Source organism: Pukyongiella litopenaei, from assembly GCF_003008555.2.
Taxonomy (GTDB): domain Bacteria; phylum Pseudomonadota; class Alphaproteobacteria; order Rhodobacterales; family Rhodobacteraceae; genus Pukyongiella; species Pukyongiella litopenaei.
In genome coordinates this window covers 3,818,598-3,872,349 of record NZ_CP027665.1, presented here as the reverse complement: position 1 = coordinate 3,872,349, position 53,752 = coordinate 3,818,598, and the positions used below count along the sequence as shown (strand labels likewise).

Below are 53,752 nucleotides of genomic sequence, written 5' to 3'. Positions count from 1 at the left end.
CGACCGTCACGGGCGCTATGCCTATTCCAACCAGCCGGGGATCGCGGTGTGGAACCTGGCGCAGCTGGCCACGGCGCTGATCCAGCAATTCGACGACCCGGCGGCGGCGGTCGAAGAGGCGACCGGGATCGTTCATGCCATGCCGTCGCTGATCGAACAGGCGTGGCTGCGGATTTTCCGGGCCAAGATCGGGATCACGACGCCGCGCGACGGCGACGACGCGATGATCACCGACCTGCTGGCGCGGATGGCCGCAGGGCAGGCCGATTTCACCAACACGTTCCGGGCGCTGGCAGGGGAGCGCGCGCACGACCAGTTCACCGATCCCGCCGCGTTCGACCAATGGGCCGAGGGCTGGCAGGCGCGGCTGGCGGACGAACCGGACCCGCAGGCGGTTATGCGGGCGGCGAACCCGGCCTTCGTTCCGCGCAATCATCGGATCGAACAGATGATCTCGGCGGCGGTGGGTGGCGATTATGCCCCGTTCGAGCGGCTGAACGCGGTGCTGGCGCACCCGTTCGAGGACCAGCCCGATCACGCCGACCTGGCCCGGCCACCGACGCCGGACGAAGTGGTGCCCGCTACATTTTGCGGGACCTGAGCCTATTTGCGGTTGATCAGCACCAGTCCGGCGGCCACCAGCGCCAGCGCCGCCCAGACCGAAACCGAGACCTGTTCGCCCAGCAACTGCCACCCCATGAACACCGCCAGGACCGGCGACAGAAAGCTGAACGAGGCCACGCCCGAGGCGCGGTAGATCGTCAGCAGCCAGAACCACACCAGGTAGCCGATGCTCACCACGCCCACGGTCTGGAACGCCAGCCCGGCCCAGTGCAGCGCGCCGGGTGCGCGGAACAGGTCGCCCATCAGCGGCGACAGCAGCAGCAGGATCGGCACCGACGTGGCGACCTGGATGAACAGGCATTGTGTCGGCCGGGCAGCCGCCAGTGGCGTCAGCCGGAGCACCAGCGCGATCGACCCCCAGAACAGCGCGGCCCCCAGCGCGAACAGGTCGCCGGCGAGGCTCGCCTCTCCACCGCCGTTTCGCGACAGGATGGCCAGCGCCACGCCGCCCATCGCCAGGGCCAGCCCGGCGGCGCGCGGCGCGTTCAGCCGCTCGCCCGGCAACAGCAGATGCGCCGCAAGCGCCAGCCAGACCGGCATCGAATAGAAGATCACTGACGCCCGCGACACCGTGGTCAGGTCGAGCGCGATGAACAGGCAGACGAACTCGGCGACAAACAGAAGCCCCGCCGCCGCGCTCCAGAGCAGCACCTGGCGCGACGGGATCAGCGGGATCCCGCGCCAGATCATCCACAGCGCCAGCACGCCGGTCGCGCCGACCGATCGCAGCGCGGCCTGAAACACCGGGCCGAACCCGTCACCCGTCACCTTGATCACGACCTGGTTGAACGCCAGGATCAGCGCGAATGCGCTCAGCGCGGCGGCGCCGGGGCCGTCGATTGCACGTTTCTCCTCCATTTGCGTATCGGGTGTGCAGTTGCCGGCGCTGTCAATCGTTCCGTCCCGTCGCGACTTGCGCAAATTCCGCGCGTTGCGCAGAAAGGACGGATGACGCGACGCGACCGCACCATCAGGCTGGCCAGCTACAACATCCAGAAATGCGTGGGGCTGGACATGCGCCGCCTGCCGCGGCGTATCCTCCAGGTTCTGGACGGTCTGGGGGCCGAGATCGTCGTGCTGCAGGAGGCCGACAAACGGTTGCCGCCCCGGCCCGCCGCGCTGCCGCATTTCGTGCTGGAAGAGGCGGGGTGGCAAGTGGCGGATCTCGGCGGCGCCGGGTCGCTGGGCTGGCACGGCAACGCGGTCATCTGGCGGGGCGACGACCTGCGGATGACCGGCATGGGCCACATGCCGCTGCCGGGGCTGGAGCCGCGCGGGGCGGTGCGGGCCGAGTTCGTGACCGGCGCGGGGCCGTTGCGGGTGATCGGCATGCATCTGGGACTGGTCGGCCATTACCGGCGGCAGCAGCTGATCCACCTGCATGACGAAACCCGGGCCCTGCCACGGATGCCGACGGTCTGGGCCGGGGATTTCAACGAATGGTCGCGCCAGCCGGTGCTGGACAGCTGCGCGCCGGGCATGCGGTTCCTGCCGCCATTGCCGAGCTTTCCGTCACCGCGACCGGTCGGGCCGCTGGACCGGATCGCGCTGGGACCGGGGCTTGCCGCGCGCGATCACGGGGTGCACGGCGCCCGCCCGGCGCATATCGCATCCGATCATCTGCCGGTCTGGGCCGACCTGACCATCACCGCCGCGTGATCCCCGTGCTCTCAGTTTCCCCTTTCCTTGCCGCGCAAAACCGTCACTCTTGATCCCGGTAAACGGGATTGGGAGCCAAGACATGAGCATGATGGGAACTCTGGCCAAGCTGGCCATCGGATACGCGGCCGCGCGCGGGGTCGATCACCTGACCGGCGGCAAGGGGATGATGGGCGGCGCACGGGTCGCGCCGGGCAAGGCCAGGGCGAAACCCGCGCCGGGCATGGGGCAGGTCCAGGACATGATGTCATCTCTGGGCGGCGGCGCGGGCATGGCCAGCGTTCAGGACATGCTGGGGCAGCTGACCGGCGGCGGGGCCGGCGGTCTGGCCGACATGCAGAAAAACATCGCCGCGATGGCCAAGCAGAGCGGGTTCGACCTGTCGGCGATCCTCGGCGGGGCTCCGGACAGCGCCGCGAAGGGCGGCCTGCTGTCCTCGCAACCCGAGGCCGGGCCGGGGCTGGCCGGGGTGCTGGCCGCGCTCGGCGGGGCCGCCGCCGCGGGCGGCACGGGCACGGCGCAGATGATCGACCAGTTCAAGACGGCGCAGGCGGCGCCGCAGGCCGAGGAAGCGGCCGGGCTGATGCTGCGCGCGATGATCCAGGCCGCGAAGAGCGACGGCGAAATCGACAAGGCCGAACAGCAGAAGATCATGGAGACCCTCGGCGACGATGCCGATGCCGAGGATATCGCGTTTATCCGGGCGCAGCTCGCCGCGCCGGTCGATGTCGAGGCGCTGGCCGCCGCGACGCCCGCGCCGCTGGCCGCCCAGGTCTATTCCATGTCGCTGATGGCGATCCGCCTCGACCGGCAGGGCGAGGCGGATTATCTCGATGACCTGGCGCGTGCGCTGGGGCTGAACCAGCAGATGGTCAACACCCTGCACCTGCAGATGGGGGTGCAGCCGCTTTACGGCTGAGACCGGGATCAGGCGGCCGAGCTCCGGCCGCCACCGCCCCCCTGAGCGCCGCCCCGCTTGCCGCGCGGCGGGCCGCGCCGCCGGCGGCGCTGGCCGCCGGGTGCGGCACCGGATTTGCCGCCGGGGTTGCCACCGGGTTTCCCACCGGGGCCCCGGCGCCCGCCACCGCGCCGCTTGGGCGCTGCGGGATCCTCGACCGGTTCCCAGGGGCGGCCCGAGGCCACCGGGATCGACAGGCCCATCACCTTCTGGATCGCCTTCAGTTCGCCCATCTCGTCGGGCGCGCAGAACGCGATCGCGGCGCCGTCCTTGCCGGCGCGCGCGGTGCGCCCGATGCGGTGCACATAATTGTCGGGCACGTTGGGCAGGTCATAGTTGTAGACGTGTTTCACGTCCGGGATGTCCAGCCCCCGCGCGGCCACGTCGGTGGCCACCAGCACCTTGATCTCGCCGGCCTTGAAGGCGGCGATGGCGCGGTCGCGCTGGCCCTGGCTCTTGTTGCCGTGGATCGACCCGGCGGCAAACCCGGCCTTTTCCAGCACCCGCATCAGTTTTTCCGATCCGTGCTTGGTCCGGCCGAACACCAGGGCGCGTTCGTCCCGGTGCGCGTCCAGAAGCTCGATCAGCAGGTTGGTCTTTTCCGCCTTGGCGATGAAATGCACCGCCTGCGTCACCTTGTCGGCGGCTTTGCCCGGCGGCGAGACCTCGACCCGGACGGGCCGGTTCAGATAGCTCTGGGCGATCTCGTTCATCTGTTTCGACATCGTGGCCGAGAACAGCATCGTCTGGCGATCCTCCGGCAGCAGCCCGGCGATCTTGCGCAGCGCGTGGATGAACCCGAGATCGAGCATCTGGTCGGCTTCGTCCAGCACCAGGAAATCGCAGCTTTCCAGCGTCAGCGCGTTCCGGTCCAGCAGGTCGAGCAGCCGCCCCGGCGTCGCCACCAGCAGGTCGGTGCCGCGTTCCAGCCGTTTCATCTGGGCGTTGATCGACTGGCCGCCGACGACCATGCCGACCTTCAGCGGCGTGTCCTCGGCCATCGCGCGCAGGGTCTGGACGATCTGCCCGGCCAGTTCGCGGGTGGGCGCCAGCACCAGCCCGCGCACGGTGTAGCGGTCGGGCTTGCGCCCGTAGCCCAGCATCCGCGTGACCAGCGGCAGGCCGAAGGCCGCGGTCTTGCCGGTGCCGGTCTGCGCCAGCCCCATCACGTCGCGCCCGTTCAGCGCGTGCGGGATCGCCTGTTTCTGGATCGGGGTCGGTTGGGTTATGCCCATGTCGGCCAGCCGCTGCACCAGCGCCGCCGGCAGGCCCATCATGTCGAAATCGCTCAAGTCATATCCTTTCGGGCCCGCACGGCTGTGGGGCCGGGTTTTGCCGCGGATGCGCGGCGTCGGTGGGGCGCCATCCCTCGGGTTCGGTGGCCTCGTGCCAACGACGAACCGGTCTGGCGTTTGGCCCCACGCGTGATTTTGGGATCAATCGGGCAGCGTCCCGGTGGCCTGCGGGATGTATCCCGCTCCATCTTGGTTCTGTGTCCTGCTCACGCGGCAGCGGACGTTGCCTTGAGGGGCCACATGGGCGTTGCCGGGGCGAAAGTCAACAGCCGAAAGCGGTCAGAACCCGGTGGCCCCGGAAACGGGAACCGGCTAAACCCGGAATCCAGAGCTGTTTCGGGGGTTCCATGTCAGAGTCGATCATCGCCCGCTGCGAGGCCAAGGGCCTGCGCATGACCGGCCAGCGCCGGGTGATCGCGCGGGTTCTTCAGGACAGCGACGACCACCCGGATGTCGAAGAACTCTATGCCCGCGCCTCGGCGCTGGATGCGGGTATCTCGATCGCCACGGTCTATCGCACGGTGAAGCTGTTCGAGGAAGCCGGGATCCTGGAACGGCTGGAGTTCGGCGACGGGCGCGCGCGCTATGAAGACGCCGAGCGCGACCATCACGATCACCTGATCGACATGAATTCGGGCGAGGTGATCGAATTCGTCGATCCCGAGATCGAGGCGCTGCAGGAAAAGATCGCCGCCAAGCTGGGCTATGAGCTGCGCGGACACCGGCTCGAACTCTACGGGGTGCCGCGCAAGCCGGACGGCGCCGGCTAGGCGTTCGCCCGCACCCGGCGCAGCGACAGCGGGATCAGCAGCGACAGGATCATCAGCCGCACGAAATGGCAGGCGGCGACAAAGCCCGGGCTGGCGCCCATGGCCGCACCGAGCGCCACCATGGTTTCCAGCCCGCCCGGCGAAAAGGCCGCCAGCACCTGCGCGGCGGGCATCGACAGAACCGCCGCCACCGGCAGCGCGATCAGCGCCGCGACCGCCACGGCGATCGCGGTGGTGATCAGCCCGGCGGCCAGGGCCGCGCGGAACTGCGCCAGCGACATGCCCGAAAACCGCGTGCCGATCAGGGTGCCGAGCACGGCAAAGGTCGGCATCATCAGCCCGGACGGCACCGCGCCGGGCGTGAGCGAGGTGGCATGGGTTGCCGCGGACACGCCCATCGCGCCCAGCAGCATCGGTGCGGGCAGGCGCAGCCGGGTGCAGGCCAGCCCGGCCAGGATGCCCGCCGGTATCAGCAGGACCAGGTGCCACGGCACCATCGGCGGGCCGAACTCGATCACCGCGCCGCGCATGTCGATCCCCATCGCCAGCGCCACGAAGGGCACCGTGACCGTCAGCGCCAGCAACCGGATGGTCTGCACCACCGCGACCCGCCCGACATCGCCGCCGGTATCGGCTGCCAGGCCGAGGACGAAACTCAGGTGACCGGGCGCCGAGGCCAGCAGGGCGCTGGTCGGATCGAACCCGAAGCCCCGTGTCAGCACCGCGCGGCACAGGCTCATCGTCGCCAGCAGGCCGGCGGCGAGGGCGGCGAAGGCCAGCGGCCAGCTCAGGATGGCCGCCGTTGCATTGGGGTCGAACCCGGCGCCGATGCCCAGCCCCATGACCACGAAACAGCCGTCGCGCAGTCGGTCGGACAGGGCGGCCTGCACGCCCGCCAGCGCCGCGAGGCTCACCGCCAGCGCCGGGCCGATCAGAATCGGCACCGGCAGGCCCAGCACCCAGGCCAGCACCGCCCCTCCGGCGCCGAGCGCCAGCGTGCGAAGGGTCACGACCCAGGAGGGCGGCGTTGCGTGCATGCCGGTTGCGTAGCACCGCGATGGTCAAAGGGCAATTCGGCCACCGGCATGCTTGCGGGTGTCCGGGATTTCGGTCATGGCAGCGAGATACCCCTTTGCCGGAGTCGCCCCGATGGACAACCTGCGCGGTGCCGCCCTCATGACCCTCGCCATGTTCGGCTTTGCCGTCGAGGACATGTTCATCAAGCTGATGGCAGGCTCGATGCCGCCGTGGCAGATCATGCTGTTCATCGGCTCGGGCGGGGCGATGATCTTTGCCACGGTCACGCTGCTGAAACGCCAGTCGCTCTGGTCCCGCGCGTTCCTTGCGCGGCCGGTCCTGCTGCGCAACCTGGGCGAGATGATCGGGACGCTCGGCTTCGTGACGGCGCTGGCCCTGATCCCGTTGTCGCAGGCCTCGGCTGTGCTGCAGGCCACGCCGCTGGTGGTGACGCTGGGGGCGGCGGTGTTCCTGCGCGAACCGGTTGGCTGGCGGCGGTGGTCGGCGGTCATCGTCGGTTTCCTCGGCGTGCTGCTGGTGATCCGTCCCGGAACCGACGGGTTCAACATCCTCACGCTCTGGGCGGTGCTGGCAACGCTGGCGCTGGCCGGGCGCGACCTGGCGACCCGGTCGGTGCCGCCGGCGACCTCGTCCTTCCAGCTCAGTTTCCTGGCCTTCCTGTCGCTGGTCCCGACCGCGCTGGTGCTGGCCGCGTTCAGCGATGTGCCGTTCCATGCGCCGCGCCCGCGCGAACTGGGATTCATCGTCTGCGCCGTCGGTGTCGGGGCGCTGGCCTATTACGCCATCGTCGCGGCGATGCGGATAGGCGAGGTGTCCTTCGTCACCCCGTTCAGGTATTCGCGGCTGATCTTCGCGATGGTGATCGGCGTGGCGATCTTTGCGGAACGCCTGGACGGGCCGATGCTGATCGGCTCGGCGATCATCGTCGGATCGGGCATCTACACGGTCTTGCGGGAACGCAAACTGGCGCGCTCCGCGCGCCAGCCCCTTTCCCCGCGCCTTCGCGCCCGTTATGACGCGGGCGAATCTATGTTTCGTGACCAGCAGGGACCCATGATATGAGCACCATCATCGACATCCACGCCCGCGAGATCCTCGACAGCCGGGGCAACCCGACCGTAGAGGTGGACGTGATCCTCGAAGACGGCACCATGGGCCGTGCCGCCGTGCCGTCGGGGGCCTCGACCGGCGCCCATGAAGCCGTGGAACGGCGCGACGGCGATGCCGCCCGTTATCTGGGCAAGGGCGTCCTCGAGGCGGTCGCGGCGGTCAATGGCGAGATCGCCGAAGAATTGCTGGGCCATGACGCCACCGAGCAGGTCGCCATCGACGAGGCGATGATCGAACTGGACGGCACCGCCAACAAGGGGCGGCTCGGCGCCAATGCGATCCTGGGCGTATCGCTGGCGGTGGCCAAGGCGGCGGCGGATTTCACGACCCAGCCGCTCTATCGCTATGTCGGCGGAACCTCGGCACGGGTGCTGCCGGTGCCGATGATGAACATCATCAATGGCGGCGAACATGCCGACAACCCGATCGACATCCAGGAATTCATGATCATGCCGGTCGCCGCGGACAATATCCGCGACGCGGTGCGCATGGGTGCCGAAGTGTTCCACACGCTGAAAAAGGAACTCTCGGCGGCGGGGCTGGCCACCGGTGTCGGCGACGAGGGCGGCTTTGCCCCGAACATCGCCTCGACCCGCGAGGCGCTGGATTTCATCCTCAAGTCGATCGAGACCGCGGGCTACAAGCCGGGCGACGACATCCATCTGGCGCTCGATTGCGCGGCGACCGAATACTACAAGGACGGTAAATATGTCCTTGCCGGGGAAGGAAAAACCCTGAGCTCGGAGGAAAACGCGGCCTACCTGGCGGCGCTGGTTGCCGATTACCCGATCATCTCGATCGAGGACGGGATGGGTGAAGACGACTGGGACGGCTGGAAGGCGCTGACCGACCTGCTGGGGGACAAGGTGCAACTGGTTGGCGACGACCTGTTCGTGACCAACCCGGCGCGGCTGGCCGAGGGCATCGCAAAGGGCTGTGCCAACTCGATGCTGGTCAAGGTGAACCAGATCGGGTCGCTAACCGAAACGCTGCGGGCCGTGGACATGGCCCATCGCGCCGGGTTCACCAACGTGATGTCGCACCGGTCCGGCGAAACCGAGGATGCAACCATCGCCGATCTCGCGGTGGCCACCAATTGCGGGCAGATCAAGACCGGGTCGCTGGCGCGGTCCGATCGGCTGGCAAAATACAACCAGTTGATCCGTATCGAGGAATCGCTGGGCGAAACCGCGATCTACGCGGGCCGGTCGATCCTCAGGGGCTGAGATTCAGCCGGGGCGCGGGGCTGTCGCGCCCGCGCCCGGCCGCTCAGAACACGCGGCTCATCAGCATGTAGCGTTCCCTCGGGCGGAACCCCGCCCGCAGGTAGATCCGCTGGGCGGCTTCGTCGTCGCGGTCAACCTCGAGATGCAACGCCTTGACGCCGGCCCCGGCCAGCGCCTTGGGCAGTTCCGACAGCACCTCGGTGGCGATGCCACGGCGGCGCACGGCCGGCCGCAGCCAGATTTCGTCGACGAACCCGTCCATGCCGCCGAACTCGACCGACCAGCCGAAGGTCACGATCACATAGCCGATCGGCGAGCGCGCCGGTCCGATCAGGTAGGCCGCGCCATAGGGCGACCCGTCAAGCAGCGGCGCCAGCGCGTCCTGGCGGGTGGCGGCATCCTGTCTGATGCCCATTTCGTCGTGAAAGGCGGCAACGAACCCGGTCAGGCGGTCCAGATCGCCGGGTCCGGCCAGATGCAGCGATGCGCTCATAGCCGGGACAGCCTCTCGGTCAGCAGCGCAAAGAACCCGTCCGCGTCCACATCGCCGATGAAGGTTGCGTTGGGGGGGCGGTCGGTCACACCCCACCAGTCGGCCACGGTCATGCCCAGCGTCAGATCCGACCCGGTCTCGATCTCGACATTGACATGCCGCCCGGAAAACAGGTCGGGCCGGATCAGGTAGGCGGTGACGCAGGGGTCGTGCAGCGGCGCGCCGTCGCTGCCGTATTTCTCGCGATCGAACCGTTCGAAGAAATCGGTCATCTCGGCGACGGCGGTGCCGACCTTCGTTCCCAATGCGCGAAAGGCGTCGTTGCGCGGTCGGGTGACCAGCACCTTGTGGGTTACGTCGAGCGGCATAACCACAATAGGAGCGCCCGATTTGAACACGATATCAGCGGCTTCCGGGTCAACGTAAATGTTGAACTCGGCGGCGGGCGTGATGTTGCCCACCTCGAAATAGGCGCCGCCCATCAGCACGATTTCCTGCACGCGCGGCACGATATCCGGCGCGCGCCGGAACGCGGTGGCGATATTGGTCAGCGGTCCCAGCGGGCAGAGCGTCACCGTGCCGGGATCGTGAGCGCGCAGCGTGTCGATGATGAAATCGACCGCATGACCCGGCGCCATCGGCATGACCGGATCGGGCAGGGCGGGACCATCGAGCCCGGTCTTGCCATGCACATGCTCGGCGGTAACCAGTTTCCGCGTCAGGGGCGCGTCGCAGCCGGCAAAAACCGCAATATCGGTCCGGCCCGCCAGTTCGCAGACCATCCGCGCGTTTTTCGCGGTCAGCGGCAGCGGCACGTTCCCGGCCACGGCGGTGATGCCCAGCAGGTCGATATCGTCGGGACTGGCCAGCGCCATCAGGATCGCGACGGCGTCGTCCTGTCCCGGATCGGTGTCGATGATGATCTTGCGCCGTGTCATTGCCCTCTCCGCCGGTCGCGCGGACCCTCGCAGGCGGGCGGCGGGAAGTCCAGCGCTTCAGCCCGCGCGTTCGGCACGTTTCACCGCGTCCCACAGCGCATCCATCTCGGCCAGATCGCTGTCTTCGGGGCGCTTGCCGGCATCGGCCAGCCGCGCCTCGACCCCCTCGAATCGGCGGATGAACTTGGCATTGGCACGGCGCAGCGCGGCCTCGGGTTCGATCCCCAGGTGCCGGGCGAGATTGGCGATCACGAACAGCAGGTCGCCGAATTCCTCTTCCAGGTGGTCCGGGTCGGCATTGCCTTTCGCCTCGGCCAGCTCGGCGGCTTCTTCGGCGATCTTTGCGATCACCTCGTCGGTGGCAGGCCAGTCGAACCCCACCCGCGCGGCGCGTTTCTGCAGCTTGTAGGCCCGCAGCAGCGCCGGCAGGTTCGCGGCCACCCCGTCGAGCGCGCCTTTCTGCGCCTTCTCGCTGCGTTCGGCGGCCTTGATTTCTTCCCAATCGCGGGTCTGCTGGTCGGCGGACTTGTCGCGGCTTTCATCGCCGAACACATGCGGATGGCGGGCCACCATCTTGTCGGACATGCCGCGCACCACGTCCTGAAAGGTGAAATGCCCGGCCTCGGCGGCCATCTGCGCATGGAACACCGACTGGAACAGCAGGTCGCCCAGTTCGCCGCGCAGCTCGTCCCAGGCTTCGCGGTCGATCGCGTCGGCCACCTCATAGGCCTCTTCGATTGTGTAGGGGGCGATGGTGGCGAAATCCTGCTCGATATCCCAGGGGCAGCCGGTTTCGGGCGCGCGCAGCCGGCGCATGATTTCCAGCAGGCGTTCGATTCCGGCCTCGGGATCGTGGATGAGCGCGTCGTTGGGCATTGCGGTGGCCTTTCATCCGGTGTCAGATGCATCCATTCCCGAGTGTGCCGCAGGAGTCCACCCCATGCCCGTGATCAACCGAATCGCCGAGTTCGCGGCCGACATGAAGGGCTGGCGCCAGCAGTTGCACCGGATGCCCGAGCTCGAATTCGACCTGCCGCGAACGGCGGGTTTCGTCGCCGACAGGCTGCGCGAGTTCGGCGTTGACGAGCTGCATGAAGGCATCGCGCAGACCGGTCTCGTGGCCATCGTCGAAGGGCGCGGTCCCGGGCCGGTCATCGGGTTGCGCGCCGATATGGACGCGCTGCCGATCACCGAGGAAACCGGTGTCGGTTATGTGTCGGAAAACGTGGGGAAAATGCATGCCTGCGGCCATGATGGCCATACCACGATGCTGCTGGGCGCGGCGCGTTACCTGGCCGAGACCCGCAATTTCGCCGGCAAGGTCGCGCTGATCTTTCAGCCCGCCGAGGAAAACGGCGCCGGGGGCAATGTCATGGTCGAGGAAGGCATCATGGACCGGTTCGGGATCGACCAGGTCTATGCGCTGCACAACGCGCCGGGGGTCGAGGCCGGTGCGTTCTATACCACGCCGGGGCCGATCATGGCGGCGGTGGATACGTTCGAGGTGCATATCCAGGGTGTCGGCGGACATGGCGCGATGCCGCATGAAACCCGCGACCCGGTGATCGCCGCCTGCGGCATGGCGCAGGCGATCCAGACCATCGTCAGCCGCAATCACTATGCGCTGGACGATCTGGTGGTTTCGGTCACGCAGATCCACGCGGGCACGGTCGACAACGTGATCCCCGACACCGCCTATATCAACGGCACGATCCGGACCTTCGATCCGCGGGTGCAGCAGATGGTGATGCGCCGGTTGCAGGAAATCGTCGACGGGCAGGCCGCCAGCTACGGCGTCGGGGCGCGGCTGGATTACGTCGTGGGCTATCCCGCCACGGTCAACGACCCGGACCGCGCCGGTTTCGCCGCCGCGGTCGCCGCCGAGGTGGCGGGCGAAAGCCGCGTGGTTGCCGATGCCGGGCGCGAGATGGGGGCCGAGGATTTCTCCTACATGCTCCGGGCGCGGCCCGGCGCCTACCTGTTCATCGGGCAGGGCGACACCGCCGGGCTGCACCATCCGAAATACGATTTCAACGACGAGATCGCCCCGGTCGGTGCATCGTTCTTTGCGCGGCTGGTCGAGCGGGCGCAGCCGTTGGCGGGGGCATAGGCGGGACACAGGCGATGGCGCTGGAGGATGCAAAGAACGAGGTCGATCACGCCTTTACGCGCGATGATCTGCGCGGGCCCAGCTTCGAGGGCACGTTCGGCGGCGCGCTGTCCTTCCTGCGCCGGCGCTATACCAAGGATCTGAGCGGCGCCGATTTCGCCGTCACCGGAATTCCGTTCGACCAGGCGGTGACCAACCGGCCCGGCACGCGGCTGGGGCCACGCGCGATCCGCGAGGCCAGCAGCTTGCAGGCGCCCGATCCGCCCTATGGGTGGCCTTTCGACCTGCTCAGCGAGTTTGCGATCGTCGATTATGGCGATCTGGCCTATGACTATGCCGATATCCCGTCCTTTCCCGCGCGGCTGACCGCGCATATCGGCGGTATCCTCGACGCGGGCGTGGCGCCGGTGTCGCTGGGTGGGGATCATTACATCAGCTTCCCGATCCTGCGCGCCTTTGCCGAGCGGTTCGGGCCCATGTCGCTGCTGCAATTCGATGCCCATACCGACACCTGGGCCGATGACGACATGGACCGGATCGACCACGGCACCATGTTCTACAAGGCGGTGAAATCGGGGCTGGTGGACCCGGCGCGGTCGGTGCAGGTGGGGATCCGCACCAGCAATGCCGATACGCTGGGGGTGAACATCATCGACGCCCGCGCGGTGCATGAGAACGGCCCTGCCGCCACCGCGCGCAGGATCCGCGAGATCCTGGGCGATCACCCGGTCTATCTGACATTCGACATCGACGGGCTGGACCCGGCCTATGCGCCGGGCACCGGCACCCCGGTCTGGGGCGGGCTGACCAGCGCGCAGGCGTCGATCATGCTGCGCGACATCGCCGGGATCGACCTGCGCGGCGGCGACGTGGTCGAGGTGTCGCCGCCCTTTGACACCACTGGCGCGACCGCCATCGCCGGGGCGCATGTGGCGACAGAAATTCTCTGCCTGCTGGGCGCGGCGCGGCGCGGGACCTGACCGACGGCGGGTGCGCAAATAGGTCGCGCCAGCGTTCGCGGCCGGGCATGCTAGGGTGCCGGAAGGGCGGCAGAGGTGCCGGGTTTGAGGACGGACAGGGCCGGGGGAGGCACGCGCCGGCCGGGAAGGGACATGAGACGGGTCATACTGGTATTGTGGGTGTTGCTGGCCGCGGCCGCGGTGGCCATAGGCTATGTTCGGCTTGCGCCCAGCGATCCGATGCGGTGGCATGTCGAGATCCCCGATGACACCAACCGCGATTTCCGCAACGGCTCGATCCGGGTGCTGGAAACCGGACCCGACGGGCTGGCGCGGCTGGCCGGGGCCGTTGCCGGGATGCCGCGCACCAAGCCGATGGCCGGTTCGGTGAAAGACGGGCGCATCACCTGGGTCACGCGCACGCCGGTCATCGGTTTTCCCGACTATGTGACCGCCGAACAGCGCGGCGACCGGCTGCTGGTCTGGGGGCGGTCGCGGTTCGGCAGTTCAGATCTTGGGGTGAACCGGGAACGGGTCGAGACCTGGCTGCAGGTGTTCCAGCCGTGACGACAGGCAGCCCTGGCGAATCTCGCGCCACATCGGCACGTTGAGCGACATCTGGCACTGGGCCATGAACATGCGCCCATCGACCTGCAGGCAGATGGTTTCACCCAGCTCGACCCGCGCCCCCTGGCTGTCGGTGCAATAGCAATCGCGCAGCTTGCCGCCCGGACCGATGACATCGGCCAAAACGGGGCCGGTCATCGGGGCGGCGATCAGGCAAACTGTGCTCAGGACGCGGATCATGGCGGCATCCTAACACGTTCCGGCCCTTGACCAAAGCCGTGCGATCTTTCACACCGCCCCAATGGTTCCCGAAGAACGCCTTGAACAGATCACCCAGCGGTTCGGCTATCTCGAAGCGGCGATGGCCGAGGCTTCGGGCAGCGACATCGCGGCGCTTGCGCGCGAATATTCCGAGCTCAGGCCGGTGGTGGAACAGATCGCCGCCTGGCGCGCGCTGCTCAGCGACCTGTCCGAGGCCGAGGCGCTGCTGGACGATCCCGACATGCGCGAACTGGCCGAAGAGGAAATCCCCGCCCTGCGCGCGGCGATCCCGCAGGCCGAGGCCGCGCTGCAACTGGCGCTGCTGCCGCGGGACGAGGCCGACAGCCGCCCCGCGATCCTCGAGATCAGGCCCGGAACGGGCGGTGACGAGGCCGCGCTGTTCGCCGCCGATCTGCTGCGCATGTATCAGCGCCATGCCGAGGCGCGCGGCTGGCGGTTCGAGATCATCGAGGAACAGGCGACCGAACTGGGCGGGATCAAGGAGGTGGTCGCCCATATCAGGGGCGACGGCGTGTTCGCGCGGCTGAAATTCGAATCCGGCGTGCATCGGGTCCAGCGGGTGCCGACGACCGAAAGCGGCGGCCGGATCCATACATCGGCCGCCACCGTTGCCGTGCTGCCCGAGGCCGAGGACGTGGATATCCAGATCGACGCGGGCGATCTGCGCATCGACACGATGCGCAGCTCGGGCGCGGGCGGGCAGCATGTGAACACCACCGATTCGGCGGTGCGCATCACCCACCTGCCCACCGGGATCGTGGTGACCAGCTCCGAGAAATCCCAGCACCGCAACCGCGAGATCGCGATGCAGGTGATGAAGACCCGGCTTTATGATCTCGAACGCCAGCGCGTCGACAGCGAACGATCCGCCGACCGGGCGGCGCAGGTCGGCTCGGGCGACCGGTCGGAACGGGTGCGCACCTACAATTTCCCGCAGGGCCGCATGACCGATCACCGCATCAACCTGACGCTCTACAAGCTCGACCAGGTGATGCAGGGCGATCTGGACGAGGTGATCGACGCGCTCATCGCCGACGACCAGGCCCGGCGCCTGGCCGAACTGGGCGGCTGAGGGCGCGGTGGCGAACGGCCCACAGACCGCCGCGCAGGCCATGGCCGCCGCCGCCGCGCGCCTGCGGGCCGCCGGGGTCGGCGATCCCGCCCGCGATGCCCGCGTGCTGCTGGCCCATGCCGCCCGCATCGACGCCGCCCGGGTGACCCTGATCGCGCCCGAGGCGCTGACACCCGAGATCGCCGAACGCTATGAGCAGCTGGTGGCCCTGCGCGCGGTGCGGGTGCCGGTGTCGCATCTGGTCGGCGAACGGGATTTCTATGGCCGCCGGTTCAAGGTGTCCTCCGACGTGCTGGACCCGCGCCCCGAAACCGAGACCCTGATCGAGGCGGCGCTGGCCGAGCCATTCGCGCGGGTGCTGGATCTCGGCGTCGGGTCGGGGTGCATCCTGGTGACGCTGCTCGCGGAAATGGCGCAGGCCACCGGGCTGGGGGTCGACCTGAGCGATGCCGCCTGCCTGCAGGCCAGCGCCAACGCGGTGTTGCACCGGGTCGCGCCGCGCGCCGATATTCGCCGGTCGGACTGGTTCGGTGCCGTGACCGGCCGGTTCGACCTGATCGTGTCGAACCCGCCCTATATCGCCGCGGACGAGATGGGGCGGCTCGACCCCGAGGTGCGCCGGCACGAACCGGAAATGGCGCTGACCGATGGCGGCGACGGGCTGGGCGCCTATCGCGCGATCGCCGCGGGCGCGGGGCGGCACCTGGCACCCGGTGGCCGGCTCCTGGTCGAAATCGGCCCGACCCAGGCCGAGGCGGTTTCGGCCATGTTCGCCGGGGCCGGGCTGGCCTCGGTCGCGGTGCTGCAGGATCTCGACGGCCGTGACCGGGTGGTCGCGGCGCGGGCGGTTTTCGGCTGATCCGGTGGGAAAAATCGCGCGCGCGGCCAGATTTTCGCGACAAAGCGCCGGGAAACACTTGTCTGCGGCGGCAGGACGTGCTTACTCGAACTTGTCGCGACGGTGACGGATCCTTCGATCTTCCCATGTGACGCCAAGCCGAAATGTCAGTCTCTGGATGGCAGGCGCAGGATGCGCAACACGGGTGGCAACGACACTGAAACAAATGCTTAAAGCGATATGAGATCATCCAAATCACGCTCGCGGTCGAAATCCAACCGCAACCGGCCTTCGGGCGGCAACGTCATCAACCGGGTTTTCGACAGCTCCGGACCCGAGGGCAAGGTGCGCGGCACGCCGCAGCAGATCATCGACAAGTACAACCAGTTGGCCCGTGACGCGCAGCTGGCCAATGACCGCGTCGCGACCGAGAATTTCCAGCAGCATGCCGAGCATTACCTGCGCCTGCTGAGCGAGGCGCAGCGCGAGCAGGACGCCCGCCGCGAAGAACAGGAGCGGCAGAACCGCGAACGCCAGGCCGAGCGCGACCGCGAACGGGCCGAGCGCGCCGAGCGTCAGGAACGCGAGGCCGCGCAGCGGGCCGCGGCGGAACAGGCCGAACCCGCGCAATCCGATGTGTTCGAGGTCGCGGGCGGGGATGACAGCGATACCAGCGGGCTGGTGGAAACTCCCGAGGATGCGCCGCGCAAACCGGCGCGGCGGACCAGCCGGCCCCGCAAGCCGAAGGCCAAGGCCGACGGCAATGGCGACGGTAATGGCAACGGCAAGGCGGAACCGGCCTCCGAAGCCGACGGTCCGTCGCCCGAGGCCGCAGAGTAGCGGTCAGCCTGCCGGCGCGATTGCGCGGGCCAGGGCGCAGAACCGGTCCAGCGACACCTGTTCGGCCCGTTGCGTCGGGTCGATCCCGGCCGCTTCGAGCGTGCTGGCGATGTCCGGGGCCAGCCCCTTCAACGCGGCGCGCAGCATCTTGCGACGCTGGTTGAACGCCGCCGCGACGACGCGCGACAGGATCGCCGGATCGGCCGGGTAGCGTGGCGCGGGCAGGGCGGTCAGCTGCACCACCGCCGATGATACCTTGGGCGGGGGGGTGAACGCCCCCGGCGGCAGCGACATCACGATCCGCGCCTCGGCCCGCCACTGGGCCAGAACGGCCAGCCGGCCATAGGTCTTGGAGCCGGGCGCGGCGACGATCCGCTCGGCCACCTCGCGCTGGAACATCAGGGTCAGGCTGGACCAGAAGGGCGGCCAGTCGGCTGGGGTCAGCCAGCGCACCAGCAACTCGGTTCCCACATTATAGGGCAGGTTGGCGACCACCCGCACCGGCGGGGTGAGATGGGCCAGCGGATCGACCTGCAGCGCGTCACCGTTGATCACCTCGAGCCGGCCGGGATAGGCGGCGGCGATCTCGGCCAGCGCGGGCAGGCAGCGGGTGTCCTTTTCCACCGCCAGCACCCTGCGCGCGCCGGAGGCCAGCAGGCCCCGGGTCAGCCCGCCGGGGCCGGGGCCGATCTCGAGCACGTCGCTGCCGCTCAGGTCGCCCGCCTGCCGTGCGATCTTGGCGGTGAGGTTGAGATCGAGCAGGAAATTCTGCCCCAGCGCCTTGCGCGCCGACAGCCCGTGTGTGGCGATCACCTCGCGCAGGGGCGGCAGGGTGTCGATGGCGCTCATGTCCGGGCCACCGGGGTGCGGGCCGCGCCGTTGCGCAACGGTTTTCGTGCCTCCGGCGGGAGTTTTTCCGGCAAGATGAAGGAGGCGCGGGTCACGGTGCTGCCAGGTCCCGTGCCATTTCCAGCGCAGCGATCAGGCTGTCGGGGCGGGCGGTGCCCTGGCCGGCGATATCGAACCCGGTGCCATGATCGGGGGATGTGCGCACGAAGGGCAGGCCCAGTGTCACATTCACGCCGGTGTCGAAATCCAGCGTCTTGATCGGGATCAGCGCCTGGTCGTGATACATCGCGATGGCGGCATCATAGTGGGCGCGGGCGGCGGCGTGAAACAGGGTGTCGGCGGGGTGAGGGCCGGTGAGGTCATGGCCGTCGCCGCGCATCCGGTCAATCAGCGGAGCGATCCAGTCCAGTTCCTCGTGCCCCATCGCGCCGCCTTCGCCCGCATGCGGGTTCAGACCGGCGACGGCCAGCCGTGGCCGGGCGATGCCAAACCGGTTGCGCAGATCGCGTTCGGTGATCTCGATCGTGGCACGCAGCAGGTCGGGGGTCAGCGCGCACGGCACCTCGGACAGGGCGATGTGGATCGTGGCGGGCACCACCCGCAGCCGGTCGCTGGCCAGCATCATCACCACCCGGTCCACGCGAGCGAGCGCCGCCAGGAATTCGGTGTGGCCGGGATAGGCGAAATCCGCCCCGTCGATCAGCACCTTTTTCGAGATCGGCGCGGTGCAGAGCGCAGCGGCGGCGCCGGTCCGGACCAGGTCCACCGCCCGTTCGATCGCGGCGACGACCATCGGGGCGTTCGCGCTGTCCGGGATGCCGGGCCGGACCGGCGCGGGGAAGCGCAACGGCAGGACCGGCAGGGCCCCGGAGCAGGCCGCGGCCGCATCGGACGGGTCCGACAGTTCGGCCACGGGCGTGCCTTGGGGCAGGTGGGCCGGGTCGCCGATCCAGATGAAGGGGCAGCTGTCGCGCAGCCTGTCCCAGGCTTTGGCGGCAAGTTCGGGGCCGATCCCCGCCGGATCGCCGCAACTGAGCGCGACCGGGCCGGGGGCACGCGCGGCGGCGGTCATTCTTCGACGATCAGCGCATCCGCCCGCAACTGTTCGAGATAGCTGTCCGAAAAGGCGGACAGCCGTTGCTGGGTGAGCGCGTTGGCGACCTGTTCGCGCGTGGCTTCCTCGTTCAGCGCGGCGGTGCGGTTGCACATCATGACCAGCATCAGCGTCTGGCCGTTCGACCGGGTGAGCGCGGTCGAGATCTCGCCATTGTCGAGCTTGGCCAGTTCGAGCGCAACGTCACGCGGGATCTTGCCCGGCGGCAGTTCGTGACGTTCGAGCAGTTCCGGCGGCAGGTCCTTGTTGATCCCGTAGAGATCGTCGCAGCGGTCCACCCGCGCGATGATGTCGCCGGCGCGGGCCAGTGCGTCGGGCGTGCGGCCGCCGGGGATCAGATAGGTGGCGTAGTCGATCGCCGAATAGCTGGGGCGTGCCGGCGCGGTTTCACGAATGCCGCGCATCTGGAACAGCGCGACCGCGTCGGGCAGAGCGATCGGGTCGGTGACCTCGCCCGGGGCAAGCTCGAGCAGCACCGGCTGCAGCCCCGCAGGCAACCGGCCCAGCGACAGCCAGTCCATCCGCCCGCCATTGGTGCGGGTCTGCGCTGCGGAATAGCGTTCGGCGGCGGCGGCGAAATCGGCCTGGCTGGTGATCCGCGACAGTTCCTCGGCGAGCGCCTCGGCCCGTTCGACCGTCTGCGGCGTCACCGGGATGATGATCTCGGAGAGCAGCACCTGCACCCCGCCGCCCTGCGTCTGGCCCAGGGCGCGGTCGATTTCGGCGGCGGTGGGACGCGCCTTGGCCAGGAACCGTTCCTGGATCAGGTTGCGCCAGGCCAGGCTGACCTCGGTGAAATCGCGCATGGTTTCGGCCTGCACCCCGCCGGCGGCAAGCGCCTTGAGAAACTCGTCGGCAGAGAGTTCCGTCCGGCCCGCGAATTCCTCGATGCCGAGTTGCACGTCCTCGGGGGTGACAGAGATCCCCGCCTCCTTGACCGCCTGCTGTTTCAGGCGGTCGTCGATCAGCGCCTCGCGCGCTAGCCTGGCCGGATCGCCGGGCGCGCGCAGCAGGCTCATCAGCCGGGTGCGCTGGTCCAGTTCGAACTGGGTGACGACGGTTTCGTTGACCCTGATCGCGGGCGAAAACAGCCCCTGCGCCATCGCCGGGCCAATACCGGTTCCGGCCAGGATCGCCGCGATCGCGAAAGCGCGGGTGCCGCGGGCCAGCCAGCCGCAGGTCGGGTAAGGAATGGTCAACTGCATTTGCGCCTGTATCTGTCTTCGTTGCCGTCGATCGAGAAACCGTTCAGCGCGATGGTAAAGCCGAAATCCGTTGTCGGCACAACACTTGTTGACGAGGTATAACGCCGCTGTACCGAAACATCGACGGTCACGCATTCGTTGCGATAGACCACGCCGAACCCGGCCCGCGTGGCCAGGTTGTCGGTGATGTCATAGCGCAGATGCGCCCGCGCGGTCCATTGCGAATGGATCAGGTATTCGCCGTCGAACCAGAATTCCGACTGGGCCTTGCTGCGCCCTTCGATACTGTCGGCCCCGAGCCAGAGATAGGTGCTGGACAGGCCGAGCCGGTCCCCGAACCAGTCGCCGCGGATCTCGGCCTTGTTGATGCCGAGATCGCCGTCGAGCAAGGTGCGCCCTGTAAGCGCCAGCCCCTGATCGGTGAGGATCTGCCCGGCCACCAGCAGGTCCGACGAGGTGCCGGACAGGCCGGAGGACACCGAGAAACCCGGATTGGCGGTGGTCCGGAACACCTGGCCCAGCGTGGCCGATGCCTGCCAGCCTCCCGGGGCATAGCGCGACCAATTCACGCCGTAAACGAATGTCGGCCTGTGTTCACGCTGGTCGGGGGCGGGAAACCGCGACAGCGACAGCAGGTTGCCGCGGTCGAACTCGACGAACCGGCTTTCGTCAACCGGCACATTGCCGCCATGCAGGTCGGTCCAGCCGACCTGGACCACCGGTTCGATCAGGTGGGTCGCTCCGGTCGCGGTGGTGCGCATCATCGGATAGGCCAGTTTCAGCGCCGCGCGCGGCGAGGTGCGCAGGATGTCGCCCGGATAGGTGCTGTCCTGGTGGATGCGGAACAGGTCGGCGGAAACGCCCATCAGCCAATCCGCGCGCAACCCGTTGCCGAACACCCAGTTGCGGCGCCAGCTGAAATCGGCGGTGGCGCGTTGCACGTCGCGGCCGATCACGTCCTCGTCGGACCGGCGGTGGTGGGTGTGGAACAGCAGGCCGGTCCGCAGCTCACCACCGATGCCACCCGGATGGAACCGTTTTTCCCAGGCCGCGTCAGCGACAAAGCTGGGTAGGGTTTCCTCGTTGTCCGAGTCGCGCAGCGATTCGAAATGGATCAACCCGATGTGAAAGAAATCGTCGCGCTTGATGCGTTCCAGCCTGATTTCGCTGCGCAGGCGATCGACATCGGGAAGACCGTAGTCGTTGACATAGCTGTCATCCGACACCGCCTCGATGTCGAAGGTGAGCCGGAAGTCGCGGGGCAGGTTGAACCAGCCATCGCTGAACAGGTATCCGCGATGCTCTCCGGGCATCAGGTCGTCGCGGGTATAGGCCCCCTCGATGTTCAGGCGACCGGCGCGATAGGCCTGCCGATAGCGAAAGCCCAATGTGCGCGTCTTGGGCGACAGGTAGGGTTCCACGGTCAGATCGCGATGCGGCCCGATCGGAAAGAAATAGGGGATCTTCACCCCCGGCCCGAGTTCCGAGGTCGTCCGCACCGACGGCACCAGAAAGCCGCGCGCCCGATCCAGCGTCGGGTCCGGCAGGCGGAACCGCGGAAAATAGAACACGGGTATGTCGAGAACCCGGAACTGCGCATCCTCGAAATACAGTTGCCGTTCCTGCTGGTCGTGGATGATCTTGCGGGCGCGGATCTGCCAGAGCGGCGGGCGCCCGTCCGCGCAGACCCGGCACGAGGTCACGGCGGTCTTGAACAGTTGCGAATAGCGGCCGCCGACACGGGTCATCTGCAGGGCGGCAAGCTGCAACTGCTGGTCCATCACCACCCGCGCGCCGCTGATCAGCCCGTTCTGCAACCCGGTATCCAATTCGGCGCCGGTGGCCAGCACGGTGATGCGGCCGCCCTGGTCGATACGCACCGGGCCTTCGATCGACAGTTTGTCGTTGTCCCGGTCGAAGGTGATGCGGCGGGCGCTGATGCGGGTATCGCCCTGGAACGCCTCCACGTTGCCCTCGGCCACCAGCGTGCGGTCGGGGGTGATGAAGACACGATCCGCCACCAGCGAGGACGGCGCGGGCGCGGTGTCGGCCTCCTGCGCGGTCGCGGTGTCGGCCTCCTGCGCGGCGGCGGACAGGCCGGTCCCCAGCAGTATCGCGATGGCGGCGATCCAGCGGCGCATCATCCGTCCTCCGCGTGCAGCAGCAGGCCGATGGTCAGCATCACCGAGGCCAGCGGCGGCGCCCAGGCCGCCAGCAGCACCGGCAGCTGGTCGTTCTCGCCGAGGATCTGCGCAAAGTTCCGGATGAAATACAGGCCGAACCCGAGAAGCACCGCCATCAGCACCGCGATGCCGGTGCCGCCGAACCTCGCGTGCCGCATGGTAAAGGCCGCGCCGACCAGAACCATCGCCACCAGGAACAGCGGGCGGGCCAGCTGCACCTGGTAGAGCACCTCGTGCCTGGTGGTCGAGAACCCGGCCTCGCGAAGCTGGCGGATCATGTCGGGCAGGGCGTAGATCGAGATGCCCGAGGGCCGGCCCAGGCTGTCGCGGATGCGTTCCTCGGTCAGCGTCGTCGGGATCTCGAGCTGCTCATGCCGCGCCGAATTGGTCTCGGGGTTCATCCCCGCCACCAGCGGCCAGACCTTTGCGTCCCGCAACAGCCAGTGATCGCCCATGTAGCGGGCGGTCGCGGCCTCGATCCGGCGCACCGGCGATCCCTGCGGGGCGTAGGACAGCACCGTGACGTGAATGAGCGTGGGCCGGTTGCCGGACCCCGAATAGCCGGTGGCATGGATCACCGACTGGCCCTGCGCGCCGCCCTGGCGCAGCCAGAGCCCTTCGCCGGACAGCGACAGGGTCGACACGCCGCCGGTGCGATAGGTGTCCGACAGCTGCTGGTAGTATTTCGACGTGGCGGCCACGATCGGGTTCAGCGTGCTGGCCGCAAGCAGCCCCACCAGCGTGGCCACCGCCACCGGCGCGGCGAGCGCCCGGATGCCCGACCGCCCGGTGGCCCGCGTCACCACCAGTTCGCTGCTGCGGGCCAGCCCGACGAACAGCACGACGGTGGACAGGATCATCATCAGCGGCAGGATCTCGTCCAGCGCCGCCGGGGCGTTCAGCAGGGTCAGCTGCACCAGTTGGGCAAAGGTCACGTCGACCTCCTCGAACCGGCGCAGCTGTTCGATCAGGTCGATCAGCAGGATCAGCGACAGGAAGATCGCGCCGATCATCAGGAACGACTGCAGGAACCGCCGGGCAAAATAGCGATCGAGGATCATGCCGGTTCACCTCGGCCGGACCGGTCGCGGCGAGCGGTGCGGCGCCACGGGACCAGGGCGGAAACGGGCCGTGACGCGACCTGCATGAACAATGCCGCGACGGCGAGCCCGGTCACGGTGGGCAGGTAGATGATCGGCCACATGGCGGGGTTTTTCAGCACCGGTTCGGACACCACCCCGCGCATGACCTCGAGCAGGATCAGCAGCACGAAGGCCGCCAGCACCTGCCGCCAGACGCCGAACCGCGAATAGCTGCCCAGCATCAGCGTCGAATACCCGATCAGCGCCACCGCGATACAGACCAGCGCACGGGCAAAGCGCAGGTGCAGCTCCTCGGCGAGCTGGCCTTCGCTGTAATTCTCGGTCTTCGCGATGCCGGCGCGGTCCCGGATGAGCTCGAGGGTGGGGATCTCGCGGATGTTGCGGCTGCCCTTGTCGCGTTCCTTGATCAGGGCGCTGATGTCATAGGAAAAATCGGTAAACACCGTGGTGGACAGACTGTTGGTGTCCGCGTCCAGCCGCTGCGCCATGCCGTTGACCATGATCAGGTTGCCGCGGTCGCCGTCGCGCACCAGGTAGGCCTCGGCCGCCGTATAGGTGGTTTCGCGGGTCTCGTCGCGCCGGTCGGACAGGAACACGTCGCGCAGGGTGCCGTCCGGGTCGATTTCCCGGATATAGAAGGTCACGCCCGCCGTGGGGTGCAGGAAATCGCCTTCGGTCAGCAGCCGCGCGGTGACGTTGCGGGCCATTTCGGCCTCGCGCACCGCCAGCTGCTTGATCGACGCGGGCATCAGGACATGGGTGAGGATGCTCATCATCAGCGCGGTGATCAGCCCGAAGGCCAGCGCCGGGCGCGCCAGCCGCCAGGGGCTGGAGCCGGTGGCCTGCATCACCGTCAGTTCGCTCTCTGAATTCAGCCGGTTGGTGACCCATACGGCGGCGGCAAAGGCCGCCATCGGCAGCACCATGCGGATCAGGTTGGGCAGGATCAGCGCGGTGAACTCAAAGAACACCAGCGCCGATTGCCCGTCGCCGATCAGCCGGTCGAACAGGACCACCGCGCGGTTGATCCAGAACACCGACACCAGAATCAGCGCCGAGAAACCGAAAAACAGCAGCAACTGCGACAGCACATATCTGTCGTAGCGTGACAATGCGTTCTCCCGGACCTGCCCAATTTCCCGGCGACATTAGAGCAATCGCGGAGGCGGGAAAACTGCAATCTGGCCGAGGCTGCCATCTGGTCAAGCCCGCCGGTGCGCGTTACCCATCTGAAAACGTCATCAGAACCGGAGCCCGTCATGACCCGTCCCACCCCGATCCGCTTTGTCGAAACCGATCTCGATTCGATGGCCGAGGCCGAGGGCCGGGTGGCCGTGCTGCTGGCGCCCGACGGGCGGATGAACCCGGCGGCGCGGCGGGCCAATCGGCTGACCCGGGGCGCCCTGGCGCGGCTGGTGGACAGCGACGGGTTCGCCAAGGCCAAGCCGGGCGACGTGATTTCGCTGGCCTGGCCCGCGGGCCTGCGGGCCGAGGCGCTGGACGTGCTGCTGCTGGCTCCGAACGCGACCGATCTGGATGCCCGCCGCGGCGGCGCCAAACTGGCCGCCCGGAAGGGCGACAAGCCGCTCGTGCTGTTCGCGGCCAGCCATCGCAGGGTCGCCGAACTGGCACTCGGGCTGGCACTGCGCGACTATCGGTTCGACGCGCACAAGACGGGCGAGGAAAGCGGCGCCGGACGGACGCCCGCCGGGATCGTGATCCAGCACAACAGCCCCGATGCCGCGGACGAGGCCGCCGCGCCGCTGCTCGCGGTGGCCGAGGGCGCGCACATGACCCGCGACCTGGTCAACGAGCCGGCCAACGTGCTGACCACCACCGAGTTTGCCGCGCGGGCCGAGGAATTGCGCGGTCTTGGCCTCGAGGTCGAGGTGCTGGACGAGGACAGGCTGCAGGAACTGGGCATGCGCACCCTGCTGAGCGTGGGGCAGGGTTCCGAAAGCCCGACCAAGGTCGTGGTGATGCAGTGGAAGGGCGGCCGGGACGGTGACGCGCCGCTGGCGCTCGTCGGCAAGGGGGTCGTATTCGACACCGGCGGCATTTCGCTGAAACCGGCGGCGGGCATGGAGGAGATGACCATGGACATGGGCGGGGCCGGCGTCGTCACCGGCACCATGCGCGCGCTGGCGCTGCGCAAGGCCCGGGCCAATGTTGTCGGCCTGATCGGGCTGGTCGAAAACATGCCGTCCGGCAACGCGACACGGCCCGGCGACGTGGTGCATTCGATGAAGGGCGACACGGTCGAGATCATCAACACCGATGCCGAGGGGCGCCTGGTGCTGGCCGATGTGCTCTGGTACGCGCAGGACCGGTTCGACCCCGCCGGGGTGATTGATCTGGCCACGCTGACCGGTGCCATCGTGATCGGGCTCGGACATGAAAACGCGGGCGTGTTCTCCAACGATGACAGCCTGTGCAACGCCTTTCTCAAGGCCGCCGCCGCCGAGGGCGAGGGCGCGTGGCGGATGCCGCTGGGCAAGGCCTATGACAAGGCGTTGAAATCGCGCATCGCGGACATGAAGAACGTGGGCGGGCGCCCCGCGGGTTCGATCACCGCCGCGCAGTTCCTGCAGCGGTTCATCAAGGATGGAACGCCGTGGATTCACCTCGACATCGCCGGGGTCGCATCGGTCGGCAACGACACCGATTTCGCGCCCAAGGGCGCAACCGGCTGGGGTGTCGCGGCGCTCAACCGGCTGATTCAGGACCGGTTCGAAACCGGGATGTGATATGCTGGACCGGGACCAGAGGGAGACTGGACGATGTTGATTCCCGCGACGCGCTATCACGATTGCGAGGCGGCGCTGTCCTTCATCACCGGCGTGCTGGGGCTGCATGCCCATTCGGTCTATCGCGACGATGCCGGGGCGATCGTTCACGCGCAGATCGCCCTGGGCCGGGGCATGATGATGTTCGGCCCCCATGGGGACGGGGAATTCGACCGTTTCATGGTGGACCCGGCGCAGGCGGGCGGCGAAACCACAACCATCTACGCGGTGGTCGATGATGTCGCGGCGGCGCGGGATCGCGCGGTTTCCGGCGGCGCCGAGATCGTGATGCCGATGCGGGATCAGGATTACGGCGGCTCCAGTTTCACCATTCGCGACCCCGAAGGGCATATCTGGACCTTTGGCGACTACGATCCCTGGCCCACCGAAGACTGAAGGACAACACGGGATGGGCGCGGTCTACTTCTATCACCTGACCCGGCAGCCGCTCGAGCGGACCCTGCCGATGCTGCTGGGCAAGGCCCGCACCGCCGGCTGGCGGGTGGCGGTGCGCGGGGTGAACGCGGACCGGCTGGCCTGGCTCGACGACCAGCTGTGGCTGGGCCCCGAGGACCAGTTCCCCGCCCACGGCCTGGCCGGCGGGCCCCATGATGCCGACCAGCCGGTGCTGCTGACCACGGGCGCGGCCGCGAACGGGGCGCAGTGTGTCATGTGCATCGACGGGGCCGGGATCGGCGCCGATGAGGTGGCCGCGCTGGATCGGGCCTGCGTGCTGTTCGACGGCAACGACCCGGCGGCGCTGGACCGCGCCCGCGCCCAGTGGTCGGCGCTGACCGGGGCCGGCGCGGCGGCGCAATACTGGTCCGAGGCATCGGGGCGCTGGGAAAAGAAGGCCGAACGCTGACCGGCCCGGATCGAACAGGCCGGGCGCAGGTCGATTTGGGCTCTTGCGTGGGTCAGGCCGAGCGTTTAAACGGACCTCCGCCGATGCCGCATTAGCTCAGTTGGTAGAGCAATCGCTTCGTAAGCGATGGGTCGGGGGTTCAAGTCCCTCATGCGGCACCAGCAGATCCCCGCAAGGCATTGTAATCAATCGGGAATCGATGCCACGGGCGTTCGGATTTCGCATGCGGTTGCGCGGCCTGAAAATCCACGCCGTCCCGCGTCAGCCGGGGTTCTCACCGGTTTGTTCGCCCGTCTCGGTCAGGATATGGTCGAGCGGGATGTCATGCGGTTGCGGATAGATCGTGGGCAGCACCGCCATGTCAAAGCCGATGCCGATGCTGTGGGGCCGGGGCGACAGCGCCGCCAGCGTCCGGTCGAAATACCCCCCGCCATAGCCGAGCCGATAGCCGTCCCGCGTCCATCCGACCAGCGGGGCCAGCGTGATCTGGGGGGTGATGGCCGGCGCATCGGGCGGCGGCACGGGTATGTTCCAGTCGCCGCGCACCATCCGCGTGTCGGGCGTCCAGCGCCGGAACACCAGCGGGGCGGCCTTTGTCTCGACGATCGGCAGCGCGATCACCACGCCGGCGGCGTGCAGTTCGGCCATCAGCGGGCGCAGATCGGGTTCGCCCTTGATCGGCCAGTAGGCGGACAACACCATCCCGCGCGCGCCAACGAACCGGTCGCGCAACAGCCCGCGCAGGTGTCCGGCTAGCGCCGCGCCGATCGCGTTGCGTTCGGCAACCGACAGGGCCATCCGCGCCGCCCGCAGCCGCGCCCGTTCGGCCTTGCGCCACCGGGCCACATCACTGGCCTGTTGCGCATCGACGGCCAGCGGATCGAAATAGTCGGGGGCAATCTCTGCCGCATAGCAGGGCGGTGACGAAAACCCGCCCTGGCAGCGAAAGCTCTTGAAGGGGTCGCTCATCGGTCGCCTTTCTCATCCTGGTCCAGAAGCTGGCACAGATAGCGGCGCAGGACGACCGCGTTGTTGTGGTCCTCGTCCTTGGAGGCATAGAGCAGCGTCACGATGCCCTCCCGCGCATGGTCCGCGATCTCCCGCAGCTTGTCGCGATGCTGGTCGAGTTCGGCGCCATAGCGTGCCGCGAAATCGTCCCAGCGGTCGGGATGGGCGTGAAACCATGTCCGCAGATCGTCGCTCGGGGCGATGTCGCGCTCCCAGGAATGCAGGCGCGCGCGATGCTTTGCCATTCCGCGCGGCCAGATGCGATCGACCAGGATCCGCCGCCCGTCCGAGACGCGGGCGGCCCGATAGATCCGCTTGACGCGGATGTCTTTGGTCGGGTGGGGCGGGCCGGGGTTCATGGGGGACAGCTTCGCCGGTCAGAGCAGCGACGGAACCGAGCGGGGTTTCGCATCCTCGACCGCCATATGCAGAGACCGCGCGATCCGCTCTGCCCGTTCGATCAAATGATCCGCCCCTTCGGGCGTGCAGGTTTCGCGGGCGGTTTCCCGGAACAGCACCAGCCAGCGTTCAAAGTCGGACCAGTTGACCGGCAGGCTGGCATGAGCGGGCACCGGGGCGCCGCGATAGCGCCCGGTCATCAGCGCCACCGAAGACCAGAAGGCCGACATGCGTTCGAGATGGGGCTCCCAGTCGTCGATCCGCGCATCAAAGATCGGGCCCAGCACCGGGTCGGCGCGCACCTTGGCATAGAAGCGATGCACCAGCAGGGTGAGGATCTCGTCGTCGAGACCGGTCTGCGCCATCAGCGTGGCGGTCATCTGGGGGCGCACCGAAACGAGGTCGGGATCGACCGGGTAAGCGACTGGGGAATCGACTGAGGACATGGGTCACTCCGGCGTTTTGGGGTTTGCAGATGAGGCTACGCCTGTTAATAGGTATTGTAAATGCAGATTGAAGGGTGCGCCATGCGTCTGACATCCTTTACCGATTACGGGCTGCGCATGCTGATGCGGATGGCCAGCGCGCCGGGACAGGCGTTTTCGACCGCCGATCTGGCGCAGGAATTCGGGTTGTCGCGGAATCACTTGACCAAGATCATGCAGCAGCTGGCCCGTGGCGGCATCGTCGAAACCCGGCGCGGCGGGGGCGGGGGCGCGACCCTGCGGCACCCGCCCGCCGAGATCCGGCTGGGCGACGTGGTGCGGCTGCTCGAACAGGGCCAGGTCCTGGTCGAGTGTTTCGGCGCTGACGGCAATGCCTGCACCATCGACGGGTGCTGTCGGCTGAAATCGCGGCTGCGCCGGGCCGAGCATCGGTTTCTGGAAGATCTGAACCTGTCCACACTCGCGGACATCGCCTTGCCCGCCCGCGCGGCCGCCTGACCGCACAGGTGGGCAAGGCGGGTGGGCAAGGCGATGCAATACCCCATTGAATACGAAAGGAACATCTCATGACAAGCTGGCTGCCGACATTGATCACCGCCACCCCGGAAGAGGGTTATGAACTGGCCATCAAGCTGTCGCGCGTGGCGGTCAAGGCGACCCAGCCCGACGCCGATATCCGTGACCGTCTGCGGCCTGAATATGCCGAGGATGCCGAGGCGCTGATCGCCGTCAGCCATGTGGTCGCCACCCATTTCGCCACCGTTGCCGCGGCGAATGACTATTGGCGCCAGACCGAATGAACGCGGTCGAAAAACAGGATGACGGCTTTGTGGTGGATGCCGGGATCGTCGCCGAGGCCTTTGGCATTCCGGCGTCGAAGGTCCGGACCCTGATGCGCGAAGGCGCGATCACCACGATCAGCGAGACCGGGCAGGGCGAGGACGAAGGCCGCTGGCGGCTGACATTCCGCTATGGCGCGCGCGCCTTGCGCCTGACGGTGGACGAAACGGGCGCGATTCTGGCCCGGTCAACTTATCCGGTAGCGCCGCGCGATACGGCCGACCCGGCCTGACGGCCCTTGCCGGCGATCCATCGGTTCGCCACCGGTCCCGGACACGCGGCCTGAACACACGGTCGATTTCGCCACATTGACATTCTGACGAAAACGCTCAGTTTCCCCTGGATGCAGGCAGCGACTGATGACCCGGATATGTTTCCCAGCCCGCCAATTGCCCTCGGCCGGATCCTGACCCGCTGCGCGGTGGCGGGGCTGGCCTGTGCCGGAACCGGCGTGGCGCTGGCGGGGCAGCCCGATGACCCGCATCTGCGCATCGTGCCGCGCACCGATGCGGAAACCGCGCGGATCGAGGCGGTCACCGCGCCGGCCACCGGATTTGCCGCCGCCGAGCCCTTCGAGGAGATGAGCGCCGGGGCCGCGACGGTGCGGGTGCGGCGCAACCGCGACGCCTTTTCGCAGCCGTCGGCCAATATGGAGCTTGCGCGCGAACTGGATTTCAAGGTCGGCAACGGGCTCTTCCGCAAGCTCTGGGTGTCCTCTCCGTCCTCGACCCGGGCCAGCGACGGGCTCGGACCACTGTTCAATGCCCGGTCCTGCCAGCGCTGCCACGTCAAGGACGGGCGCGGCCATCCGCCCGAACATGAAGGGGACAGCCCGGTGTCGATGTTCCTGCGCGTTTCGGTGCCGGGCGGCGATGCGCCGGACATTCCGGGGTATCACGCCACGCAGCCGCACCCGGTCTATGGCGGGCAGTTGCAGGATTTCACCCTGGCCGGGCTGGCCGCCGAATACCGGCTGGTCATCGACTATCTCGACAGGGTCGTGGAGCTTTCGGAAGGGGAAACGGCGATCCTGCGCGCGCCCACATATACGGCCGCCGAGCCGGGCCATGGCGCGTTCGGCAACGATACCATGTTCAGCCCGCGCGTCGCGCCGCAGATGATCGGACTGGGCCTGCTCGAGGCGGTGCCGGCCGCGGACATCCTCGCATGGGCCGATCCCGACGATGCCGATGGCGACGGCATCTCGGGGCGGCCCAACATCGTCTGGTCGCGCGAATTCGACCGGCCGATGCTGGGCCGGTTCGGCCACAAGGCCGGGATGCCGACCATCCGCGAACAATCCGCTGCCGCATTTGCGAGGGATATCGGCATTTCCAGCCCGCTCTTTCCCGCCCCGTGGGGCGATTGCACCGCCGGTCAGCCAGCCTGCCGCGATGCCCCGCACGGGGACGGCGATGCCCGGGTCGACGAGATCGACGGGACCGGCATGGATCTCGTGACCCATTACAGCCGCAACCTGGGCGTTCCGGCCCGCCGCAGGGTCGCGGATCCGCAGGTGCTGCGGGGCAAGCAGGTCTTCTATGACACCGCCTGCACATCCTGTCACCGGCCCAAATTTGTGACCCACCGGCTCGAAGACCGGCCCGAGCAGAGTTTTCAGTTGATCTGGCCCTATACCGACATGCTGCTGCATGACATGGGCGAGGGGCTGGCCGACAACCGCCCCGAGGCGGTCGCCGATGGCCGCGAATGGCGCACGCCGCCGCTATGGGGGATCGGGCTGACCCGGCAGGTCAGCGGCCATAGCTATTTCCTGCATGACGGTCGGGCGCGCAGCCTGCTCGAGGCGATCCTGTGGCATGGCGGCGAGGCGCAGGCCGCGCGCGATGCCGTTGTCGCCATGTCCGCCGCCGACCGTCAGGCGCTGATTGCCTTTCTGGAGAGCCTCTGATGCGGTGTCGTTTCACGATTTTCGCCGCGACGCTGTGCCTGTGCGGACCGGCCGCTGCCGAAACAGCCCTGAGCGATACGGTTGCGCTGGCCGTATCCGATCACGTCCTGCCTGCGGTGTCCGCCTTTGAACAGGGTGCGGGCCGCCTGGATGATACCGCGCGGGCCGGGTGCGGCGCGGGACCGGACCGCCTGCGCGCGGCGTTCCACGCCACGGTCGACGACTGGACGCGCATGAGCCACCTGCGGTTCGGCCCGACCGAGGACGAGGATCGTGCCTTTGCCATCGCGTTCTGGCCCGACAGCCGCGGCAAGACGCCCAAGGCGCTCGCCGGGCTGTTGTCGGGGGATGCGGCCCTGCTGGAGGACGCCGACGCGTTCCGGCAGGTTTCGATCGCCGCGCGCGGGCTCTATGCGCTCGAATTCCTGTTGTTCGACGAACCCACCATGACCACCGGCAGCGCCGCGGCCCGGTGCCTGCTGGTCCGGGCCATCGCGCGGGACGTTGCCGCGAATGCGGTGGCCATCGCCGGGGCGTGGCGCGGGGGATATGCTGCCGACCTCACCGAACCGGGCGAGGGCCGCCGCTATCGCAGCGACACCGAAGCGGCGCAGGAGCTGTTCAAGGCCCTGTCCACCGGGTTGCAATTCACCGCGGATGCGCGTTTGGGCCGTCCGCTGGGCGGCTTTGACCGGCCGCGCCCGAACCGGGCGGAACTGTACCGGTCGGGGCGGTCGCTGCGGCAGGTCTGGCTGTCTCTGGAAGCGACCCGCGACCTTGCGCTGATCCTGGCGGCAGGTGCCCCGGATCTGGCGGACCGACTGGACCAGGCCTATGCGCACGCGCTGCGCCAGGTTGACGCCCTGGCCGACCCCTCGCTGGCGGGCGTGGCCGACCCGCAGGGCCGGTTGCGGATCGAGGCCCTGCAGCAATTGGTGAACGACATCCGCGATCTCGTCACCACCGAGCTTGGCCCGATCCTGGGGGTGGCGGCGGGGTTCAATTCACTGGACGGAGACTGACCGTGACCCATCGGCGAGGATTCCTGGCGGGACTGCTGGCTGCGGGCCTGGTGCCGCGATCCGGCTGGGCCGAGGCCGGATCGCCCGCCTATCTCAGCGCGGCCCGCAGCGCCGGTGGCGACTATGTCCTGGTCGGCCTGTCGGAAACGCTCGATGAGGTGTTCCGCCTGCCGATGCCGTCGCGCGGACATGCGGCGGCGGCGCATCCGGCACGGCCGCAGGCGGTGGCCTTTGCCCGCCGTCCCGGCATGTTTGCACTGGTGATCGATTGCCGGACCGGGCAGGTTGCGCACCAGCTCACCGCGCCCGGGGGGCGCCATTTCTATGGGCACGGGGTGTTTTCCCCCGACGGCACCCGGCTGTTCACGACCGAGAACGACCATGAGAACGCGCGCGGTGTCGTGGGCGTCTGGGACGTGGCGGCGGGATATGCCCGCATGGCCGAATTCGGCTCGGGCGGGGTCGGGCCGCATGACATCGCCCTGTTGCCGGATGGCGAAACCCTGGTGCTGGCCAATGGCGGCATCGAAACCCATCCCGACAGCGGCCGGGCCAAGCTCAACATCCCGACCATGGCGCCGAACCTGTCCTATCTCGATTTCAACGGCAACCTGCTGGACCTGGCCGAACCGGACCGGCCGCTGCGCCGCAACTCGATCCGCCACCTGTCGGTGCGCCGTGATGGCCAGGTCGCGTTTGCGATGCAGTGGCAGGATGACACCCATGACGGGGTGCCGTTGGGCGGGCTGCACCGGCGGGGCGGGGCGTTGTCCCTGTTCCGGGCCGAAACCGGGCTGTGGCGGGACATGCAGGGCTATGCGGGCAGCATCGCCTTTTCGCGCGCGGGCGATCGCGTCGCGCTGACCTCGCCCCGCGGCAACCTGTTTGCGACTTTCGACGCGCGGTCGCTGAACCTGCTGGAAATTCTGCGCCGGTCCGATGTCTGCGGGGTTGCCGAGGCCCGCTCCGGGTTCGCGACCACCGGCGGGGACGGGTCCGTGGCGCTAACTGGCCAGCCCGTCCGCCAGGTGCCGGGACTGGCCTTTGACAATCACCTCGTGCGGGTGCGCGAATTCTGAACGCCGATGGCGTTCGTCGTGGCCTGCGCTCTCTGCCCCGGCAGCCATATGGCCTGCCGGTTCTCATTTCTTATAGAAAAACTCGGATTGACAATCCTGACTGAACAAGTCAGCTAAAGGGGGGATAAAACTGGCGTGATCATGATGTTGACCGAGCCCGAACACCCGGACCCGACGGAACCGCGATCTGACTTTCGTCCGCCCGAGCCGGACAGGCTGACCCTTGGCGATGTAACCGGAGACCACCAATGGCCGCAGGACTGGAACCTGGAAGCGCTGCTGGACCGGATCGCGGACGGGCGGAGGAACCGGTAGGCGCGGATGAGGGGGCATCCGAACCGCCCGCCGATGCCACAGGCGCGGCCGTTCCCTGCTGGCAGGCCAAAGACCTGACCGAGGGCGGCCAGCTGGCCCGCATTCGCCTGGGTGACGCCGATTACATGCTGCGCATCACCCGGTCGGCCAAGCTGATCCTGACCAAATGACCAACCCGCCCGGCAGGCCCGTGCCGCGCCAGCAACCCATACGACTGACACCGAAAGGAACCCCGACATGAAACACGTCCTCCTCGCAACCACCATACTGGGGCTGGGCAGTGCCGCCATGGCCGGAACCAGGGCCGAGGTTCTGAACACCTATGCCGATATCGCGGCGGCGGGCTACCAGGACAGCGTCACCACCGCAAAGGCGTTGCAGGCGGCGGTGAACGCCCTTGTCGCCGACCCGACCGAGGACACGCTTGCGGCGGCGAAAGAGGCATGGCTGGCCGCGCGGGTGCCGTATCAGCAGACCGAGGTGTTCCGGTTCGGCAATGCCATCGTCGATGACTGGGAGGGCAAGGTGAACGCCTGGCCGCTGGACGAGGGGCTGATCGACTATGTCGACGGGTCCTATGGCGGGCCGTCGGATGAAAACGAATTCGCCGTTCTCAACGTGATCGCGAACCCGAGATTCACGCTGGCCGGCGAGGAGATCGACGCGACCGAGATCACCCCGGAACTGCTGTCCGAAACCCTGCACGAGGCGGACGGGATCGAGGCCAATGTGGCCACCGGGTATCACGCCGTCGAATTCCTGCTCTGGGGGCAGGACCTGAACGGGCACGGCCCCGGCGCGGGCGCCCGTCCGGCCACCGATTTTGCCACCGGCGATGCCTGCACCGGCGGCAATTGCGACCGCCGCGCGGATTACCTTGTCGCCGCGACCGACCTGCTGCTCAGTGATCTGGAATGGATGGCCGCGCAATGGGCCGAGGGCGGCGAGGGCCGGGCCACGATCACCGCCGACGAAGACAAGGGCATCGTGGCCATGCTGACCGGCATGGGGTCGCTGTCCTACGGGGAACAGGCGGGTGAACGGATGCGGCTGGGCCTGATGCTGAACGACCCCGAGGAGGAACATGACTGTTTCTCGGACAACACCCACAACAGCCACTATTACGATGGCCAGGGGGTCCGGAACGTCTATCTCGGGCGCTATACCCGCATCGACGGATCGGATGTCGGCGGCGCGTCCCTGTCCGATCTCGTGGCCGCCGCTGATCCGGCGCTGAACGACGAGATGATCGGCAAGCTGGACACCACCATGGCGGCGCTCGGCGCGATCAAGGAGGCGGCGGAAGGCGGCTTTGCCTATGACCAGATGCTGGAGCAGGGCAGCGAGAAGGGCGAGGCGCTGGTCATGGGCGGCGTCAACGGCCTGATCGACCAGGCCAAGACCATCGAGCGGATCGTTGCCGCGCTCGGGCTGGAGAATATCGAATTCGAAGGCTCGGACAGTCTCGACAACCCCGGTGCCGTGTTCCAGTAGCGGCCCGGATCGACCTCCTGCGCGCGATTTCCCTCGGGCGAACCGGAGGCGGCTGATTCGGCGCGGTCGGTGATCTTGTCGCGTCTGGATCGGGGCAGGGGGCGCAGTGTTCTGCGTCCCCGTGTTTTTTTGAAAGGGCCGCGGGTGAATACCTGATATTATTGGTAAAGTTCTGCTGGTCTGCCGCAAATAATCCGACTAATATTATCGGGTATGAGATTTCCGCTCAGGATCGACCCGTGATCGTCTGTCATTGCATGAACATATCGGACAATGAGATCCACGACGCCATCGACTGGATGCGCGCCTCCGACCCCGACACGATCATCAGCCCGGGCAAGATTTATCACGCCCTGGGAAAATCCGCCGATTGCGGCGGCTGCATGCCGCTCTTCCTCAGCACGATGCGCGGCAACTCAAACCTTGAAGTGCCACTGAATCTCCGCGACCATGTTTCCGAACAACGAGGAGACAGCGGACATGAAGGGCGATCCAAAGGTCATCGAGTATCTGAACAAGGCGCTGCGTAGCGAACTGACCGCGGTCAGCCAGTACTGGTTGCACTATCGGCTCCAGGACGACTGGGGGCTCGGCCGCATGGCCAAGAAGAGCCGCGAGGAATCCATCGAGGAGATGGAGCACGCGGACAAGCTGATCGAGCGGATCCTGATGCTCGAAGGCCATCCCAACCTGCAAAAGCTCGACCCGATCCGGACCGGGCAGTCGCCCAAGGAAACGCTGGAATGCGACCTGGCCGCCGAGGAAGAGGCCCGCGCGCTCTACAAGGAAGCCCGCGATGCCTGTCATGCCGCCGGCGACTATGTGACCATGGCCCTGTTCGAAGAGCTTATGGCCGATGAAGAAGGGCATATCGATTTCCTCGAAACCCAGCTGGACCTGCACGCCAAGATCGGCGCTGAGCGGTATGCCCAGCTGAACGCGACCACGATGGACGAGGCGGACTGATCCCGCCAGACCCCGACCCGGCCCCGAACCTGTCTGACAGGCTTCGGGGCCGGCGTTGAGATTGCGCAATTTCCCACGGGCAGGGCGTGCTGGTGCTGTCGGGTCGGGTTTTCCGCGCCCGAGAGACCAATTGTGACATATCAGCCATATGTTTTCCCGCCGATCCGAATCTCGCGACCATCTGGCCAGACATCGTTGCATTTGGCGGTGGAGATGCCGATGATATGGAGTTAACGCTACCATGGCGCAGGCCATTGGTCGCGTCGGATGTCATATCTATGCGAGGAGACAACATGATTAACGAGTTCAAGGATTTCATCGCCAAGGGCAATGTCATGGACATGGCCGTGGGCATCATCATCGGTGCCGCCTTTACCGCGATCGTCACGTCGCTGGTGGGCGATCTGATCAACCCGATCATCGGCCTGTTCACCGGGGGCGTCGATTTCACCAACAATTACGCCGTTCTGTCAGGCGAGGTCCCGGCGGGTGCCAGCCTCGAGGCGGCGCGCGAAACCGGCGCTTCGGTCTTTGCCTACGGCGCCTTCCTGATGGCGGTCATCAACTTCCTGATCATCGCCTGGGTCGTGTTCATGCTGGTCAAGATGGTGAACCGGGTCAAGGAAGCCGCCGCCAAGAAAGAAGAGGCCGCGCCCGAAGCGCCGGCAGGACCGACCGAAAAGGACCTGCTGATGGAAATCCGCGACGCACTGACCAATCGCGGCCCGGCCGCCTGATGATCTCCGGCCCGATGGCGAGGGACGGCATCCAAGCCGCTGCTGTCGGGCCGACCCGGTTTAGTTTCTGAACGGGCGGGTTCTTTCCCGTGCGTGACGGCGGCCTGCGGCCAGAGGCAGACCGTATTGCTCGCTATCGCAGAACAGGTGGCGTCGTCCCGGTCGGTTCAAAACCGCGCGGGACATTTTGTCAGTCTGACGCTTGCGGGCATGAGATCGGTCCGTCCGGTTTCCGGTTCCCTGATGGAAACACAGTAATCAGGCCCAACCGCAGGTCCCGGTGTTCAGTCCCACCCGCACAAACGTCAGGAGCAGCGAGATGCTCCGATCGCAGCCAAATCGAGAGACCGCCTTGGCGGGGGATAGTGGCGGAGAGACAGGGATTCGAACCCTGGGTGGGCTTGCACCCACAACGGTTTTCGAGACCGCCCCGTTCGACCACTCCGGCACCTCTCCGCGGGGGTCTGGGGGCTGCGTTTAGCTGCCTTCTTCGCGGCTGGCAAGGGCCGATTTTCACGCCTGCGCAGGTTTGAAACCGGTTGTTCCGGTCGCGATTTGGGATAGGTTTCACATATGTATGCAATTGCCACCACGTCTATGCGGCGGATCGCCTGTCTGACCGCCGGCCTGATGCTGATCCTGCTGACGGGCATAGCCGCGCGCGCGGCGGATTCGGCCCGGATCGCGGAATTCCTGCGGGTCACCGGGTTCGACGTGGCGCTGGACAGTATCGCGCTATCGGCGGAATCGGCACCGGCGATGCTGGGATTCGAAGATGACGCGTTCGGCGATGAATGGGCGCGGCTGGCAAGGCTGGTCTTCGACGCCGGGGTCATGCGCGGGCTGGCCGACGACCTGCTCGAGGCCGGGCTGGACGACGCGCTGCTCGATCACGCGGTCGGCTTCTACGCGACCGATCTCGGGCAACGGCTGGTCGAGGTCGAAAACGAGGCCCATTCCGATCCCGACGGCGATGCGCGGCTGGCGCGGGCGGAACAGCTTGTCGCGCGGCTCGCCGACACCGAACCGGCCCGGCTCGAATTGCTGGAACGGATGAACCGGGCGATCGATGCCTCGGGCAACAGCCTGAGAGCCATCCAGGAGGTGCAGGTGCGATTCCTCGTGGCGGCACATATGGCCGGCATCGTCGAACTGCGCATGGACCCCGATGAAATGCGGGCCTTCATGCGTGAACAGGAGGCGGAAACCCGTCGCGAGATGGAGCGCAGCGCGCTCCTGGGTGCGGCCTGGACCTACCGCGATTTCACCGATGCCGAGATCGAAACCTACCTGCATGCGCTGGAGGAACCGCAGATGCAGGCGGTCTATGCCTTGCTCAACGCGGTGCAATACGAGATCATGGCCAACCGGTTCGAGGCGCTGGCCGCGCAGATGGCCGGCTGGCGCCGCGGACAGGATATCTGACCCGGCCTGATATCTGACACCGGCCTGTCCGATCCGGCCCGCCGGGGCCTGAAACCGCTTGACAGTCCGGACCTGCATGGCCATAAGCGCGCATCCCGGCCGGATGCCCCGCGCCGGGTTTTGCAGTCAATCACGCCCGACGGGGCGCGCTGTCCGCGGTGGCCGAGCCATGTGTTCAGGCCGAAACGCCCGAAAGGGGGCCCCAGGACGCGGTGAAGAAGGAAAATGCGATGTTTGCGGTCCTCAAGACCGGCGGCAAGCAGTACCGGGTCGAATCCGGTGACGTGCTGCGCGTCGAGAAGCTGGCGGCTGCCGCCGGCGAGAAAATCCAGTTCAACGATGTCCTGATGCTGGGCGGCGACGAAACCGTCGTCGGCACGCCGCTGATCGAAGGCGCGGGCGTGCAGGCCGAGGTCATCGACCAGATCAAGGGCGAGAAGCTCATCCATTTCGTGCGCCGCCGCCGCAAGCATTCCAGCAAGCGGACCAAGGGCCACCGCCAGAAGCTGACCCTGGTGCGGATCACCGAGATCCTCGCATCCGGCGCCGACAAGACCGGTGTGAAGGCCGCAGCCGGTGCCGGTTCAGCCGTTGCCACGCCCGCCGCCAAGGCTGAGGCGCCCGCGGGCGCCGACGATCTCAAGAAGCTGTCGGGTGTGGGTCCCGCGCTCGAGAAAAAGCTGCACGCCGCCGGTGTCACCAGCTTTGCCCAGATCGCGGCATGGACGGATGCCGATGTTGCTGATATGGACGAGAAACTGTCGTTCAAGGGCCGGATCGAGCGTGAAGGCTGGATCGAACAGGCCAAAGAACTGGCCAAAGGCTAAGGAGAGAGAGAATGGCACATAAGAAAGCTGGCGGTTCCTCCCGCAACGGTCGCGACTCTGCGGGCCGTCGCCTTGGCGTCAAACTTTTCGGTGGTCAGGCCGCGATCGCGGGCAACATCATCGTGCGTCAGCGCGGCACCAAGTTCTGGCCGGGCGAAGGCGTCGGTATCGGCAAGGATCACACCATCTTTGCGACTACCGATGGCGCCGTGACCTTTCATAAGGGTCTCAAGGGCCGAACCTTCGTATCCGTGATGCCGGTGGCGGAGGCTGCCGAATAGGGCCGAACCTGAACGATTTACGGAAAATCATCGGGGACCGGCTGAAAGGCCGGTCCCTTTTCTTTTGCCGCTGACCTTGCGGCAGGGACGACGAGAAAACATATTGAGCGGGTGGGGAGAACATCCAACAAAACCCCCGCTTGTATGTTGTGTTACCGAGGAGGGCGGAACATGAAGCTGGATCTCATCATCAACCAGCCGGTGGTGGAAACCGAACTTTTCGATCTGCGCCCGTTGCGCAAATCCGATGAGGGTCTGATCGAACATTATGGCAGCGACGAACGGGTGGCTCGCATGACCACCTCGATCGCGCATCCGTTGCCACCGGGCGCGACCGAAGCTTTCGTCGCCCGTGCCATGACCGACGACCGCGACGAAGATGTCTGGGCGATGGATGGCACCAAGACCGGCGGCGCCGAGGTGATGGGGCTGATCTCGCTCCAGAAACTCGACCGCAACCAGTCGGAAATCAGCTATTGGGTTGCCCCGGTCTATTGGAACACCGGGCTGGCCACGCGCGCGGTGCGGGCGCTGGTCGATGCCAACCCGTTGAAGAACGACACCATGTTCGGGTCCGTTTTTCAGGACAACCCGGCCTCGGCCCGGGTGCTGATCCGCTGCGGTTTCGAATATCTCGGCGATGCCGAGAGCTATTCGGTGGCGCGTGACGCAACCGTTCCGACCTGGACCTACAGCCGGAAACTGTGATTGGCCCCGCCGGGCCTTTGCGCTAGAGCGTTTCCGGATTCAACTTGATCGAAGCGGCGGAACGCTCGGGGGACCGGCATGAAATTCCTGGATCTTGCAAAGGTTCACATCCGTTCGGGTGCGGGTGGCGGGGGCTGTGTCAGCTTCCGCCGCGAAAAGTTCATCGAATATGGCGGCCCGGATGGCGGGGATGGCGGCCGGGGCGGGTCGGTCCGGGCCGAGGCGGTCGACGGGCTGAACACCCTGATCGATTTCCGCTATCAGCAGCATTTCTTTGCCAAGAGCGGCCAGCCGGGCATGGGCCGGCAGCGCACCGGCAAGGATGGCGACGATATCGTGCTGCGCGTGCCGGTCGGGACCGAGATCCTGGACGAGGACCAGGAAACCGTGATCGCCGACATGACCGAGCTGGGCCAGAGTGTCGAACTGGCGCGTGGCGGCAATGGCGGTTTCGGCAACCTGCATTTCAAATCCGCGACCAACCAGGCCCCGCGCCGCGCCAATCCGGGGCAGGAGGGGGTCGAACGCACGCTGTGGCTGCGGCTCAAGCTGATCGCCGATGCCGGGCTGCTGGGCTTGCCCAACGCGGGCAAATCCACCTTCCTGGCCGCCACCTCGAATGCCCGGCCCAAGATCGCGGATTATCCGTTTACCACGCTGCATCCCAATCTCGGCGTGGTCGGCGTCGATGGTGCCGAATTCGTGATCGCGGACATTCCCGGCCTGATCGCGGGCGCCCATGAGGGCAGGGGGATCGGGGACCGGTTCCTCGGCCATGTCGAACGGTGTTCGGTCCTGCTGCACCTGGTGGATGCCACATCGGCGGATATCGCCGGTGACTACCGGACCATCATCGACGAGCTGGAAGCCTATGGCGGCCACCTGGCCGACAAGCCGCGTGTGACCGCGCTCAACAAGGTCGATGCGCTGGATGACGAGGAACGCGCGGCGGCCAAGGCCGCGCTGGAAGAGGCTAGCGGCGCCAACGTTCTGGCGATGTCCGGCGTCAGCGGCGAGGGGCTGACCGAGGTGCTGCGGGCGCTGCGGGCCGGGATTCGCGAGGATCGCCTGCGCCATGCCGACACGAGCGAGGCCCAACCGTGGCGGCCCTGACCGGCGCCCGCCGGCTGGTGGTCAAGATCGGCTCGGCGCTGCTGGTGGATCGCGACAGCGGGGCGTTGCGGGCCGACTGGCTGGACACGCTGGCCGGGGACGTGGCGCGGCTCAAGCGGCGCGGCTGCGATGTGATCCTGGTCTCGTCCGGTTCGATCGCGCTGGGGCGGGGCGTGCTGGGGCTGGGGCTGGCCGACCTCAAGCTCGAACAGTCGCAGGCCGCCGCCGCTGTCGGACAGATCCGGCTGGCGCGGGCCTATGAACAGGTTTTGGCGCCGCATGGTATCACCACGGCGCAGGTTCTGGTGACGCTGGAGGACAGCGCCGACCGCCGCCGCTATCTCAATTCCCGCGCCACGCTGGAAACATTGCTGAGCCTTGGCGTGGTGCCGATCGTGAATGAAAACGACACCGTCGCCACCGACGAGATCCGCTATGGCGACAATGACCGGCTGGCGGCCCAGGTGGCGGTGACGGTGGGCGCCGACAGGCTGGTGCTGCTGTCGGATGTGGACGGGTTCTATTCGGGCAATCCCAATACCGATCCCAACGCGCGCCGGTTCGACAGGATCGACGCGATCACGCCCGAAATCGAGGCGATGGCGGGGGATGCCGGGTCGGGCCTGTCCAAGGGCGGCATGAAGACCAAGCTGATGGCCGCGCGGCTGGCGACCGGCGCCGGTTGCGCCATGGCGATCACCGAAGGATCGCGCGACAACCCTTTGACGACACTGGAAAACGGCGCGCCGGCTACATGGTTCACCGCGCAGCTCGACCCGCAGGCGGCCCGCAAGAGGTGGATCGCGGCAATGAAACCGCGGGGCGAGATCGCGGTGGATGCGGGCGCCACCCAGGCCCTGTTTCGCGGCAACAGCCTGCTGCCCGCCGGTGTGACCGGGGTCAGCGGCAGTTTCGGGCGCGGCGACCCGGTGGTGATCGTCGGCCCTGACGGTGCGCGGCTGGGGCAGGGCCTGACCCGTTACACCGCCGCCGAGGCCCATGCGATCCGGGGCCGGAAATCCGCCGAGATCGAACCGACCCTAGGCTATCCGGGGCGGGCCGCTTTGATCCATCGCGACGATATGGCAATCTGAGACCCGATCGCAGCCCCCGGCCTAGGGGGCGCAACCCGAGACCTCTACAAAGGCGCGCTATTTCATGAAAGACCTAGACAATATCCCCGAGTTGATGGCCGGTATCGGCAAACGCGCCCGTGCCGCGGCGGCCGAACTGGGCTTTGCCAGCGCCGAAGCCAAGCGCACGGCCCTGATCGCGGCGGCCGATGCGGTCTGGGCCAGCCGCGGCGCCATCATCGACGCCAATGCGCGCGACCTCGACTATGGCCGGGACAAGGGGCTGTCACCGGCGATGATGGACCGGCTGATGCTGGATGAAAGTCGCATTCAGGGGATCGTGGACGGGCTGCGCGCCGTTGCCGGTCAACCCGACCCGGTGGGCGAGGTTCTGGCCGAGTGGGACATGCCCAGCGGGCTGAACATCCGGCGCGTGCGCACGCCTCTGGGGGTGATCGGCGTGATCTATGAAAGCCGGCCCAACGTGACCGCCGATGCCGGGGCGCTGTGCCTGAAATCGGGCAACGCGGTGATCCTGCGTGGCGGGTCCGAGAGCTTTCATTCCTCGGCGGCGATCCATGCCTGCCTCGTCGACGGGGTCAGGGCGGCGGGCCTGCCCGAAGACGCGATCCAGCTGGTGCCGACCCGTGACCGGGCGGCGGTGTCCGAGTTGCTGACGATGACCGAACATGTGGACGTGATCGTCCCGCGCGGCGGCAAGGGGCTGGTCGGGCTGGTGCAGCGCGAGGCGCGCGTGCCGGTTTTCGCCCATCTCGAAGGCATCGTGCATATCTATATCGACAAGGCCGCGGACCGGCAGAAGACGCTCGACGTGGTGCTGAACGCCAAGACCCGCCGGACCGGCATCTGCGGCGCCGCCGAATGCCTGCTGATCCACCAGGACGTGGCCGAAACGCTGGGGCGCGAGGTGATCGGGGCATTGCTGGCCAGCGGTGTCGAGGTGCGCGCCGATGCGGCACTGGCCGGTATCGACGGCACCGTCGCGGCCGACAGCGGTGACTGGGGGCGCGAATATCTCGATGCGATCATTGCCGCCCGGGTCGTGCCCGACATCGATGCGGCGATTACGCATATCCGCCGCCACGGGTCGAACCATACCGATTGCATCATGACCGCGGATGACCATGCCGCGGCGCGGTTCTTCGAACGGCTCGACAGCGCGATCCTGATGCGCAATGCCTCGACCCAGTTCGCCGACGGGGGCGAGTTCGGCATGGGCGCCGAAATCGGCATCGCCACCGGCAAGATGCACGCCCGCGGGCCGGTGGGCGCGGCGCAGCTGACCAGCTTCAAATACCTGGTGACCGGGGACGGAACCGTGCGCCACTGAGGCGGCTCAGAATTCGAGCACCAGCCGGTGATCGCTGTCGCGGCTGTAGGACATGCGGCGTCCGAGATCGCGGGCGACCTGGGGGATCAGCGCGAACTGCACTTGCGCCGGGGTCACCGGGTCGGGTGGCGGCGCGCCGTCGAATATCGCCCAGAGCGCGGCATCCATCGTCATTTTTCCGGCCTCGCCGACCATGCGCCACCGGCCGGCGCGGCTGTCCACGCAGACGGTGCCGCCATAGGGCATCGCGGTTTCAAAACACTGCAGCGCGAGAAAGGCCAGCCTGACCTCGCTGCGCGGCAGCGGATCGGCGGGGGACCAGTCCACCCGCAACCGCCCGCCGCGGCCCATGTCGTCGAGAACCGAAACGATCTCGGCCCGGCTGATCATCTGGTCGTCGGCCCGGCCATAGGCGATGCGAAAGAACCGGATCCGCGCGCCCGCATTGCCGACACTGTCGGCGATCAGTTCCATCTCGGGGCCCTGCGTGGCGCCGGTCAGGTCGAGCAGTTCCAGGCCGTTGGTGATCGCCCCGATCGGGCTGATCAGGTCGTGGCAGATCCGCGACCCTATCAAAGCCGCCAGATTGACATTAGTATCGCTCATGAAATTACCCCCCGAAGGACCGGAAAAATGTCCGATCTCAATGCCATACTTGCACCCGGCATGCTGGTGCGCCATCCGGGAAAACCCCAATGGGGAACCGGCCAGGTGCAATCCAGCATCGGCGGCCGGATCACGGTGAACTTTCCCGAAGCGGGCAAGGTGGTCATCGATGGGTCCCGTGTCGAACTGATCCCCGTCTTTGATCCGTGAAACTGGTTGACGAAAGGTAAACGTGCTGCGGTTGCGCCATACCGGTGCTTTGGCTAAGACCGGGCGGCAATGCCGCGCCATCCAGTTCACGACATGCTGACCCAGAGCACCGATTTTTCCGTCAGGCTTGCCCGTTCCGAAGACGATCTGCGCGCCGCGCAGGCGCTGCGTTACGACGTCTTCGTCCGCGAACTGGGCGGGGGCGGGGACATGGTCGATCATGCGGCGGGGCTGGAGCGGGACCGGTTCGATCCGTTCTTTGACCACCTGATCGCGCGCGACGACAGCACCGGGCAGGTCGTCGGGGCCTATCGCCTGCTGCGCGAGGATCAGGCGGCGCGCGCGGGTCAGTTCTATTCCGAAGACGAATACGACCTGTCGGTTCTCAGGGCATCAGGCCGGCGGCTGCTGGAACTGGGCCGGTCCTGCCTGCACCCCGATTATCGCGGCGGCACGGTGATGGTCCACCTGTGGTCGGCGCTGGCGGATTATGTGGCCGAACACGGGATCGAAATCCTGTTCGGCGTCGCCAGCTTTCACGGCACTGATACCGAGGCGTTGGCGCAGCCGCTGTCGATGCTGCATCACAACCATCTCGCCCCGCCAGACTTGCGGGTGCGCGCGCAACCCGCGCAATTCCAGCGGATGGACCTGTTGCCGCCCGAGGCGCTCGACCGGCGCCGCGCGATGCTGCAGATCCCGTCACTGATCAAGGGCTATCTCAAACTGGGCGGCGCGGTGGGCGAGGGCGCGTTCATCGACCACGCGTTCAACACCGTCGATGTCTGCCTGGTGATGGATACGCGCCGCATGAACGAGCGGCAGAAGCGGCTTTACACCCGCAGCCGGGATGCATGACGCCGCTCTGGGATAGCGAGATCCCGCCCGATCCGGTGGAAATCACGGCCACAGGATGGCTGCGCGCGCTGGTGCGCGGGCTGGTGCTGGGCGGGCTGGTATTCGGATGCCTGGCGCTTTTGCTGGTGGTGCGGCTGGTGGAACGGCCGCTATGCGGCCTGCGGCGCCCGGTGACGCCCTACATCACGCAATTCGTCTGCCGCAATGCGTTTCGCGTCCTGGGCATGAGGTTTCGCAGCACCGGAGACCTGATGACCGGCATGGGGGCGGTTGTCTCCAACCATGCGTCGTGGCTGGACATCTTCGCGCTCAATGCGCGCAAGCGGATCTATTTCGTCTCGAAGGCCGAGGTGGCGGGTTGGCCGGGTATCGGCTGGCTGGCCCGCGCCACCGGCACCGTTTTCATCGAACGCGACCGCAAACGCGCGCGCGAACAGACCGAACTGTTCGAGGCAAGGCTGCGCGCGGGGCACAAGCTGCTGTTCTTTCCCGAAGGCACGTCCACGGACGGCCTGCGCGTTCTTCCCTTCAAGACAACCCTTTTCGCGGCGTTCTTTACGGATGCGCTGAGGGACCGGATGCAGGTTCAGCCGGTGACGCTGGTCTATACCGCGCCTGACGGGCAGCCCGAACGGTATTACGGCTGGTGGGGCGAGATGGCGTTCGGCCCGCACCTGCTGGCCACGCTGGCGGCGCGGCGGCAGGGGTCGGTCGAGGTGATCTATCATGCGCCGGTGCGGGTCGCCGAGTTTGCCGACCGCAAGGCGCTGGCCCGGCATTGCGAGGCCGCGGTCCGGTCCGGGCTCGATGTGGCATTGAGCGCACGAGACGATCACCCGGCGCGACCGTGACGCCGGGTTGCGGCACTGCAACTTGCCCCTTGCAGGGGATAGCGAAACCCCATATATGCGCGCCATTCAAACCCGCAGGCGGGGTTTGGGCCTGTCCGGGGGAGACATCCCCGGAAGACCACCGGTTGGGGCACATGCCCTGAACCCCCGCCGAGGCTAAAACCGGAAAGGAAAACGAGCATGGCTCTTCCCGAGTTCACCATGCGTCAGCTGCTTGAAGCCGGCGTTCACTTTGGCCACCAGACCCAGCGCTGGAACCCGCGCATGGGCGAATACATCTATGGTGCGCGCAACGGCATCCACATCCTGGACCTGACCCAGACCGTGCCGATGCTGGACCAGGCCCTGCAGGTGATCCGCGACACCGTGGCCAAGGGCGGCCGCGTGCTGTTCGTCGGCACCAAGCGCCAGGCCAGCGCGCCGATCGCCGAAGCGGCCGAGAAATCGGCGCAGTACTACATGAACCACCGCTGGCTCGGCGGCACCCTGACCAACTGGAAAACCGTCAGCCAGTCGATCAACCGTCTCAAGGAGATCGACGAGGCGATGGAAACCGGCGCCGAAGGCCTGACCAAGAAGGAACGCCTGGGCATGGAACGCGACCAGGGAAAGCTGCAGGCTTCGCTGGGCGGTATCCGTGAAATGGGCGGCACGCCGGACCTGCTGTTCGTCATCGACGTGAAAAAGGAAGCCCTGGCCGTGGCCGAGGCCAACAAGCTGGGCATCCCGGTCGTGGCTGTGGTCGACACCAACTGTTCGCCCGACGGCATCGACTACATCATCCCCGGCAATGACGACGCAGCACGGGCGATCGGGCTCTACTGCGATCTGGCCGCGCGTGCGGCGCTCGACGGCATGAGCGCGCAGCTCGGCGCCGCCGGTGTCGACCTGGGGGCGATGGAAGAAGCGCCCGCCGAAGAGGCCGTGGCCGAAGACGCCGCCGCGGAAGCACCGGCTGAAGCACAGGCCGAAACACAGGCCGAGGCACCGGCCGAAGGCTGAGCATTCGTCACCGTTACGACATGCGGGGCAGGCTATGACCTGCCCCAGACCCGTTGAAATGAGGAGAGCCAAGAGATGGCAATCACAGCAGCACTGGTGAAACAACTGCGCGACGCGACCGGCGCCGGCATGATGGACGCCAAGAAGGCGCTGACCGAAACCGATGGCGACATGGACGCCGCGGTCGACTGGCTGCGCACCAAGGGCCTGGCAAAGGCCGCCAAGAAATCGGGTCGCACCGCGGCCGAGGGTCTCGTGGCCGTGGTCGTCGATGGCAACAAGGGTGTTGCGGTCGAGGTGAACTCGGAAACCGATTTCGTCGGCAAGAATGCCGAGTTCCAGGACATGGTCGCCGATTTCGCCAAGACGGCGCTGAGCGTTGATGATGTCGAGGCGCTGAAGGCTGCCGATCTGGGCGGCAAGACCGTCGCCGACGTGCTGACCGACAAAATCGCCACCATCGGCGAGAATATGAACCTGCGCCGCATGGCGTCGATCGAAGGCGGCACCGTCGTGTCCTATGTCCACAACGCGGCGGCGCCGGGCATGGGCAAGATCGGTGTCCTGGTTGCCATGACAGGCGGTGACGAGGCGTTCGGCAAACAGGTGGCGATGCATGTCGCGGCCGTGAACCCCGCCGCGCTGAGCGACGCCGACCTGGACCCGGCCGTGGTCGAAAAGGAAAAGCAGGTGCAGATGGACATCGCCCGCGAATCCGGCAAGCCCGAGCAGGTGATCGAAAAGATGATCGTCGGCCGGATGAAGAAATTCATGGCCGAGGTGACCCTGCTGAATCAGTCCTTCGTCGTGAACCCGGACCTGACCGTTGGCGCGGCGGCCAAGGAAGCCGGTGCCGAGATCACCGGGTTTGTCCGTCTCGAGGTCGGCGAGGGCATCGAGGTCGAGCAGGAAGATTTTGCCGCCGAGGTTGCCAAGGTCGCGCAGGGCTGACCGCGCGGTCGATTCGTTCGTGCACCGACAATCTACAAACAAGAACGGGGCTGCGCCAGGCGCAGCCCCGTCCCATTTGGGGGGGATTGTGAACATTCTTCGCAGCCGGAACGGCACAGGTCTGGCGTCGAAGCACTTGATACTAGAACTAGATTCCGGCCCGAAGATCCGAAAAGAAACCTCCGGACCGGACAGGTCAGAGAGCCTTGTAATTGCAAGGATCATTTCCCGATGTTCCCAGGCCAAAGCCACCACTCACGGAACATGATCAGTTTGCTACAAAACCGGCTCCCGCAAAAGTAGTGTTTTCCTTACCTTGGGTCATGTGTGCGTTGACCGGTTGCCCCGGTCGCCCCGGGGGTTACGCTTCCAGCACGAACATCTGGTTGTGCAACGATGCCTTCAGCACCGCCTGTGCCGTGGTCTCGACGGACAGCGTTTCCCGTGCCAGCCGCAGGTGTTTTTCGACCGTCGCCGGGGTCAGCCCCATGAGCAGCGCGATGTCCTGCGTCGTCTTGCCGTCACCGACCCAGTGCAGCGCCTCGCGCTGGCGTTTGGTCAGGCCGCGATTGGGCGGGCGATAGGGCAGCGCCAGGATCTTGAGATGGGCCGCGTTGTTCATCAGCAGCAGGTCCTGGCCCTGGCGTTCCCAGATCTCATCCACGTCATCCTGGGTCAGATCCTTGTTGGCGCATAGCGACATGACGCCCTTGGATCGCGGCGACACCGACCGGAAACTGACCGTGCACCCGGCGGTAACGCCCATCCGCTTGTTGAACTCGTGCACCTTGCGTTCCTCGGGCGTCATCTTGCCGTCCGGGAGCAGTTCGGGGATCTGGCTCCAGCAGCAATAGCCTTCGTTCTGCAGGGCCCATTTCAACATCGGCGAATGGAAATACAGCCCGGTATGTACGAACCCCTCGACATATTTTTCCGGCTGGTTGGTCAGGATCACGAAATCCTCGGGGTCGCCCAGCGACGTATCCGTCCAGTAATAGGTGCTGCCATAGACCAGGCGATCAAACCCGTAATCCGCCATCTCGGCGGTGTGGGCGGCCCACAGTTCTTCGAGCGTTTGTGCATTCAGCAGATAATTCAGATAGTTGCTGATCTTCATTCAACTTTCCTCTGCGCTCAGATGCGCGGCCAGCGCATCGATCGCCAGCAGGTATCCCTGCGGGCCGAAACCGCATATCTGCCCGAGGGCCACCGGGGCGATCAGGGACCGATGGCGGAATTCTTCCCGGGCATGGATGTTGGACAGGTGAAGCTCGATCACCGGCAGCCCGACCGAACTGATCGCGTCGCGCAGCGCGATCGAGCTATGGGTATAGGCCCCGGCATTGAGCACGATACCGGCATGGCGCGTGCGCGCATCATGGATCGCATCGACCAGCGTGCCCTCGTGGTTCGATTGCCGGCACTCGGTCTCATACCCGCGTTCCGCGGCGCGGTCCCGGCACATCGCTTCGATCTCGGGCAGCGTCGAGGCGCCGTAGATCTCCGGCTGGCGGGTGCCCAGCAGGTTCAGGTTCGGTCCGTTGAGAACGAGAAGGCTCGGCATGGGCGGTTATTTCCTGTCAGTGCAGTAAACGCTAGCCTGTCCTGACGCCGGATGTCCAGCGAACAGGAATGGACGGCCGGGTATCGCCGCCCGACATCGCCGGATGCCGGCCATCAGTTGCCGGGGGCAAACACCGTCAGCCCGAGCCAGTCGGCCACCACCGCCGGCACGTCGCTGCCCTCGATCTCGATCGTCAATATGTGTTCCTGCAGCAGTTCGGTGCCGGACCGTTTTGTGGCCGATTTCAGGACGAACCGGCCCCTCAGCCGCGAGCCCGCTGGAACCGGCTTCAGGAACCGCAGCTTGTTGAACCCGTAATTGATGCCCATGACGGCACCCGGATGATGCGGCAGCGCGTCATAGGCAAAGCGGCTGGCCAATGACAGCGTCAGGAACCCGTGCGCGATGGCGCCGCCGAAGGGCGTGTCGCGCGCGGCGCGGTCGGGATCCACATGGATCCATTGTTCGTCATGGGTGTTGGTGGCAAAGCTGTCGATCATCGGCTGATCGACGGTGATCCAGTCCGAGACGCCGATTTCCCGTCCCAGCCGCGCCTCGGCCCGTGCCAGCGCGTCGTCGGTTGCACTCATGTCCTTCTCCCCTTCATGGATCCGGGCCGACGCGCACCATGCGCTTGCCCCGGTTGTCACCCGCCAGCAACCCGATCAACGCGCCCGGCGCGTTTTCGAGCCCCTCGACGATATCCTCGGACACCCGGATCCGGCCCTCGGCCACCCAGGTCTGCAATGCCCGCAGCGCGGTGGCGTCCCGATCGGCGAAATCCATCACGATGAACCCCTCCATCCGCAGCCGTTTCACCACGACCAGCCCCGGCAGGTTGCGCGGGCCGGTGGGCGTCGCGGTGTCATACTGGCTGATCGCGCCGCAGCAGACCACGCGGCCGCGCTCGTTCATCACCGCCAGCGCGGTTTCCAGCGTTTCGCCGCCGACATTGTCGAAATAGACATCGACCCCGTTCGGGCAGGCGGCGCGCAGCGCCTTGTAGAGGCCCGGCGCGCGGTAATCGACACAGGCGTCGAACCCCAGGTGATCGACCACCCAGGCGCATTTTTCGGCGCCGCCGGCGATGCCCACCACGCGGCAGCCCAGCGCCTTGCCGATCTGGCCGACATAGCCGCCCACCGATCCGGCGGCGGCGGAGACGAGGATGGTTTCCCCGGCGATGGGCCGCCCGACATTGACCAACCCGTGAAACGCGGTCTTGCCGGCGATGCCATAGACGCTCATCAGGTGGGACAGCGGGCGAATCTCGGGCTGTTTCAGCACCAGCCGGGCAGGGCGGGTGACGTAATCGGCCCAGACCGATTCGGTTGCGACGATATCGCCGGGCGCCAGCCGGTCGCTGCGGCTCTCGATCACCTCGCACAGCGCATAGGTGGGCATGGCGTCCCCGGCGCGCACCGCGTCGCGATAGGTGGCGCCCTGCATCCACGACCGGTTGGCGGCGTCGATGGACATCAGGATCGTGCGCAGCAGGACCTCGCCCTCTGCGGGCTCGGGCATCGGCGCCTCGGCCAGCGCAAAGTGGCGCGGCTCGAGCGCGCCGTCGGGCAGGTCGGCGACGGTGATCTGGCGATTCCCGGTCATTGGTGCAGTCCTTTCACTCTCGGTCTGTGTGGCATTGCATCTCGGCGTCAAAGACGCGCATTCTGCGCGAAACTGGAAAACGAAGGGGCGTGACCATGACCCGTGAATATCGCCAGCATGTCTATGCACCGCCGCCTGGGGCCTGCGACATGCTGCTGATCCGCCACGGCGAAAGCCAGCCGGCCGTGCCGGGCGAGAGCTTTCCAATGACCGGCGGGCATGGCGACCCGGCGCTGCATCCCGATGGCGAGGCACAGGCGCGCGCCGTGGGCGAGCGGCTGAAGGGCGAGACGCTGGCGGCGATCTATGTCACCACGCTGCGCCGGACCCATCAGACCGCCGCGCCGCTGGCCGCGCATCTGGGGTTGACGCCGGTCGTCGAACCGGACCTGCGCGAGGTGTTCCTGGGCGACTGGGATGGCGGTGAATACCGCATTCGCGCGGCCAATGGCGACCCGGCCTTTGCGCGCGCGAAGGCGGGCCATGAATGGGGCGAAATCCCCGGCGCGGAAACCACCGCCGCCCTGCATGGCCGCGTGCGCTTGGGGCTCGAGCGCATCGCCGCTGCCCATGCCGACCAGAGGGTGGCCGTGTTCGTGCATGGCGGCGTGGTCGGCGCCGCGATGAGCATCGGCAGCGGCGCCCGGCCATTTGCCTTCAACGGCGCGGCCAACGGGTCGATCAGCCGCATCGTGATCCGCGGCGGCGACTGGGATGTGCGGGGCTACAACGACTGCGCGCATCTGCCCTAGTCGTCGTCGCCCATCGTGACCACGACCTTGCCCATCACCTTCCGGTCCTGCATCGCAACCAGCGCCTCAGCGGCCCGCGCGAGCGGGTAGGTGGCGGAGATGCGCGGCCTGATCCGGCCCTCGGCATACATCCCGAACAGGTCGGCCATGTTCTCGGCATGGCCCGCCGGATCGCGGAACACCGATGCCCCCCAGAAGACGCCGACGATCTCGCAGCCCTTGAGCAGCGGCAGGTTCAGCGGGATGTTCGGTATGCCGGCGGGAAACCCGACGACGAGGAACCGGCCCTGCCACGCCATCGCGCGGATCGCGGGTTCGGCATAGTCGCCGCCAACCGCGTCATAGACCACGTCGACACCATCGCCGCCGGCCAGTTTCTTGATCTCGCCCGACAGCGCCTTTTGCGCATCGCGGTCCATATCGCGGGGGTAGATCAGCGTTTCATCGGCGCCGAGATCACGGCAGAACATTGCCTTGTCGGGCGAGGAGACCGCCGCGATCACCCGCGCACCGGCGGCCTTGCCCAGTTCGATCGCCGCCGCGCCGACACCACCCGCCGCGCCGAGGACCAGCAGCGTTTCACCTTCGCCGAGATGCGCGCGGTCCTTCAGCGCGTGATGCGAGGTGCCGTAGGTAAAGATGAAACAGGCCGCATCTTCATAGGGCATCGCGTCGGGGATCCTGACCGCGCGGCTGGCATCCAGCATCATGTGGGTCGCAAACCCGCCATGCCCGGTCAGCGCCAGGACCCGGTCACCGGGCGCAAAGCCGGTCACGCCGTCGCCCAGCCCGACCACCTCGCCGGCGACCTCGCCGCCCGGCGCGAACGGCCGGGGCGGTTTGATCTGGTAGAGATCGCGGATCATCAGCGTATCGGGATAGTTCACCCCGGCGGCATGAACCCGCAGCAGCAATTCGCCCTTTTTCGGCTCGGGCATCGGCAGTTCTGTGAGTTCCAGGGTTTCCGGGCCGCCGGGGGCGGTGGACAGCAGGGCCTTCATGTTTCATCCTCCCGTTCGACGCGCGGCACGCGCCTTTGGCACAAGTGATCCAGCCGCCGGTCGGCTTGTCAATCGCGGGTGGTCCGCACGGCCCGCGACGTGGCGTCAGGGCGCGATGGCGGAATTTTTCCTTGCCCATGGCGGCGCGGCGGCGATTATCGCGGCAACGACGGGGGGAGGAGAGCAGATGAGCATCAGGTTCGACGGGCGCGTGGCCATCGTGACGGGGGCAGGGGCCGGGCTGGGCCGCAGCCATGCGCTGGGGCTGGCGGAACGCGGTGCGCGGGTCGTCGTCAACGATCTGGGCGCGGCAACCGATGGAACCGGTCGTTCCTCGGACGCGGCACAGGCCGTGGTCGAGGAAATCCGCGCCGCCGGCGGCGAGGCGATGGCGCATGGCGCCGACGTGGCCAGCGAGGAGCAGGTGGCCGACATGGTCGCCCGCACGATGGACGCCTGGGGGCGCATC

Annotated in this window: 61 protein-coding genes, 2 tRNA genes and 1 pseudogene (2 of these 64 only partly in view); 41 read left to right on the top strand and 23 right to left on the bottom strand. The window is 67.1% G+C overall.

Annotation, left to right across the window (positions count from 1 at the left end):
- On the top strand, positions 1-601 hold the end of the coding sequence (locus tag C6Y53_RS18875; RefSeq protein WP_106473835.1) for a protein adenylyltransferase SelO. It extends 818 nt beyond the left edge of the window; 601 of the gene's 1,419 nt are visible here — the last part of the coding sequence; its start codon lies off the left edge, out of view; the stop codon is at positions 599-601.
- Positions 602-603: 2 nt separating this feature from the next.
- Here the strand turns inward: C6Y53_RS18875 and C6Y53_RS18870 are convergent, their stop codons facing one another.
- Positions 604-1,482, bottom strand: a complete 879-nt coding sequence (locus tag C6Y53_RS18870) for a DMT family transporter (protein WP_106473834.1) — start codon at positions 1,480-1,482, stop codon at positions 604-606.
- A 90-nt stretch (positions 1,483-1,572) separates the two neighbouring features.
- Between C6Y53_RS18870 and C6Y53_RS18865 the strand changes: the two genes are divergently transcribed.
- Positions 1,573-2,283 (top strand): endonuclease/exonuclease/phosphatase family protein, encoded by a 711-nt coding sequence (locus C6Y53_RS18865; protein WP_106473833.1) that lies wholly within the window; start codon positions 1,573-1,575, stop codon positions 2,281-2,283.
- A gap of 82 nt (positions 2,284-2,365) precedes the next feature.
- Entirely contained in the window at positions 2,366-3,202 is an 837-nt protein-coding gene (locus tag C6Y53_RS18860; RefSeq protein ID WP_106473832.1) for a tellurite resistance TerB family protein, read from the top strand.
- Positions 3,203-3,210: 8 nt separating this feature from the next.
- Here the strand turns inward: C6Y53_RS18860 and C6Y53_RS18855 are convergent, their stop codons facing one another.
- Positions 3,211-4,533, bottom strand: a complete 1,323-nt coding sequence (locus C6Y53_RS18855) for a DEAD/DEAH box helicase (RefSeq protein ID WP_244614895.1) — start codon at positions 4,531-4,533, stop codon at positions 3,211-3,213.
- 350 nt (positions 4,534-4,883) lie between these two features.
- Here C6Y53_RS18855 and C6Y53_RS18850 point away from each other — a divergent pair, with 350 nt between their 5' ends.
- Positions 4,884-5,306 (top strand): Fur family transcriptional regulator, encoded by a 423-nt coding sequence (locus C6Y53_RS18850; protein WP_106473831.1) that lies wholly within the window; start codon positions 4,884-4,886, stop codon positions 5,304-5,306.
- On the opposite strand, the gene C6Y53_RS18845 is transcribed toward C6Y53_RS18850, so the two are convergent.
- The gene (locus tag C6Y53_RS18845; RefSeq protein WP_106473830.1) at positions 5,303-6,343 is read right to left on the bottom strand and encodes an AbrB family transcriptional regulator; all 1,041 of its coding nucleotides are present in this window, start codon (positions 6,341-6,343) and stop codon (positions 5,303-5,305) included. The two genes, C6Y53_RS18850 and C6Y53_RS18845, sit on opposite strands and share 4 nt — an antisense overlap.
- Positions 6,344-6,419: 76 nt before the next feature.
- Here C6Y53_RS18845 and C6Y53_RS18840 point away from each other — a divergent pair, with 76 nt between their 5' ends.
- Together C6Y53_RS18840 and eno are read left to right on the top strand one after the other, a co-directional pair.
- Positions 6,420-7,406, top strand: a complete 987-nt coding sequence (locus C6Y53_RS18840) for a DMT family transporter (protein ID WP_342212767.1) — start codon at positions 6,420-6,422, stop codon at positions 7,404-7,406.
- Complete coding sequence (eno, locus tag C6Y53_RS18835; protein ID WP_106473828.1) at positions 7,403-8,680, top strand: phosphopyruvate hydratase; 1,278 nt, start codon at positions 7,403-7,405, stop codon at positions 8,678-8,680. Before C6Y53_RS18840 ends, eno begins: the two co-directional genes overlap by 4 nt.
- 43 nt (positions 8,681-8,723) lie before the next feature.
- Here the strand turns inward: eno and C6Y53_RS18830 are convergent, their stop codons facing one another.
- From C6Y53_RS18830 to mazG, 3 genes are read right to left on the bottom strand one after another with little or no spacing between them, the layout of a single operon-like run.
- Positions 8,724-9,173, bottom strand: coding sequence for a GNAT family N-acetyltransferase (locus C6Y53_RS18830; RefSeq protein WP_106473827.1), 450 nt, complete (start codon positions 9,171-9,173; stop codon positions 8,724-8,726).
- Complete coding sequence (locus C6Y53_RS18825; RefSeq protein WP_106473826.1) at positions 9,170-10,111, bottom strand: nucleoside hydrolase; 942 nt, start codon at positions 10,109-10,111, stop codon at positions 9,170-9,172. Before C6Y53_RS18825 ends, C6Y53_RS18830 begins: the two co-directional genes overlap by 4 nt.
- Before the next feature lie 57 nt (positions 10,112-10,168).
- On the bottom strand, positions 10,169-10,987 hold the full coding sequence (mazG, locus tag C6Y53_RS18820; protein WP_106473825.1) for a nucleoside triphosphate pyrophosphohydrolase: 819 nt from the start codon (positions 10,985-10,987) through the stop codon (positions 10,169-10,171).
- A 64-nt stretch (positions 10,988-11,051) separates the two neighbouring features.
- Between mazG and C6Y53_RS18815 the strand changes: the two genes are divergently transcribed.
- The 3 genes from C6Y53_RS18815 (at position 11,052) to C6Y53_RS18805 (ending at position 13,747) form a co-directional block, all read left to right on the top strand.
- Complete coding sequence (locus C6Y53_RS18815; protein ID WP_106473824.1) at positions 11,052-12,221, top strand: M20 aminoacylase family protein; 1,170 nt, start codon at positions 11,052-11,054, stop codon at positions 12,219-12,221.
- Between the two features lie 14 nt (positions 12,222-12,235).
- On the top strand, positions 12,236-13,201 hold the full coding sequence (speB, locus tag C6Y53_RS18810) for an agmatinase (protein ID WP_106473823.1): 966 nt from the start codon (positions 12,236-12,238) through the stop codon (positions 13,199-13,201).
- 132 nt (positions 13,202-13,333) lie between these two features.
- Positions 13,334-13,747 (top strand): DUF1499 domain-containing protein, encoded by a 414-nt coding sequence (locus tag C6Y53_RS18805; protein ID WP_106473822.1) that lies wholly within the window; start codon positions 13,334-13,336, stop codon positions 13,745-13,747.
- Here C6Y53_RS18805 and C6Y53_RS18800 read toward each other — a convergent pair.
- Positions 13,688-13,987 (bottom strand): hypothetical protein, encoded by a 300-nt coding sequence (locus tag C6Y53_RS18800; protein WP_106473821.1) that lies wholly within the window; start codon positions 13,985-13,987, stop codon positions 13,688-13,690. The two genes, C6Y53_RS18805 and C6Y53_RS18800, sit on opposite strands and share 60 nt — an antisense overlap.
- A 61-nt stretch (positions 13,988-14,048) precedes the next feature.
- On the opposite strand from C6Y53_RS18800, the gene prfA reads away from it, so the two are divergent.
- From prfA to C6Y53_RS18785, 3 genes are all read left to right on the top strand, one after another.
- Positions 14,049-15,101, top strand: a complete 1,053-nt coding sequence (gene prfA / locus C6Y53_RS18795) for a peptide chain release factor 1 (protein WP_106473820.1) — start codon at positions 14,049-14,051, stop codon at positions 15,099-15,101.
- A 40-nt stretch (positions 15,102-15,141) separates the two neighbouring features.
- Positions 15,142-15,960, top strand: coding sequence for a peptide chain release factor N(5)-glutamine methyltransferase (prmC, locus tag C6Y53_RS18790; RefSeq protein ID WP_106474204.1), 819 nt, complete (start codon positions 15,142-15,144; stop codon positions 15,958-15,960).
- A gap of 219 nt (positions 15,961-16,179) precedes the next feature.
- Positions 16,180-16,779, top strand: a complete 600-nt coding sequence (locus tag C6Y53_RS18785; RefSeq protein WP_106473819.1) for a DUF4167 domain-containing protein — start codon at positions 16,180-16,182, stop codon at positions 16,777-16,779.
- Positions 16,780-16,782: 3 nt separating this feature from the next.
- Here the strand turns inward: C6Y53_RS18785 and rsmA are convergent, their stop codons facing one another.
- From rsmA to lptF, 6 genes are all read right to left on the bottom strand, one after another.
- Positions 16,783-17,628 (bottom strand): 16S rRNA (adenine(1518)-N(6)/adenine(1519)-N(6))-dimethyltransferase RsmA, encoded by an 846-nt coding sequence (rsmA, locus tag C6Y53_RS18780; RefSeq protein WP_106473818.1) that lies wholly within the window; start codon positions 17,626-17,628, stop codon positions 16,783-16,785.
- A gap of 91 nt (positions 17,629-17,719) precedes the next feature.
- The gene (pdxA, locus tag C6Y53_RS18775) at positions 17,720-18,700 is read right to left on the bottom strand and encodes a 4-hydroxythreonine-4-phosphate dehydrogenase PdxA (RefSeq protein ID WP_106473817.1); all 981 of its coding nucleotides are present in this window, start codon (positions 18,698-18,700) and stop codon (positions 17,720-17,722) included.
- On the bottom strand, positions 18,697-19,947 hold the full coding sequence (locus tag C6Y53_RS18770; RefSeq protein ID WP_106473816.1) for a peptidylprolyl isomerase: 1,251 nt from the start codon (positions 19,945-19,947) through the stop codon (positions 18,697-18,699). The genes pdxA and C6Y53_RS18770 overlap by 4 nt, the downstream gene beginning before the upstream one ends.
- Positions 19,938-22,088, bottom strand: coding sequence for an LPS-assembly protein LptD (locus C6Y53_RS18765; protein WP_106474203.1), 2,151 nt, complete (start codon positions 22,086-22,088; stop codon positions 19,938-19,940). The genes C6Y53_RS18770 and C6Y53_RS18765 overlap by 10 nt, the downstream gene beginning before the upstream one ends.
- A complete protein-coding gene (lptG, locus tag C6Y53_RS18760; protein ID WP_106473815.1) occupies positions 22,088-23,191 on the bottom strand; it encodes an LPS export ABC transporter permease LptG in 1,104 nt (367 codons plus the stop codon). The genes C6Y53_RS18765 and lptG overlap by 1 nt, the downstream gene beginning before the upstream one ends.
- Entirely contained in the window at positions 23,188-24,345 is a 1,158-nt protein-coding gene (gene lptF, locus C6Y53_RS18755) for an LPS export ABC transporter permease LptF (protein ID WP_106473814.1), read from the bottom strand. The genes lptG and lptF overlap by 4 nt, the downstream gene beginning before the upstream one ends.
- Before the next feature lie 147 nt (positions 24,346-24,492).
- Here lptF and C6Y53_RS18750 point away from each other — a divergent pair, with 147 nt between their 5' ends.
- From C6Y53_RS18750 to C6Y53_RS18735, 4 genes are all read left to right on the top strand, one after another.
- Positions 24,493-25,980 carry a leucyl aminopeptidase gene (locus C6Y53_RS18750; protein ID WP_106473813.1) on the top strand — a complete coding sequence of 496 codons (1,488 nt, stop codon included), beginning with the start codon at positions 24,493-24,495 and terminating at the stop codon, positions 25,978-25,980.
- A 33-nt stretch (positions 25,981-26,013) separates the two neighbouring features.
- Positions 26,014-26,415: a VOC family protein gene (locus C6Y53_RS18745; RefSeq protein WP_106473812.1), complete on the top strand. Its 402-nt coding sequence runs from the start codon at positions 26,014-26,016 to the stop codon at positions 26,413-26,415.
- A gap of 13 nt (positions 26,416-26,428) precedes the next feature.
- Entirely contained in the window at positions 26,429-26,884 is a 456-nt protein-coding gene (locus tag C6Y53_RS18740) for a DNA polymerase III subunit chi (RefSeq protein ID WP_106473811.1), read from the top strand.
- Positions 26,885-26,969: 85 nt separating this feature from the next.
- Positions 26,970-27,045, top strand: a tRNA-Thr gene (locus tag C6Y53_RS18735).
- Positions 27,046-27,145: 100 nt separating this feature from the next.
- On the opposite strand, the gene C6Y53_RS18730 is transcribed toward C6Y53_RS18735, so the two are convergent.
- From C6Y53_RS18730 to C6Y53_RS18720, 3 genes are read right to left on the bottom strand one after another with little or no spacing between them, the layout of a single operon-like run.
- A complete protein-coding gene (locus tag C6Y53_RS18730) occupies positions 27,146-27,853 on the bottom strand; it encodes a 5-formyltetrahydrofolate cyclo-ligase (protein ID WP_106473810.1) in 708 nt (235 codons plus the stop codon).
- A complete protein-coding gene (locus tag C6Y53_RS18725) occupies positions 27,850-28,251 on the bottom strand; it encodes a DUF488 domain-containing protein (RefSeq protein ID WP_106473809.1) in 402 nt (133 codons plus the stop codon). The genes C6Y53_RS18730 and C6Y53_RS18725 overlap by 4 nt, the downstream gene beginning before the upstream one ends.
- Before the next feature lie 18 nt (positions 28,252-28,269).
- Positions 28,270-28,737, bottom strand: a complete 468-nt coding sequence (locus C6Y53_RS18720) for a group III truncated hemoglobin (protein ID WP_244614893.1) — start codon at positions 28,735-28,737, stop codon at positions 28,270-28,272.
- A gap of 81 nt (positions 28,738-28,818) precedes the next feature.
- Between C6Y53_RS18720 and C6Y53_RS18715 the strand changes: the two genes are divergently transcribed.
- The 11 genes and pseudogenes from C6Y53_RS18715 to mscL all read left to right on the top strand — a co-directional run bounded on the left by C6Y53_RS18715 (position 28,819) and on the right by mscL (position 37,102).
- Positions 28,819-29,235, top strand: a complete 417-nt coding sequence (locus tag C6Y53_RS18715) for an Rrf2 family transcriptional regulator (RefSeq protein WP_106474202.1) — start codon at positions 28,819-28,821, stop codon at positions 29,233-29,235.
- 68 nt (positions 29,236-29,303) lie between these two features.
- On the top strand, positions 29,304-29,537 hold the full coding sequence (locus C6Y53_RS18710) for a hexameric tyrosine-coordinated heme protein (protein ID WP_106473807.1): 234 nt from the start codon (positions 29,304-29,306) through the stop codon (positions 29,535-29,537).
- Complete coding sequence (locus C6Y53_RS18705) at positions 29,534-29,809, top strand: DUF6522 family protein (protein ID WP_106473806.1); 276 nt, start codon at positions 29,534-29,536, stop codon at positions 29,807-29,809. Before C6Y53_RS18710 ends, C6Y53_RS18705 begins: the two co-directional genes overlap by 4 nt.
- A 138-nt stretch (positions 29,810-29,947) precedes the next feature.
- The gene (locus tag C6Y53_RS18700) at positions 29,948-31,489 is read left to right on the top strand and encodes a di-heme oxidoreductase family protein (protein WP_106473805.1); all 1,542 of its coding nucleotides are present in this window, start codon (positions 29,948-29,950) and stop codon (positions 31,487-31,489) included.
- Complete coding sequence (locus tag C6Y53_RS18695) at positions 31,489-32,511, top strand: imelysin family protein (RefSeq protein WP_106473804.1); 1,023 nt, start codon at positions 31,489-31,491, stop codon at positions 32,509-32,511. Before C6Y53_RS18700 ends, C6Y53_RS18695 begins: the two co-directional genes overlap by 1 nt.
- Positions 32,512-32,513: 2 nt before the next feature.
- Positions 32,514-33,590: a DUF1513 domain-containing protein gene (locus C6Y53_RS18690; protein WP_106473803.1), complete on the top strand. Its 1,077-nt coding sequence runs from the start codon at positions 32,514-32,516 to the stop codon at positions 33,588-33,590.
- Between the two features lie 341 nt (positions 33,591-33,931).
- A pseudogene (gene hemP / locus C6Y53_RS21310) lies at positions 33,932-34,075 on the top strand (hemin uptake protein HemP); the annotation flags it as partial.
- A 67-nt stretch (positions 34,076-34,142) separates the two neighbouring features.
- Positions 34,143-35,399: an imelysin family protein gene (locus tag C6Y53_RS18680; protein ID WP_106473801.1), complete on the top strand. Its 1,257-nt coding sequence runs from the start codon at positions 34,143-34,145 to the stop codon at positions 35,397-35,399.
- 239 nt (positions 35,400-35,638) lie between these two features.
- A complete protein-coding gene (locus C6Y53_RS18675; protein WP_106473800.1) occupies positions 35,639-35,929 on the top strand; it encodes a (2Fe-2S)-binding protein in 291 nt (96 codons plus the stop codon).
- Positions 35,880-36,365 (top strand): bacterioferritin, encoded by a 486-nt coding sequence (gene bfr / locus C6Y53_RS18670; RefSeq protein ID WP_106473799.1) that lies wholly within the window; start codon positions 35,880-35,882, stop codon positions 36,363-36,365. Before C6Y53_RS18675 ends, bfr begins: the two co-directional genes overlap by 50 nt.
- Before the next feature lie 293 nt (positions 36,366-36,658).
- Positions 36,659-37,102, top strand: a complete 444-nt coding sequence (gene mscL / locus C6Y53_RS18665; protein WP_106473798.1) for a large conductance mechanosensitive channel protein MscL — start codon at positions 36,659-36,661, stop codon at positions 37,100-37,102.
- 366 nt (positions 37,103-37,468) lie between these two features.
- Here the strand turns inward: mscL and C6Y53_RS18660 are convergent.
- Positions 37,469-37,558, bottom strand: a tRNA-Ser gene (locus tag C6Y53_RS18660).
- Positions 37,559-37,675: 117 nt separating this feature from the next.
- On the opposite strand from C6Y53_RS18660, the gene C6Y53_RS18655 reads away from it, so the two are divergent.
- The 7 genes from C6Y53_RS18655 to C6Y53_RS18625 all read left to right on the top strand — a co-directional run bounded on the left by C6Y53_RS18655 (position 37,676) and on the right by C6Y53_RS18625 (position 43,880).
- A complete protein-coding gene (locus tag C6Y53_RS18655) occupies positions 37,676-38,527 on the top strand; it encodes a DUF2059 domain-containing protein (RefSeq protein ID WP_244614892.1) in 852 nt (283 codons plus the stop codon).
- Between the two features lie 230 nt (positions 38,528-38,757).
- A complete protein-coding gene (locus tag C6Y53_RS18650) occupies positions 38,758-39,354 on the top strand; it encodes a 50S ribosomal protein L21 (RefSeq protein WP_106474201.1) in 597 nt (198 codons plus the stop codon).
- A gap of 11 nt (positions 39,355-39,365) precedes the next feature.
- Complete coding sequence (rpmA, locus tag C6Y53_RS18645) at positions 39,366-39,635, top strand: 50S ribosomal protein L27 (protein ID WP_106473796.1); 270 nt, start codon at positions 39,366-39,368, stop codon at positions 39,633-39,635.
- Between the two features lie 171 nt (positions 39,636-39,806).
- A complete protein-coding gene (locus C6Y53_RS18640; protein ID WP_106473795.1) occupies positions 39,807-40,343 on the top strand; it encodes a GNAT family N-acetyltransferase in 537 nt (178 codons plus the stop codon).
- Positions 40,344-40,421: 78 nt separating this feature from the next.
- Positions 40,422-41,456 carry a GTPase ObgE gene (gene obgE / locus C6Y53_RS18635; RefSeq protein ID WP_106473794.1) on the top strand — a complete coding sequence of 345 codons (1,035 nt, stop codon included), beginning with the start codon at positions 40,422-40,424 and terminating at the stop codon, positions 41,454-41,456.
- Positions 41,444-42,550, top strand: a complete 1,107-nt coding sequence (gene proB, locus C6Y53_RS18630; RefSeq protein ID WP_106473793.1) for a glutamate 5-kinase — start codon at positions 41,444-41,446, stop codon at positions 42,548-42,550. The genes obgE and proB overlap by 13 nt, the downstream gene beginning before the upstream one ends.
- A gap of 64 nt (positions 42,551-42,614) precedes the next feature.
- Complete coding sequence (locus tag C6Y53_RS18625; RefSeq protein ID WP_106473792.1) at positions 42,615-43,880, top strand: glutamate-5-semialdehyde dehydrogenase; 1,266 nt, start codon at positions 42,615-42,617, stop codon at positions 43,878-43,880.
- A 6-nt stretch (positions 43,881-43,886) separates the two neighbouring features.
- Here C6Y53_RS18625 and C6Y53_RS18620 read toward each other — a convergent pair whose 3' ends face one another.
- Positions 43,887-44,486 (bottom strand): histidine phosphotransferase family protein, encoded by a 600-nt coding sequence (locus C6Y53_RS18620; RefSeq protein WP_106473791.1) that lies wholly within the window; start codon positions 44,484-44,486, stop codon positions 43,887-43,889.
- 27 nt (positions 44,487-44,513) lie between these two features.
- On the opposite strand from C6Y53_RS18620, the gene C6Y53_RS18615 reads away from it, so the two are divergent.
- The 5 genes from C6Y53_RS18615 (at position 44,514) to tsf (ending at position 48,358) form a co-directional block, all read left to right on the top strand.
- Positions 44,514-44,696 (top strand): DUF3553 domain-containing protein, encoded by a 183-nt coding sequence (locus tag C6Y53_RS18615; RefSeq protein ID WP_106473790.1) that lies wholly within the window; start codon positions 44,514-44,516, stop codon positions 44,694-44,696.
- Positions 44,697-44,765: 69 nt separating this feature from the next.
- Positions 44,766-45,554, top strand: a complete 789-nt coding sequence (olsB, locus tag C6Y53_RS18610; protein WP_244614891.1) for an L-ornithine N(alpha)-acyltransferase — start codon at positions 44,766-44,768, stop codon at positions 45,552-45,554.
- Positions 45,551-46,405 (top strand): lyso-ornithine lipid O-acyltransferase, encoded by an 855-nt coding sequence (olsA, locus tag C6Y53_RS18605; RefSeq protein WP_106473788.1) that lies wholly within the window; start codon positions 45,551-45,553, stop codon positions 46,403-46,405. The genes olsB and olsA overlap by 4 nt, the downstream gene beginning before the upstream one ends.
- 180 nt (positions 46,406-46,585) lie before the next feature.
- The gene (gene rpsB, locus C6Y53_RS18600) at positions 46,586-47,407 is read left to right on the top strand and encodes a 30S ribosomal protein S2 (RefSeq protein ID WP_106473787.1); all 822 of its coding nucleotides are present in this window, start codon (positions 46,586-46,588) and stop codon (positions 47,405-47,407) included.
- Between the two features lie 75 nt (positions 47,408-47,482).
- On the top strand, positions 47,483-48,358 hold the full coding sequence (gene tsf / locus C6Y53_RS18595; protein WP_106473786.1) for a translation elongation factor Ts: 876 nt from the start codon (positions 47,483-47,485) through the stop codon (positions 48,356-48,358).
- A 361-nt stretch (positions 48,359-48,719) separates the two neighbouring features.
- Here the strand turns inward: tsf and C6Y53_RS18590 are convergent, their stop codons facing one another.
- The 4 genes from C6Y53_RS18590 to C6Y53_RS18575 form a co-directional block, all read right to left on the bottom strand.
- On the bottom strand, positions 48,720-49,475 hold the full coding sequence (locus C6Y53_RS18590; protein WP_106473785.1) for a LuxR family transcriptional regulator: 756 nt from the start codon (positions 49,473-49,475) through the stop codon (positions 48,720-48,722).
- A complete protein-coding gene (gene aroQ / locus C6Y53_RS18585; protein WP_106473784.1) occupies positions 49,476-49,922 on the bottom strand; it encodes a type II 3-dehydroquinate dehydratase in 447 nt (148 codons plus the stop codon). It abuts the gene before it with no gap.
- A gap of 113 nt (positions 49,923-50,035) precedes the next feature.
- On the bottom strand, positions 50,036-50,512 hold the full coding sequence (locus C6Y53_RS18580; RefSeq protein ID WP_106473783.1) for a MaoC family dehydratase: 477 nt from the start codon (positions 50,510-50,512) through the stop codon (positions 50,036-50,038).
- A gap of 13 nt (positions 50,513-50,525) precedes the next feature.
- Positions 50,526-51,530, bottom strand: coding sequence for an NADP-dependent oxidoreductase (locus C6Y53_RS18575; RefSeq protein ID WP_106473782.1), 1,005 nt, complete (start codon positions 51,528-51,530; stop codon positions 50,526-50,528).
- A 95-nt stretch (positions 51,531-51,625) separates the two neighbouring features.
- On the opposite strand from C6Y53_RS18575, the gene C6Y53_RS18570 reads away from it, so the two are divergent.
- On the top strand, positions 51,626-52,282 hold the full coding sequence (locus C6Y53_RS18570) for a histidine phosphatase family protein (protein ID WP_106473781.1): 657 nt from the start codon (positions 51,626-51,628) through the stop codon (positions 52,280-52,282).
- Here the strand turns inward: C6Y53_RS18570 and C6Y53_RS18565 are convergent.
- Positions 52,279-53,283, bottom strand: a complete 1,005-nt coding sequence (locus C6Y53_RS18565; protein ID WP_106473780.1) for an NADPH:quinone oxidoreductase family protein — start codon at positions 53,281-53,283, stop codon at positions 52,279-52,281. The genes C6Y53_RS18570 and C6Y53_RS18565 overlap by 4 nt on opposite strands.
- A 187-nt stretch (positions 53,284-53,470) precedes the next feature.
- Here C6Y53_RS18565 and C6Y53_RS18560 point away from each other — a divergent pair, with 187 nt between their 5' ends.
- Positions 53,471-53,752, top strand: partial view of an SDR family NAD(P)-dependent oxidoreductase gene (locus C6Y53_RS18560; protein WP_106473779.1) — the 5' end (the start) only. It continues 648 nt past the right edge of the window; only the first 282 of its 930 coding nucleotides appear in the window; the start codon lies at positions 53,471-53,473; its stop codon lies beyond the right edge, outside the window.

Excerpts from the sequence above, each read along its gene's own strand:
- C6Y53_RS18870 (WP_106473834.1), bottom strand. The coding sequence starts at position 1,482 with ATGGAGGAGAAACGTGCAATCGACGGCCCCGGCGCCGCCGCGCTGAGC.
- C6Y53_RS18865 (WP_106473833.1), top strand. The coding sequence starts at position 1,573 with ATGACGCGACGCGACCGCACCATCAGGCTGGCCAGCTACAACATCCAG.
- C6Y53_RS18860 (WP_106473832.1), top strand. The coding sequence starts at position 2,366 with ATGAGCATGATGGGAACTCTGGCCAAGCTGGCCATCGGATACGCGGCC.
- C6Y53_RS18850 (WP_106473831.1), top strand. The coding sequence starts at position 4,884 with ATGTCAGAGTCGATCATCGCCCGCTGCGAGGCCAAGGGCCTGCGCATG.
- C6Y53_RS18845 (WP_106473830.1), bottom strand. The coding sequence starts at position 6,343 with ATGCACGCAACGCCGCCCTCCTGGGTCGTGACCCTTCGCACGCTGGCG.
- C6Y53_RS18840 (WP_342212767.1), top strand. The coding sequence starts at position 6,420 with ATGGCAGCGAGATACCCCTTTGCCGGAGTCGCCCCGATGGACAACCTG.
- eno (WP_106473828.1), top strand. The coding sequence starts at position 7,403 with ATGAGCACCATCATCGACATCCACGCCCGCGAGATCCTCGACAGCCGG.
- C6Y53_RS18830 (WP_106473827.1), bottom strand. The coding sequence starts at position 9,173 with ATGAGCGCATCGCTGCATCTGGCCGGACCCGGCGATCTGGACCGCCTG.
- C6Y53_RS18825 (WP_106473826.1), bottom strand. The coding sequence starts at position 10,111 with ATGACACGGCGCAAGATCATCATCGACACCGATCCGGGACAGGACGAC.
- mazG (WP_106473825.1), bottom strand. The coding sequence starts at position 10,987 with ATGCCCAACGACGCGCTCATCCACGATCCCGAGGCCGGAATCGAACGC.
- C6Y53_RS18815 (WP_106473824.1), top strand. The coding sequence starts at position 11,052 with ATGCCCGTGATCAACCGAATCGCCGAGTTCGCGGCCGACATGAAGGGC.
- speB (WP_106473823.1), top strand. The coding sequence starts at position 12,236 with ATGGCGCTGGAGGATGCAAAGAACGAGGTCGATCACGCCTTTACGCGC.
- C6Y53_RS18805 (WP_106473822.1), top strand. The coding sequence starts at position 13,334 with ATGAGACGGGTCATACTGGTATTGTGGGTGTTGCTGGCCGCGGCCGCG.
- C6Y53_RS18800 (WP_106473821.1), bottom strand. The coding sequence starts at position 13,987 with ATGATCCGCGTCCTGAGCACAGTTTGCCTGATCGCCGCCCCGATGACC.
- prfA (WP_106473820.1), top strand. The coding sequence starts at position 14,049 with ATGGTTCCCGAAGAACGCCTTGAACAGATCACCCAGCGGTTCGGCTAT.
- prmC (WP_106474204.1), top strand. The coding sequence starts at position 15,142 with ATGGCCGCCGCCGCCGCGCGCCTGCGGGCCGCCGGGGTCGGCGATCCC.
- C6Y53_RS18785 (WP_106473819.1), top strand. The coding sequence starts at position 16,180 with ATGAGATCATCCAAATCACGCTCGCGGTCGAAATCCAACCGCAACCGG.
- rsmA (WP_106473818.1), bottom strand. The coding sequence starts at position 17,628 with ATGAGCGCCATCGACACCCTGCCGCCCCTGCGCGAGGTGATCGCCACA.
- pdxA (WP_106473817.1), bottom strand. The coding sequence starts at position 18,700 with ATGACCGCCGCCGCGCGTGCCCCCGGCCCGGTCGCGCTCAGTTGCGGC.
- C6Y53_RS18770 (WP_106473816.1), bottom strand. The coding sequence starts at position 19,947 with ATGCAGTTGACCATTCCTTACCCGACCTGCGGCTGGCTGGCCCGCGGC.
- C6Y53_RS18765 (WP_106474203.1), bottom strand. The coding sequence starts at position 22,088 with ATGCGCCGCTGGATCGCCGCCATCGCGATACTGCTGGGGACCGGCCTG.
- lptG (WP_106473815.1), bottom strand. The coding sequence starts at position 23,191 with ATGATCCTCGATCGCTATTTTGCCCGGCGGTTCCTGCAGTCGTTCCTG.
- C6Y53_RS18750 (WP_106473813.1), top strand. The coding sequence starts at position 24,493 with ATGACCCGTCCCACCCCGATCCGCTTTGTCGAAACCGATCTCGATTCG.
- C6Y53_RS18745 (WP_106473812.1), top strand. The coding sequence starts at position 26,014 with ATGTTGATTCCCGCGACGCGCTATCACGATTGCGAGGCGGCGCTGTCC.
- C6Y53_RS18740 (WP_106473811.1), top strand. The coding sequence starts at position 26,429 with ATGGGCGCGGTCTACTTCTATCACCTGACCCGGCAGCCGCTCGAGCGG.
- C6Y53_RS18730 (WP_106473810.1), bottom strand. The coding sequence starts at position 27,853 with ATGAGCGACCCCTTCAAGAGCTTTCGCTGCCAGGGCGGGTTTTCGTCA.
- C6Y53_RS18725 (WP_106473809.1), bottom strand. The coding sequence starts at position 28,251 with ATGAACCCCGGCCCGCCCCACCCGACCAAAGACATCCGCGTCAAGCGG.
- C6Y53_RS18720 (WP_244614893.1), bottom strand. The coding sequence starts at position 28,737 with ATGTCCTCAGTCGATTCCCCAGTCGCTTACCCGGTCGATCCCGACCTC.
- C6Y53_RS18715 (WP_106474202.1), top strand. The coding sequence starts at position 28,819 with ATGCGTCTGACATCCTTTACCGATTACGGGCTGCGCATGCTGATGCGG.
- C6Y53_RS18710 (WP_106473807.1), top strand. The coding sequence starts at position 29,304 with ATGACAAGCTGGCTGCCGACATTGATCACCGCCACCCCGGAAGAGGGT.
- C6Y53_RS18705 (WP_106473806.1), top strand. The coding sequence starts at position 29,534 with ATGAACGCGGTCGAAAAACAGGATGACGGCTTTGTGGTGGATGCCGGG.
- C6Y53_RS18700 (WP_106473805.1), top strand. The coding sequence starts at position 29,948 with ATGTTTCCCAGCCCGCCAATTGCCCTCGGCCGGATCCTGACCCGCTGC.
- C6Y53_RS18695 (WP_106473804.1), top strand. The coding sequence starts at position 31,489 with ATGCGGTGTCGTTTCACGATTTTCGCCGCGACGCTGTGCCTGTGCGGA.
- C6Y53_RS18680 (WP_106473801.1), top strand. The coding sequence starts at position 34,143 with ATGAAACACGTCCTCCTCGCAACCACCATACTGGGGCTGGGCAGTGCC.
- bfr (WP_106473799.1), top strand. The coding sequence starts at position 35,880 with ATGAAGGGCGATCCAAAGGTCATCGAGTATCTGAACAAGGCGCTGCGT.
- mscL (WP_106473798.1), top strand. The coding sequence starts at position 36,659 with ATGATTAACGAGTTCAAGGATTTCATCGCCAAGGGCAATGTCATGGAC.
- C6Y53_RS18655 (WP_244614892.1), top strand. The coding sequence starts at position 37,676 with ATGTATGCAATTGCCACCACGTCTATGCGGCGGATCGCCTGTCTGACC.
- C6Y53_RS18650 (WP_106474201.1), top strand. The coding sequence starts at position 38,758 with ATGTTTGCGGTCCTCAAGACCGGCGGCAAGCAGTACCGGGTCGAATCC.
- rpmA (WP_106473796.1), top strand. The coding sequence starts at position 39,366 with ATGGCACATAAGAAAGCTGGCGGTTCCTCCCGCAACGGTCGCGACTCT.
- C6Y53_RS18640 (WP_106473795.1), top strand. The coding sequence starts at position 39,807 with ATGAAGCTGGATCTCATCATCAACCAGCCGGTGGTGGAAACCGAACTT.
- obgE (WP_106473794.1), top strand. The coding sequence starts at position 40,422 with ATGAAATTCCTGGATCTTGCAAAGGTTCACATCCGTTCGGGTGCGGGT.
- C6Y53_RS18625 (WP_106473792.1), top strand. The coding sequence starts at position 42,615 with ATGAAAGACCTAGACAATATCCCCGAGTTGATGGCCGGTATCGGCAAA.
- C6Y53_RS18620 (WP_106473791.1), bottom strand. The coding sequence starts at position 44,486 with ATGAGCGATACTAATGTCAATCTGGCGGCTTTGATAGGGTCGCGGATC.
- C6Y53_RS18615 (WP_106473790.1), top strand. The coding sequence starts at position 44,514 with ATGTCCGATCTCAATGCCATACTTGCACCCGGCATGCTGGTGCGCCAT.
- olsB (WP_244614891.1), top strand. The coding sequence starts at position 44,766 with ATGCCGCGCCATCCAGTTCACGACATGCTGACCCAGAGCACCGATTTT.
- olsA (WP_106473788.1), top strand. The coding sequence starts at position 45,551 with ATGACGCCGCTCTGGGATAGCGAGATCCCGCCCGATCCGGTGGAAATC.
- rpsB (WP_106473787.1), top strand. The coding sequence starts at position 46,586 with ATGGCTCTTCCCGAGTTCACCATGCGTCAGCTGCTTGAAGCCGGCGTT.
- tsf (WP_106473786.1), top strand. The coding sequence starts at position 47,483 with ATGGCAATCACAGCAGCACTGGTGAAACAACTGCGCGACGCGACCGGC.
- C6Y53_RS18590 (WP_106473785.1), bottom strand. The coding sequence starts at position 49,475 with ATGAAGATCAGCAACTATCTGAATTATCTGCTGAATGCACAAACGCTC.
- aroQ (WP_106473784.1), bottom strand. The coding sequence starts at position 49,922 with ATGCCGAGCCTTCTCGTTCTCAACGGACCGAACCTGAACCTGCTGGGC.
- C6Y53_RS18580 (WP_106473783.1), bottom strand. The coding sequence starts at position 50,512 with ATGAGTGCAACCGACGACGCGCTGGCACGGGCCGAGGCGCGGCTGGGA.
- C6Y53_RS18575 (WP_106473782.1), bottom strand. The coding sequence starts at position 51,530 with ATGACCGGGAATCGCCAGATCACCGTCGCCGACCTGCCCGACGGCGCG.
- C6Y53_RS18570 (WP_106473781.1), top strand. The coding sequence starts at position 51,626 with ATGACCCGTGAATATCGCCAGCATGTCTATGCACCGCCGCCTGGGGCC.
- C6Y53_RS18565 (WP_106473780.1), bottom strand. The coding sequence starts at position 53,283 with ATGAAGGCCCTGCTGTCCACCGCCCCCGGCGGCCCGGAAACCCTGGAA.